Origin of the sequence: Gardnerella massiliensis (assembly GCF_003408845.1) — a bacterium.
Taxonomy (GTDB): Bacteria; Actinomycetota; Actinomycetes; order Actinomycetales; family Bifidobacteriaceae; genus Bifidobacterium; species Bifidobacterium vaginale_H.
In genome coordinates this window covers 1-57,671 of sequence record NZ_LRTV01000011.1, presented here as the reverse complement: position 1 = coordinate 57,671, position 57,671 = coordinate 1, and the positions used below count along the sequence as shown (strand labels likewise).

The following is a 57,671-nucleotide window of genomic DNA, read 5'->3' as shown; positions in this document are numbered from 1 at the left end:
CTCTTTCTCGATAAGAAGGCATACTATGCATCTTTACAATAGTAAAACACCCTGCTCTTATTGTACGCTTCTATGAAAAAATATGCAATACTCTTTCCCTGCAATCTCGTGTATGCAACCCCGTATATGTGCGTATTTGTCAGGTTTTTTGAAGAGCATTTTTAGCATAGTAATAACTTGAACGTTTTATCTGAAGTGTTTTAATCAGAAGCTCTAACGGTAACACTAAAAGTAGTTAGGCCTATAACACTTTTTGCGGAGTGAGGATTTCTGATATTAATACGGTTGGGATTATATTAGATTTGTTGGGATTCTATTAAATACAGTTGGACTTTATTAGCCACGGTTGGGACTCTATTAGAGCGTGGCTAATGCTCGTTTTGTTTTCTAAAACGAGTGTTGTTTAACGAGAAGGGGGGTGAAAACATTGTTAACGCTTAAACCTCAAAGCACGTAGCTTTCAAGGCAAGTGTGGTTTTTACATGTCAAACTGTTATAAAAACGAGATTATTCCACTCTTTTTTACACTCATGATACGGGTCTTAAGAAAGAGCGGGTAAATGTTATAAGAATTTTTGGAACAATTAACAAGATTGTGGTTAATGATTAATCAATAAGACACTACTAATAAACAGTTAAAGCCTGATTAGCTATAGGGCGATGAGATACGTCAATAGGATCCTCATGGTTTTTCATGACTCCTATGAAGTACCTCTATTCTACTATGGCTGTTTTTCAGGTATTAGAGTCGGTACTTCATAAAGTATCGGCTCTTTTTTGTATGTGTCTTCACCCTACCGCTGCAGGCGGGAAGGGTGAGCATGAGGACTCGCAAAACTAATAGCAACGATCGAGCAACATATAAGTATACAAGTTGTGTTCGTAATGAAGATAGTAGTTATAGTGAAGAAACTATCGAAATCAAGCCAGGCGAAAACGGTGTAACCGTTGCGGATATTAAGATGCTTCACTCAATGGATGACAGCGAGGTTTACTACAACAATAAGAACCTGCGTCCAACTAGAACTGCTGAAGAAAAAGCTGAAAGTAAGGCGTGGAAAGAGAAGTACGTCAAACGTTTCGAAGAAAGACACGGCTACAAACCCAACAAAGACGACGTTGACTACGCTGCTAACAAGCATTTCCTACCCAACTATAATTCCTCGATTGACTTTGATGCAGATGGCGAGCTTGAAGTAGATAAAAGTCATCTTGCTGAAGCTCTCAGTACTACTGATGATTATGGTTTTATTACCAACGATTATGGTTTTGAAATGTCAGAAGAAATGGAGCATGCGTTTTCAACGCTTACAGACAAGCAACGTCAGGTTATTCGTTTGATGTTTATTGAAGGATACACTCAGTCAGAGATTGCAAGCATGCTTGGTATCTCGTCTGCTGGCGTGAAAAAGCATCTGGATAAGGCTCTCGAAAAGCTTAGAAAAACGCGTTAAAAAATTCTAGAAATTTTACTTGGAGGAGGTTAAAAACTCCTCCTTTTTCTTTGCCTGTGATGTGTAAGGAAGAAACCCCTTACAGAAAGGAGGCAAAACTCGTGAAACACAAGATCGTTATTAACGTCACCGGTGAAAACGGTGAGAAGAAACAGGTTCTACGTGGAGCTGTGATGCGATTACCTCAACGGTTTATCCGCTGGCTGTTTGGTGATTACTCGCAAGTCTACCTATTAGATCCCGGGAAAAGTGTTCAGTCAGTTGATGTCAAAGAAATTTAAGGAGGAAAAACCGTGAAAAACGAAATCATGAAAGAAGTCATCAAAGACTTGGAAAACTTAACAGCTCACCTTAAAACACTATTTGATGATGCCGGTGCTTCTGGTGTCGGTTGTAAAGAAACAGCTTCTAATAATAAGGAGTCTGTTAAAAAGGTGAGTTTAGAGGATGTGCGAGCGGTTTTAGCAAAACTTAGCCAACATGGTAAAACCGCGGAAGTAAAAGCGCTTATCGTCAAGTTCGGAGCTAACAGGCTTTCAGAACTTGATGAAAGTAAGTACGCTGAGCTTCTTGAAGAGGCGAAAGGTATGACAAGTGACTAAGCATGCTTTACTTTCCCCTTCTTCTGCTCACAGGTGGATTAAGTGTACTCCGAGTGCTGTTTTAGAAGAAAAGTTTGAAAACACTACTTCTGTGGCAGCTGAGGAAGGAACGGCAGCACACGCGTGGTGTGAGTACAAGCTGAATAAGCTTCTTAACCGTCCGTGTGAAAAACCGTCAACAAAGTATGACTCAAGTGAGATGCAGGAATGCTCGGATGCTTACGTGGATTTCGTGTTGGAAAAATACGAGCAGGCAAAACTTAACTGCCAAGATCCTATTATTCTCATCGAGCAGAAAGTTGATTTTTCAGCTTACGTGCCTGATGGGTTTGGTACAGCGGACTGCATTATTGTAGGCGAAAAAACGCTGCAGGTTATCGACTTTAAGTACGGTCAAGGCGTGCTGGTTGATGCTTACGAGAATCCGCAGATGAAATGCTACGCTCTTGGAGCTTTAACGCTTTTCGACAGCTTGTATGAGATACAAACTGTTGAGATGAGTATTTTTCAGCCACGTCGTGACAACGTATCAACTTTCACACTACCTGTCGAAGAGCTTATCTCTTGGGCTGAAAGTGTGCTTAAACCTAAAGCAGGGCTTGCTATTAAAGGCGAAGGCGAATTTGAAGCCGGTGACTGGTGCAGGTTTTGCAGGGCAAAAGCCACGTGCCGTAAACGTGCGGAAGAAAACCTTAAACTTGCAGAACTTGAGTTCAAACCGCCATCTGTTTTAACAGATAGTGAAATTGAAGAAGTACTCACGCTTATCCCACGGTTAACTAAGTGGGCTGATGATGTTTTAGCGTACGCCACAGATTCCGCTATTAACCACGGGAAAGAGTGGAGCGGTTTCAAACTCGTGGAAGGACGTTCAGTTCGCAAGTTTAAGGACGAGACAGCTGTTATTGAGAAAGCAAAAGCCGCAGGCTTTACCGACATTTTCAAAACTAGTCTTATCGGTTTAACGGAAATGCAAAAGCTGATGGGCAAGAAAAAATTTGAGGATATTCTGGGCGACCTCATTATAAAACCGTCCGGAAAACTTACGCTCGTACCAGACTCTGATAAGCGGGCAAAAGTCAATGTTTCAAACGCAAATAACGAATTCAAAAAGGAGAATTAGTACTATGTCTAAATTAAATAACACGAAGGTTATCACTGGTAAGAACACGCGTCTTTCCTATTTCAACGGTTGGGAGCCAAAATCTATTAACGGCGGCCCTGAAAAATATAGTGTTTCATTGCTTATCCCTAAAAGTGATGTTGAAACAGTAAACGCTATTGAGAAAGCTATTGATGCTGCGATTGAGGAAGGTGTCGGCAAGTTCGGTGGTAAAAAACCAAACAAGGCTGCTCTTAAAACACCACTCAGGGACGGGGATATTGAGCGTGATGATGAAGCGTATAAAGGACACTATTTCATTAACGCGAACTCAACCACGGCTCCGCAGATTGTAGACAAGCAGGTAAAACCAATCATGGATCGCAGTGAAGTGTATTCAGGCTGCTATGCGAGGGTTTCCATCAACTTCTACGCGTTTAACTCTAACGGTAATAAGGGAGTTGCTTGCGGTCTTGGCAATATTCAAAAGATTAGAGACGGTGAACCACTCGGCGGACGTAGTCTCGCAACCGATGATTTTACGACTTTAGAAGATGATGATTTTCTAGCATAAGGAGCGTGAGTTAATTATGGAAATTGTTATAGCGGTTTTTATTTCAGTGTTTATAGGAGTATTACTTCTTGATTTCACGGTAAAGAAACTCGTGAGTCTTTACGTTGATATTAAACACATTCTAAATAGGAATTAGAAGATTCCTGAAAATAGGATTTAGAAGATTCTATAAGTGGGGTGGCAGGTTTTCTGTCACCTCTTTTATAAGCTTGGAGGTGATGTAATTTGGAAAATTTGAGTGTGGATTTGGAGACGTTTTCGAGTGTGAATCTTGGTAAATGTGGTGTTTACAAGTACGCAGAATCGGATGATTTTGAGATACTGCTCTTTGGTTACAGTGTGGACGGTAGTGAAGTTCAGGTCGTTGATTTAGCACAAGGTGAAACCATACCGGATGTTGTGCTTTCTGCTTTAACAGATGAAACAGTGACCAAGTGGGCGTTTAACGCTCAGTTTGAAAGAGTCTGCTTATCACGCTACCTGCGAGATAAAGGCATCAATGTTAACCCTGGTCAAACAGTGAAAAGTGAAAGCTTGTTTTTAAACCCAAGCTCCTGGCATTGCACAATGATCTGGTCAGCCACACTGGGGCTACCCATGTCTTTGGAAAGCGTGGGAGCAGTATTGGGTCTTGATAAGCAGAAACTTACTGAGGGTAAGAATCTTATTAAATATTTCTGCCTGCCGTGTAATCCTACGAAAGTAAACGGTGGAAGAACAAGAAACAAGTATTTTCACGATAAGGAAAAGTGGGATCTGTTTAAATCGTATAACAAGCGTGATGTGGAAGTTGAAATGAGTATTCAAGAAAAGCTCTCACGCTTTCCCGTGCCAGACTTTTTATGGCAGGAGTTTTATCTCGACCAACAGATAAACGACCGTGGGATTGAAATAGATCCTCTTTTCGTTGAATCAGCCATAAAACTCGACCAAGAGGTGAAAACTCATCTCGTGGATGAGCTTAAGCATGTTACAGGTTTAGAAAACCCGAACTCCGTGTTACAAATGCGCTCTTGGCTTAAAGAGCATGGGCTTGAAATGGAGTCGCTTGGTAAAAAAGAAGTCGCTAAAGAGCTTAAAACAGTGGGTAAAGAGTTGGCTGAAGTTTTACGGCTTCGCCAGCAGCTTGCTAAATCTTCGGTGAAAAAGTATACGGCGATGAAAAACGCTGCTTGCATGGATTATCGGGAGCGTGGCATGTTTCGCTTCTATGGTGCAAACCGTACAGGAAGATTCGCAGGAAGGCTCGTGCAATTACAAAACCTACCACAAAACCATCTGTCTGATCTAGCTGAGGCTAGAAGTCTTGTTAAACAAGGAAACGTTGAAGCGTTGGAAATGCTTTATGAGGATATTCCGGATACTTTATCCCAGCTTATCCGCACTGCTTTTATTCCACGCACGGGATTTAAGTTTATTGTCGCAGACTTTTCAGCAATCGAAGCGAGAGTCTTGGCTTGGCTTGCGGGTGAAAAATGGCGTATGCGAGTATTCGCGGAGGGTAAAGACATTTACTGCTCGTCAGCATCTCAAATGTTTAGCGTGCCTGTTGAAAAACACGGAGTAAACGGGCACCTGCGGCAGAAAGGTAAGATCGCGGAACTCGCTTGTATTGCTGAAGGTGAACTTGTACTCACAGATGAAGGGCTTGTTCCAATTGAAGAAGTCACTACAAAACAAAAAGTGTGGGACGGAGAAAACTGGGTCAACCATAACGGAGTTGTTTTTAAGGGTGTAAAGGAGGTAATCGAGTATGAAGGACTTAGAGCAACACCAGACCATCTCGTCTGGGTTAAAGGGAAACCGAAGCCAATACGGTTTATTGAATCCGCCATCTGCAAAACACATCTCATACAAACCGGAGATGGTCGGAGAACAATACGGCTGGGTGAAAATCATAAGTGCAGAGAAACACTGGAATCAAAAGCAAAACCACTGTTATGTACTGACACAATGCGTAGGGTGCGGAAGTGTCCAATGGCAGGACTTAAACAGTCTAAAGTCGGGCAAATCAAAAGGGTGTCAAGCTTGCTCACAGCCGAAACAAATACCAATATGGTTAGAAAAGCGGCTAAGTGCTGCAAAACAGCGATGCATCAATCCAAGAGATCCAAATTACAAAAACTATGGTGCAAGAGGGATAAAGTGGTGCTTCCATTCTGTTTTAGAAGCAGGCTTGTGGATTTTACAAGAGGTAGACAATGTGCAAAAAGACTGGGAATTAGATCGGATAAATACAAACGGCAACTACGAAAAAGGAAATATCCGCTTTGTTCCAAGAATAGTCAATCAAAACAACAAGCAGAACGCTATCCTAACACGGTGGGAGCAACAATATTGGCCATACGCAAGATCGGTAGTTACAAGAATGCTATCGAAAGGAATGGGCAGAGAAGAAATCATATCAAGAGCAAATACAGCTGTAGTGCAACACAGAAAAAACTGGCGTTTAATCGAAGCAAGGCTCGAGTTTATGACATACGAAATGCCGGACCAAATCATCGTTTTACCGTATCGGGAAAGCTCGTGCATAACTGTGGCTACGGTGGTGCAGTAGGAGCATTAAAGGCAATGGGTGCTCTTGATATGGGTTTACATGAAGATGATTTGCAACAGTTAGTTAATGATTGGAGATCTGCTAATCCACATATTGTTTCATTGTGGTGGGATGTGGACAGAGCTGTAAAACAGTGTGTACACGAACGCATTTCTGTTCGAACACACAATATAGTGTTCACTTACAAGAGTGGGTTTCTTATCATCAAACTGCCTTCGAAAAGATGCCTTTACTATGTGAAGCCACGCGTGGAAGAAAACAAGTATGGTGGCGAATCAGTCACCTATGAGGGTGTGGGGTCTACTAAAAAATGGGAGCGGCTGGAAAGTTATGGGCCTAAATTTGTGGAAAATATTACGCAAGCTATAGCTCGTGACATTCTACTTTACGCCATGCAAACGTTGAAAGAATATCGCATCGTTGCTCACGTGCATGATGAAGCCATTATCGAAACTGATAAAAGCGTGAGTGTTCAAAGCGTGTGTGAGCTAATGGGAAGAACACCACCTTGGGCAGAAGGGCTTCTTTTACGAGCTGACGGCTACGAGTGCGAGTTTTACAAAAAAGATTAAAAAAAATTTAGGAGCAGGGTTAAAAACCTGCTCTTTTTCTTTGCCTGTGATTTAGAAGGTAATACCGCCTTCAGAAAGAACGTAAAAGGATACGCGAATGACTATTAAAAACAATATTAGTAAGCAAAAACGTGGTGTTAAAGGAGACTAAAAGTGAGTAAGACTTATAAAAAACATTTAGAAACGACACCGAACTTTAAGCCTATCGTCTACATCTGTGCTCCCTACCGTGGAGATAAGGAGAAAAACGTGCAACATGCTATTCGGTGTGCGGCTTACGCGTATTCACGCGGAGCAATCCCAGTAACACCACACCTGCTTTTCCCATTCATGGATGATGAGAATCAAAAGCATAGAGGGGATGCGATGTTTATGGACATTATCCTCTTAGGCAAGTGCAACGAACTATGGGTGTTCGGAGAAAAAATCACAGGCGGCATGCAAGTAGAAATCAATCTGGCAGAAAAACGAAAACAGCCGATTAAGTATTTTACAGATAAGGATTTAGGGGGTGAATATTGATGCTTGAATGCAAAATTTATACAGCTTCCTGTGTAGGAAACAGTAGCAACTGCTTGTATCCTAACGAAATAAAAGTCTGTGATCGAGATAGTTTTAATAAGGCTATCTCTTTTGACCATGTCACAGCACAATTTACTAACAGTTATAGGTCTAAAGATAATTTCATTTCATCTACCTGTATTCCGATGGACTGTGATAACGACCATTCTGATGTTAGTAAAGACTGGGTGACACCTTTTGATGTTGCTTTAGCGTTTCCGAACGTGTGCTTTTACGCGTCTTATAGTAGAAACCACATGAAAGACAAGCATGGGAAATGCGCAAGACCACGTTTTCACGTGTATTTTCCAATTGAAGAAGTAAGCGATGCTAAAGCTTATGTGGAGCTTAAAACAAGGATTCAATCAGTATTCCCGTATTTTGACAGTAACGCTCTTGATGCGGCACGTTTTCTCTACGGTGTTAAAACTCCGCTGGTAGAACTTTATGAGGGTGAAAAAACAATTACTGATTTTCTCTCGGAAGAAGCTTTTGGTGAATTTGATGCAGGAACAGAAGAAATACCATCAGGGCAGAGAAACTCTAGGCTTAGTCATATTGCAGGAAAACTCATCAAACGTTATGGGGCGACAGATGAAACTCATGAGAAGTTTTTGAGTGAAGCAGAACGGTGTAATCCTCCTTTGCCTGACGCAGAATTATCTAAAATCTGGTATTCGGCTAAAAAGTTCGGGCTTAAAGTAGCAAGTCAAGAAGGTTATATTCCGCCTAGCGAGTATGGCAAAAGATATGAGGAGTATAAGCCGGATGATTTAACAGATATTGCGATGGCTGAGGTTTTTGCCAAACATAACAAGAATAAGGCTGTTTATACGATGTCTGCCGGCTGGCTTTACTGGACGGGCAAGAAGTGGGAAGCGTCTGAGCTTAAAGTTATGAAACTTTACATGCTTATTGCTAAAAAGGTTTTGAAGAATGCCGGTGTTGAGTTTAAGACAGCTTACGAACAGTTCATTCAAGCTGAATCATCGGGTGATAAAGAGCAGGCGGATAAAGCAAAGAGTGAAGTGAATCAGGCAAAACAGTATCTTTCGTTTGCTAAGAAGATGAATGATCACAGCAAAGTGTCCGGAATATTGAAACTTGCTAAATCCATGCTAGAAGTTGCAAACGAAGAACTGGACCGTGATGCTTTCATTCTAAACACGCCTTGCGGAATCGTGGATTTAAAGACAGGCATGCTAAAAGCACATGATCCGTGTTCGTACTGCACGAAAATGACCGCTGTTTGCCCTTCACAGGAGAACATGGGATTGTGGCAGACAACGCTTGATATGGTTACCGCAGGCGATAAAGAGTTTCAAACATTTCTTCAAAGCCATGCGGGTAGTACGCTTATAGGTCAAGTGTTTGAAGAATCGCTTTTGCTAGTGTACGGGTCAGGCGGTAACGGTAAGTCGACCGTGTTTAATGCGGAAGCACACGTGCTTGGAGATTATGCGGGGAAAATACCTGCGGAGTCTTTAACCACTCGGGCTAAAAACGTGAAAGTGGATTTAGCGGAGCTTTGCGGTAAAAGGTTTATTCTTGCCTCGGAAACTGAGGAAGGACAAAGGCTTTCTATTTCCATGCTGAAACAGATAGCAAGCGTGGATGATATTTCAGCTGAGAGGAAATATTATGCTCCTTTTACGTTTACACCAAGCCACTCAACTATTCTCTACACGAACCATCTGCCGAAAGTCGGTTCGAACGATAAGGGAACGTGGCGGAGAATCTTTGTTGCACCGTTTACGAAAGAAATCAAGAATCCGAAAACAGACTATGTTGATGAACTTTTGCGAAAAGCAGGTGGTGCAATACTTCAATGGATGATTGAAGGAGCCAAGATTTATATCCAAAACAGTTATAAATTCCCTACTTGTAAGGTGGTAGAGCAGGCTAAGGACGCTTATCGGGCTGAAAACGACTGGATAGGCCATTTCATTACTGATTATTGCATTAAGGGCGTGAATGAAACGGAGATGAGTAGGAGTCTTTACTTGTCTTACCGCCAGTGGGCAAACCTTAACGGTGAATATGTTAGAAACGATAGGGATTTTTCTAAGGCTTTACTGTTAGCGGGTTATAGCAAAAAACGGACGGGTAAAGGCTATCAGTGGTGTGGGCTTTCCATTAATCCCAATTTGCAGGCACAGGAGGATTTTCTTTGATGTAAAGCACGGTAAAACTGAAAGATACTTCCTGAAAAATGTATTGGCGTGTAGGCAAATGTTTCGTATGGTAAAAACCGGGTTCAGAGAAAAATGTTCTATGGGATTTTTTCATACACGAAAATAGTCTTTGCCTACACGCTACCATGCACGTTTTCAAGAAAGAAAAGCCTTATAAATAGGGGTTTTGTATTGTAGTGTACCCTTTTTCTTTACTTTTTATATAAGAGAAAAAAATAAAAGAAATATAAGTATATATATAGAGAAAAGTAAAAGATGGGTCTAAAGCATACATGGCTACACAAATAACATTCGCCTGATGTAAACGGGCAAAACCAACGAATGAAACAACTCTATTCAATAGATAAAAAATAAGATTTGAGAAAGGTGGAATAAACCATGATTAACAAACAAGAGAGAACAGTAGAAACCTACAAGCAAGCAGGAGCAACAATGCGACTGACTAAGAGTCTGATTAACCAATTAGTGGTTGATATTAGCCCGGTGCTTTTAGCGAAAGATCAAGACAGACTGTTAAAAGCCATGAACATGATTGATGAAGTATCCTCACACGCTGAGGACAACATGTTCAAAGATCACCCACAGTTAAACAATCACTATATTGACGTGTTTTACGGCGATGTTTCCGATGAGCCGAGAAACGAAGTTGATAAGAAAATCATTGAAATGGCAAAAGAGGTATCTGATGGGCTTTTTAAGAGAAAAGGAAACTGAGCGAAAACTCGTCCGTGATGTTAAAGCTGTGGGAGGACTTTGTTTAAAGCTTACGAGTCCTTCCGTTGACGGGCTTCCTGACAGGCTGGTTTTACTTAACGGCGGCAAGATTGGTTTTGTCGAGCTTAAAGCACCAGGTAAAAAGCCTAGAGTCTTACAGGTGAAACGTATGAAGAATTTACAGGCTTTAGGTTTTAAGGTTTTCGTGGTTGATGAGAAGAGTCAGATTGGAGGTGTGATTGATGCGATACGAGCCACATGAGTATCAAAAGTATGCGACTGATTTTATTATCACACACCCGGTGTCAGCGGTTTTGCTTGAAATGGGACTTGGTAAGAGTGTTATAAGTCTTACAGCGATTAACGACCTTATGCTTGACTCGTTTGATGTTTCCAGGACTCTTGTTATCGCTCCTCTTAGGGTCGCAAACACTACGTGGCCTTTAGAGTTAGAAAAGTGGGAGCATTTAAAACACTTGACTTATTCTGTGGTAACGGGCACTGAGAAGGAGCGGATTCAATCACTAAAAACGCCTGCTCACGTTTATATTATTAACCGTGAAAACGTGGAGTGGCTGATAATGAAAAGCGGCCTGCCGTTTAATTTTGACATGGTTGTGATAGATGAGCTTTCAAGTTTTAAATCGTATCAGGCGAAACGTTTTAAAGCATTACTGAAGGCTAGGCCGAAAGTTAAAAGGATTGTAGGTCTTACAGGAACTCCTTCTTCTAACGGGCTTATGGATTTGTGGGCTGAGTTTAGACTGCTTGATATGGGTGAAAGACTAGGCCGTTATATTACGTATTATCGGCAGAACTTTTTTAATCCTGATAAGCGTAACCAGCACATGATTTTTTCCTATAAGCCTAAAGATGGTGCTGAGAGTTTAATCTATAAGCAGATAGCTGATATTACGATTTCGATGAAGTCGAAAGACTATTTGAAAATGCCTGCGTGTGTGATAAACGAGGTGAAAGTAGAGTTATCCGGTAAGGAGCGAAAACTCTATGATGAGCTGAAACAGGATATGGTGGTGTCGTTGGAGGGTAAAGAGATTGATGCGATTAACGCAGCGTCTCTTTCAAATAAGCTTCTTCAAATGGCAGGCGGCGCGGTTTATAACGAGAAAAAAGAAAGCGTTCATATTCATGATCGTAAGCTTGATGCTTTAGAGGATTTAATCGAGGCTGCTAACGGTAAACCGGTGCTTGTAGCTTACTGGTTTAAGCATGATCTTGAGCGGATTAAGAATCGTTTTAACGTGCGTGAGATTAAAACGAGTGCTGATATTGCTGACTGGAATGCCGGCATGATTCCTGTAGCGTTGATTCACCCGGCTTCTGCAGGTCATGGTCTTAACCTACAGGCTGGCGGTTCAACTCTTATCTGGTTTTCCCTGACTTGGAATTTGGAACTTTACCAACAAACAAACGCCAGGCTTAACCGTCAAGGGCAAACCGACACGGTTGTAATCCATCACATCATCACTAAGGACACGATTGATGAGGATGTGATGAGGGCTTTAAGCATGAAGGCTAAAGTGCAGGATGCTTTAATCGAGTCGGTTAAAGCAAGACTATCAATTAATGAAGTGAGGGAAAGGGGTTCTAGAGAGAACTTACCTCAAAATGGAGGTAAGAATGAACAAAAAAGAATACTTACGGCAAGCCTATCTTCTTGATAAACGGATTAAGGCTGACATGGATGAGGTAGTAAGACTGCGTGAGCTTGCTACAAGTGTTTCTTCATTAAGATACGACCGAGAGTATGTGCAGACGACTCGAAGTATAGAAGCTCCGTTTGTGAAAGCTCTTATAAGGGTTATGGATTTAGAAGCGAAGATTAACATGGAGATCACGCTGCTTATCAGTTTGAAAGAGCAGATTTTGGATGTGATTTCAAAGCTTGAAAGCGTGGATGAGCAGATGATTTTACGCTACCGTTACATGAGTAACATGACGTGGGAGGATATTGGTAAAGAACTCCATGCTAGCAGAATGACGATTATCAGGTGGCATGGTAAAGCGTTAGAGCACATGGTTTTACCAGATAATCTAATCCAAATCTGAAAAATGGTACGGTTTGGTACGCTCTGATACGAGACGTTACAGCCTTCTATATGGTATTATAAACTTAGCAAAAATTATAAATACTAAGCCTTGAAAGAGTAATCTTTCAGGGCTTTTTTCATGCCTAAAAGGAGGGCACAACATGGATCAGATGGTATTACTAACACAGCAATGGTTAAACAAAACCTATGGTGATAAGCCTGGGTTTGGTTCAGTTATTACTGATGGGAATACTGGTTGGGATACAATTAATGGGCTTATTCGTGCTTTGCAGATTGAGCTTGGTATAACAGAAACGGCAAATAATTTTGGGAAAGGTACTCAGTCACGATTTAAGAAGCGCTGGCCAAATGGTATTGATCAGACAGATGAAAGTAATAATATTCATGGAATTATTCAGGGTGCTCTTTGGTGCAAAGGGTATGAGGCTGAATATGGAGGCATAACAGAAGAATTTACATATAATGTAGCAAACTCTATTTCTGATCTTAAAAGTGATATTGGTCTTTCAGATATTTCATCTACTGTGGATCTAGAACTAATGATGGTTCTTTTATCAATGAAACAATTCAAATTGTTATCGTTGTATGGAGGCAAAGAAGACATTCGTGTAACACAGCAGGCTGTTAACAGTAAATATAAGAATTATACTGGAATTATTCCAACAGACGGTCTGTATGGTCGTGAGATGAATACAGCATTGATTCAAGTGTTACAAGCTGTTGAAGGGTTTACTCCAGCTGAGGCTACTGGCAATTTTGGTAATGGCACACGATCACGTTTAAAGACAATTAGTGAGGGAACGAGTGAGTGGGTTTGGTTGGCAAGCGTAGCGCTCACATGTAATGGGTATTCGCTTACGCCAACTTCAACATGGAATAATGCAATAGTGTCGGCATTGTATAAGTTCCAAGCAGAGCATGTTATTCCTGTTACAGGTAAGGTTGATCCAACAACATGGATGAGCCTTTTAACTTCGAAAGGTGATCCTAATCGTTCTTGTGTAGCGTGTGATACACGTTTTGAGATTACTGACGAGTTTGCTGAGTGTTTGAAGGCTGATGGTTATAGGATTGTTGGTCGTTATTTGAGTGAACCTGATCAAAAAAACACTGCTGAAAAGGACTATTTTAAGGCATTGCGTACTGGAGAATTGGAAAGAATTGTGAGCCACGGTCTTCAATATTTCCCTATTTTTCAAGAGTATTCAACTGAATTACGTCATTTTACAGCAGAAAATGGAGCTCGTCATGCAAAAGAAGCGGTTGCTTCAGCTAAACGTCTTGGAGTTCCGCCAACAGTAATCTATTTTGCGGTTGATTATGATGCAACGAATCCGGAAATTAGTAGCAATATTTTGCCGTACTTCAAAGCTGTTAAAGAAAATATGCATGGTGGTTATCGGATTGGAATTTATGCATCTAGAAATATTTGTACTCGTGTTAGTAAAGCAGGATATGCGGTAGCATCATTTGTGTCTGATATGTCTACAGGTTTTAGTGGAAATCTAGGCTTTTCTATTCCAAGTAATTGGGCGTTTGATCAGTTCCATGAAATCCCTGGCTATAAAGGTAAATGGGATCTTGACAGAGTAGCATATTCTGGACGTTTTGGAGCGGTTGGAAGTGTAAATCATTCAACTGGCAATCCACAATCAAAGATTACTTATGTCGCTCCACCTAATCCAGATACGTCTCGTTTAACAAAAATTGAAAAAGTGATAGACCTCATTCAACAATTAGAAAGCGTGTATGATAAATGGCGAAAAGTATATCAAAAGTATGCGGTGGTTCTAGAGTATCATCCTTTAAGCGTGACTCAAGGTGTGATTAATTATCTAGCTAAGGCATATATGACGAATTGGAAATTTGCTATTGCTGGCGCGTTTGCAGACCCATTTTTCATAATATTCATGGAAAAAGAATATCCTGCATTAAAAGATAAGCTGGATACTTATATTGGTAATAAGCGTGACGAAGTTGCTGATATAAGTGGTGGTAAAAACGATATAGCACACTTTGCTTATACGCTTTATTGTTATGCTTATTCTAATTTAGCTCCAGATCATTGGACTGGTTGGGCAGGAGATCTTGCAACAGGCATGGATGACTTACATAAGTACCTGCAAAAGTATCCATCTCTTGATCGTATGAAAACAGCATATGCTCTTATTGGTTCAGACAGTAGTGCACAGTCGGAGTATTTTAAAGCAAATCATGTCAGTAATAAACTTGGTATTCGCTGCAATTTTACAGATTTTTGTGATGATGCAGACGCTATCTATTTAGGAATGAATCTACGTAATGCTAGTGATGAAAATTTGCATACTTTAAGCGATATGATGACAACTTATTATAGTAGTATTACTGCTCAAAAGAGATATACTGCTTATGCTCAAGATGGGTTAGATTTCAGTTCATTTAAAGCACTGGAAAATTCTATTAAGGCAAAAATGTATGGATGTCTGGAAAAAATTCTAGGATTTGGATTGCTGGCACGGCTTGCTGGCGAATCAACTGATGAAGAACGAGATGCATGCTGTATTGCTATGGCTCATTATTTGCTGGCAAAATCAAAATAATCATAGAGTTAAATTATTGAGATAACAGGTCACGGAGGTGATTGAGGGTGTCTTTATTCTCAATCACCTTTGTGCTTTTGGTTTCTTCTTCGTAAAAACTCTTTAACAATGATTGGAATTATAGTTGGGATACATTCAAGAGTAATAAAAAATGTAATGTACGTGCAAGTCCAGCTACTACCCAATTGCCGAGGAGACTCTTGTAATATCAATAAATCAATAGCAGGGGCGATAAGCGCGATAGCGATGGTTTTACAAACTCCTAAGTTTTCGAGTGTTTTTTGATTGACAACAATCGAGTAAAGAAGAATTTTTGTTAAACCAAGTGCATGAGCTATAACAATGAGTAAAAAGGGTGAGTCATAAACAATTTCCCAATCGAGTGATTTAAGAGAATTGATAATAAGTCCTAAAAGAGGGAGTAATAATGAAAAAAGGAATAATCGTATAGCTTGATACATAGATTTCTTCATAACTAACCTCCTTAAATTTATATAGCCAAGCAGATGACTACTGTCGTAGACGGACTATTTTCACTTATTTTACGTTAATTTATCTTACTTGAAAAGGGAGGATGAGTCTTGCCAAGAAAACCTAAAAGACCGTGTTCTTATCAAGGCTGTCCGAACCTAACTGACGGCAGGTTTTGTGAGGAACACTTAAAACAAGAGAACAGACGATACGAAAAATACGAGCGTCCTTATGATGCTCACAAGCGTTACGGCAGAGCATGGCAGAAAGTGCGGGATTCTTATGTGAAAGAGCATCCTTTCTGTGAGCTTTGTTTGAAGAACCATATGCTTGTGCCTGTTGAGCAGGTTCATCATATTAAACCGATTGCTGAAGGCGGAACGCATGAGAGGAATAATCTTATTTCTCTATGCAAAAGCTGTCATTCTAAAATTCACGCTAAGCGTGGAGATCGCTGGCATAACAAATAAAAACCACCCCAGGGGCGGTCAAAATCTCTAAAAACCTATTCCCTGGGGAACGGGCGCAGGGTATTTTGCGTAAAAACAGCGTATTCAAAAGGGTAATAGGCAAAATCAGACACAAAAATTTTTTAATAGTTAAAACTCACGTGGGAAGGAGGCGGAAAGTTTGCCTACAAAATCAAATAATATCGGCGGTCGTGGCGGCAGACGCGTAGGTGCCGGGCGTAAAAAGAAAGCGGTTGTTGAAAAAGCTAGTGAAGGAAACCCCGGTGGTAGGCCTTTAAGCGTTCTTGATATTCCGGAGCTTGAAGGTGCTGAAATGCCTCAGCCTCACGAGTTTTTATCCGCCACGCAAAAAGACGGTACGCAGCTTCAGGCTAAAGAAATTTTTGAAGAAACATGGAAGTGGCTAAAAGACATTGGTGTTAGCAGTAAAGTGCCATCTCCTCTTATTGAACGGTATGCGATGAGCTGTGCTCGTTGGATTCAATGCGAGGAAGTAACCAGTAAACTCGGGTTTCTTTCCAAGCATCCGACCACAGGTAAACCGATACCATCGCCTTTTATAAATATTGGTATTAACTACATGAATCAAGCGGTCAGGCTTTGGAATGAGATTTTCCAGATTGTGAAAGAAAACTGTTCGACTGAATTTGATGGTGTTTCACCTCAAAACGATTTAATGGAACGCCTGCTTATTACACGTAAAAACATTTAGGAGAAAAAATTATGATAGAAAAAGTAAACCCGTCGCATGTTGACAAGATTGCGGATCGTATTGCTGGAGCAATTGTTGATCTGGCTTACAAGATTGATGAGAATCCGAAGATTGCTGTTGAGGTGATGCTTGGGCATGGTAAGTGTGCCGTGTTTATTGAAAGCACGGTGATGTTTAAGTTTAAGGATATTAAAAATATTATCCACCGTTTAAGCCCTGGGAAAGTAAAGATTGATATTACGGTTGTGCCGCAGGATAAGCATTTAAGCCGAAACCAGGATGGTATGGTTCGTTGCGCTGATAATGGGATTTTTAAAGGCGTACCACTAACAGGCGAGCAGAAGAAGCTTTCTACTATTGCTCGAAAGGTTTATGAAAAGTATCCGTATGACGGCAAGTATGTTCTTGATGGTGAAAAGCTTATCATCTGCCAGTCTCACGCTAAACGAGAAGACTTATTGAAAGACTATCCGACAGCGTTTGTTAATCCTTTAGGCGACTGGACGGGTGGTATCAACGTGGATACGGGAGCGGTTAACCGAAAACTCGGGTCAGACATGGCTGATGCTGTTACAGGCGGCGGCCTTCATGGTAAAGATCTTACGAAAGCTGACGTGTCGGTTAATATTTACGCGTTTTTGAAAGCGCAGGAAACCGGCCGGGTGGTTGAGTTTTCTTGTGCTATCGGGGATGAAATGGTTGATGGTAAACCGTATTCGCAGATTGTGAAAATTGCGAAAGATTATATTGACTCGGTGGGTGGTTTTGAAAAGCTGGCTTGCTGGGGTCTTTTCTAACGGGAGGAAAGATTATGGAAAAAGAAATGCAGTATTATCTGGCTGACGTAAGTGAGCTTATCCCGTATGTGAGAAACGCTCGCACGCACTCTGAGGCGCAAGTATCTCAGATAGCGGCAAGTATTCGCGAGTTTGGTTTTCTTTCCCCGATTCTAGTGGCGGAGGATAATACGATTCTCGCGGGGCATGGCAGGCTTGCCGCGGCGCAAAAATTGGGTCTTAAAAAAGTTCCGTGTGTGAAGGAAAATCATTTAACTGAAACACAAAAGCGTGCTTATATTATTGCGGATAATAAGCTTTCACTTAACGCAGGATGGGACAATGAACTATTAGCAGTCGAGTTGTCGGAGCTTGAAGGAGCTGATTTTAACCTTGATCTTCTCGGGTTTGACGAGGCGGAGCTTTCCAGTATTTTTGATGCTGATAAAGACGTAAACGAAGACGATTTTGATGTTGAAAAAGAGCTGGAAGAACCGTGTTTTTCTAAAACGGGTGACATGTGGACGCTTGGTAAGCATCGTGTTATTTGCGGTGATGCTACTAAGTTAGAAACATTTAAGACGCTTCTTGAGGATACTAAAGTGAATCTGGTGGTTACTGATCCGCCTTATAACGTGAACTATGAGGGTGCTGCTGGGAAAATTAAAAACGATAATATGGAGGATGATAAGTTTTACCAGTTTCTTTTCAACTCGTTCGTGAACATGGAGCAGGCGATGGCAGATGATGCGTCTATCTACGTGTTTCATGCTGACACGGAGGGTTTGAATTTTAGAAAAGCATTCCAGGACGCGGGGTTTTATCTTTCAGGTTGTTGTATTTGGAAGAAACCGTCTCTGGTGTTGGGTAGAAGCCCTTACCAGTGGCAGCATGAGCCGTGTTTGTATGGGTGGAAGAAAAAAGGTAAACACAAGTGGTATGCGGGTAGGAAAGAAACTTCAGTTTGGGAGTTTGAAAAGTCTAAGAAAAACGCTGATCATCCAACCATGAAACCAATAGCTCTTTTAGCGTATCCGATTAAAAACTCGAGTATGACGAATTCGCTTGTGTTAGATCCGTTTGCTGGAAGTGGTAGCACGCTTATAGCCTGCGAGCAGACGGGTAGAATCTGCTACGCTATCGAGCTTGACGAGAAATATTGTGACGTGATTGTGAAACGTTATATTGAGCAGGTTGGAAATGATAAGAGTGTGAAAGTTTTAAGAGGCGGTAAAGAATACTCGTTTACTGAAGTATTTACTAACAAGTAAGACTCGTATTTTATATGAAAAATAGTTTGCGACCGCTTGATAAAAACCTTCTTTAGAGTGATTTATATATGTACCCGAAAAAACCTAAAGGAGGCAAAATGGAATTAAAATACGGGTTAAAAGGAAAAGATAGGCAGCCGCTTATTAAAGCTATAGAGGATTCTACGGGAGTAAAGGCTGTTTACTTAAAAACTCCAAGTATGTCTTACAAGGTAGGTGTTTTCAACATTAGTAAAGATGGTACGGTCACGTGTAGTAGTGAAGAAAATTTAGATGATTTAAAAAACATGTTAGATGCTGACTATGGTATAAGTCTTCCAGTCTGCGCGTGTGATGGTACGCAATGTTTTAGTGTTGAGTTTCCTAAAGATAAGGCTGATGTGGTAAAGCTTAGGAAAATTCTTGATAATAAGGGTGATCTTATTAAAAAAGCGTTAGCAGTGAACAGTCTTAATATTAAGGAAGAAGATGATAAGCTTATTTTTCCTTGGTTTGAGCAGGCTAACCAACCAGGCTTGGCATCCTATGCGAAGTTTATAAACAGTCTTTGTAAAATGAGCGTGGAAATTAAACGCGTTAATAATAGTAAGCATAAGCAGGTTAACGATAAGTATGCTTTCAGATGTTTCCTTCTTAGACTCGGGTTTATAGGAGACGAGTTTAAACAAGACAGGAAAATTATGCTTTCCCGTTTAGAAGGGTCCTGTGCTTTTAGAAACGGGGGTGAGCGTAATGCTGTATGCGAGTGAAGACCAGGCGTACGTGTTGAGTGAAGACTGTACTACAGGCTCTTTGGTTGAAGAAATTTTCGCGAATTTAGAGCAAGAGAACGAGGTTTTTGTAAAAGTATGTTTTACTGTAGTAGATGATTTTTGGGTGATTATTATTTCAGCATGATTTTAGAAACATTTTAACGGTTTTTAAGAGTAAAAAAATTAGCGAAAACTGGTGGGGAAAAACGTGTAAATACCCGGTGTTTCTTGGCTTAAAAGCTTGCTATTGCGCGCTTTTAGAGTGATATATAGTATCAGCAAAAACACGTGCGCAAAGGAGAAACTTATGAAAAAAGAAATTTTACAAAACCTCGCAAACGAAGTTAAAACATGCAGACGCTACACATTAAACGCAATCAAAAAAGCTGAAGAAGGGAAAATTAGTTCAGCTATCAGCATGCTCGACATTGCGCAAACAGCAAAAACCTGCGCCAGTAAAGCTCACGAGGAGCTTTGGAAGGTAAGCGGAGGAAAACTAAACGATACAGAGTTTGAACTGTTTGCGGATGCTGAAACCTTGGACAAGGATATTCAAAAAGCTTATCAAGCGATTCAACAAGAAAGAAGCTAAAAGAAAGGGGGATAGTCAGCCATAGGGTTGGAAGGCTGGAGAAAAATCGTGGAATTATCCGCGATTTTTTCTCATTTATGACTTGCTATTATGCGCTTTTAGAGTGATATATAGTACTAACAAAAAACACAGAAAAAGGAGAAAAAATCATGTGGGAACAAGATACGCTTAAAGTAGAAAATCAGGTTGTAAGCTACAGTATGAAGGTTTTTGAAGAGCCAAGCGAATACGGGATTAACCAGGGAAGAATTTCCAAGCTTACTTTGAAAAACAATAACAAGGTTATCGCAAACTACGATAGAGGCTGGGACATGATGCCAACAAGCAAGCTTGCAAACGAGGCTTTAGAAATGATCCTAGACGCTAGAAACTAAAGAACTAGAAACTAAAAACTGAAAGACTAAAAGACTGAAACTGAATAATAAAATTGAAGATTGAGGTTGAGTTAAGAGTAGCAGGGCTTTTAAGGCCCTGTTTCTCGTAGGAAAGATAAGAAATGATGTGGACGCTGAAGGCGTCTTTTTTTTATGCCTAAAGAAAGGAGGAGCTTAAGTTGGAAAAATACGAGGTTACTAAGTTTAAAAAAGAAGATTCAACGTATAGTAAGGATTTAGCGGATTATGCTGTAAGTTTTATCGAATGTTTAACACACACGAAGGGAACGTGGGCGGGTAAGCCTTTTAAGCTCCTTGACTGGCAGGAGCAGATTATCAGGGACTTGTTTGGCGTGGTGAAACCGAATGGTTACCGTCAGTTTAATACCGCGTATATTGAAATACCTAAGAAGATGGGTAAAAGTGAGCTTGCCGCGGCAGTGGCACTGCTTTTATGCTGTGGGGATAATGAGGAGCGAGCCGAGGTTTATGGTTGTGCGGCGGACCGTCAGCAGGCAACAATCGTGTTTGATGTGGCGGCGGACATGGTTAGAATGTGTCCGGCTCTTAATCGTAGGGTTAAAATTTTAGCTTCGCAAAAACGTATTATTTTCCTACCAACTAACAGTTTCTACCAGGTCTTGTCGGCTGAAGCGTACTCTAAACACGGGTTTAACATTCACGGTGTCGTGTTTGATGAGCTTCACACGCAGCCAAACCGTAAACTTTTTGACGTGATGACTAAAGGCTCCGGGGACGCTCGCATGCAGCCACTATATTTTCTGATTACCACGGCTGGTACGGATACGCATTCGATCTGCTATGAGACGCATCAGAAAGCAGTGGATATTCTCGAGGGTAGGAAAATTGATCCAACTTTTTACCCCGTGATTTATGGTGCAAAAGATTCGGATGATTGGACTGATCCTAAGGTGTGGAAGAAAGCTAATCCTTCTCTTGGGGTGACGGTTCAAATGGAGAAAGTTAAGGCTGCTTTCGAGTCCGCTCGGCAAAATCCTGGTGAAGAGAATGCTTTCCGTCAGCTTCGTCTTAACCAGTGGGTGAAACAGTCTATTCGTTGGATGCCTATGGAAAAATGGGATGCTTGTGCTTTTCAGGTGAACGAAGAAGAACTCGAGGGCAGGGTCTGCTATGGGGGTCTTGACCTTTCAAGCACTACCGATCTTACGGCTTTTTCACTTGTGTTTCCGCCTTTAGATGAGTCGGATAAGTTTCGTGTCCTACCTTATTTTTGGGTGCCTGAAGAAACCTTGAGTTTGCGTGTGAAACGAGATCACGTGCCTTATGACGTGTGGGGAAAACAAGGGTTTATTAAGACTACGGAAGGAAACGTTGTTCACTACGGGTTTATTGAAAAATTCATCGAAACTTTAGGTGAACGTTTCAATATTCGTGAGATTGCTTTCGACCGTTGGGGTGCGGTGCAAATGGTGCAAAACCTTGAAAACATGGGGTTTACCGTGGTTCCGTTCGGACAAGGGTTCAAGGATATGAGTCCGCCTACCAAGGAGCTTATGAAGCTTACACTCGAGCAGAAAATCGCACACGCAGGGCATCCGGTGCTTCGCTGGAACATGGATAACATTTTCATCCGCACTGATCCTGCAGGAAACATTAAATGCGATAAGGAAAAATCAACCGAGAAAATCGATGGTGCTATCGCAACCATTATGGCACTTGACCGTGCTATCAGATGCGGTAACGCGAACACTCAAAGCGTGTATGACAATCGCGGGATTTTGTTTATGTAGGAGGCGACAATGAACATTTTTAGCAGACTATTTAAATCAAGAGATAAGCCTGAAAACAAGATAGCAGGCGGCGGTTATCGTTTCTTAATGGGTACGTCCTCGTCGGGTAAGAGGGTGAATGAGCGTTCGGCGATGCAGATGACGGCAGTTTACTCGTGTGTGCGTATCCTGTCTGAGGCGGTGGCGAGTCTGCCGCTTCACGTGTATGAGCGGACGAGTACGGGTACGGCTAAAGCGATTAAACATCCTTTATATAAGGTGCTTCATGATGAGCCGAATCTTGAAATGACAAGCTTCGTGTTTAGAGAAACTTTGATGACGCATCTACTGTTATGGGGTAATGCTTACGCGCAGATTATTCGAAACGGTAAAGGCGAGGTTTTAGGCTTATACCCTTTAATGCCTGATCGTATGAGAGTTGACCGTGATGAGAGTGGCCAAATTTTTTACGAGTATACGTTAAATGATAGTGATGTTTTAGCGGGTAAAGAAACGAGTGTGAAACTTAAACCCTTTGACGTGCTTCATATTCCCGGTCTTGGTTTTGACGGGCTTGTTGGCTATTCGCCTATTGCGATGGCAAAAAACGCTATCGGTATGGCGATAGCTACGGAAGAGTATGGTGCATCGTTTTTCGCTAACGGTGCTACACCAAGCGGAATCTTGGAATACCCCGGAACAGTAAAAGATCCGTCTGGTATGAGGGATAGTTGGAATAAGGGGTTCTCGGGTTCTAACTCGCATAAGATAGCGATTTTAGAGGAAGGCATGAAGTATACGCCTATTTCTATTTCGCCTAACGAAGCACAGTTTCTTGAAACTCGTAAGTTTCAGATTAACGAGATTGCTCGTATTTTTAGAGTCCCACCACACATGGTTGGTGATTTAGAAAAGTCGAGTTTTTCTAATATTGAGCAGCAGTCGTTGGAGTTTGTGAAATACACGCTTGATCCTTGGGTGGCGCGTTTTGAACAGTCTATTACGAGGCGGCTTTTTACTGATAAGGAGAAAGAAACTTATTATGTGAAGTTTAACGTGGATGGTCTTCTTCGAGGAGACTATCAGAGTCGTATGAATGGTTATGCTACCGCTCGTCAAAACGGTTGGATGAGCGCGAACGATATTAGACAGTTAGAAAACTTGGATAAGATTCCCGCCTGTGAGGGTGGTGACTTGTATTTGATTAACGGTAACATGCTCCCGCTTAACCGTGCGGGAGCGTTCGCAAACAGTAGCGGAAAGGAGGAAAAAGGTGGTGAGGAAGTTTTGGCAGTGGAAAAACCAAAAGGAAAACAATGAGACTAATGAGAATAATGAGATTTTTGAGAGGACACTGTTTCTTAACGGTACGATTGCTGAAGAATCATGGTTTGATGATGATATTACACCACAACTTTTTAAAGACGAGTTAAACGCTGGTAGTGGGAATATTACCGTGTGGATTAACTCACCTGGCGGGGATTGTGTGGCTGCGGCACAAATCTATAACATGCTGATGGATTACAAGGGTTGTGTGACGGTCAAGATTGATGGGATTGCAGCAAGTGCTGCATCGGTTATTGCGATGGCTGGGACAAAGGTTTATATGAGCCCGGTGTCAATGCTTATGATTCATAATCCTATGACTGTTGCTTTTGGAAACAGAAGCGAAATGGAAAAAGCAATATCAATGCTTGATGAGGTCAAAGAGTCCATTATTAACGCTTACGAGATTAAAACAGGGCTTAACCGTGTGAAACTCTCGCATTTAATGGATTCGGAAACGTGGATGGATGCTAACAAGGCGGTAGAACTCGGGTTCGCGGACGGTGTTTTAACTAGAGGTGAAACCACTGATATTGGCATACCACAGGTTTCAACATTGTATTCAAAATTAAGCGTGCAAAACACGTTATTGGAAAAAATATGTAAAGCCTGCCGGATAAGCGGTAAGGAAACAAACAATATTAGTGCAGACGATCTTATGGATCGTCTTTTTTTAATCAAAAATTGGAGGTAAATATGATGAACAGTATTTCAAACATGGTTGAGAAACGTAATAAGGCTTGGCAGGGTGCGAAAGCTTTCCTTGAGTCTAAGCGTGACAAGGACGGGCTTATTTCAGAAGAAGACGCGAAAACTTACGATGAGATGGAAGCGAAAGTGAAAGCTTACAGTAAGGAAATTGAACGCTTGGAGCAGATGGAAGTGATGGATAAGGAGCTTTCAAAACCAACATCTGAAGCGATTGTTGCAAAACCTATGAAAACAGGTGTTAACCTTGAAAAACAAGGTCGTGCGCGTGACGAGTATAAGCAGGCGATGCTTACAGCTCTTAGAAGTAATTTTAAACGAGTCGATAACGTGTTGCAGGAAGGCGTGGACGCTGATGGTGGGTATCTTGTGCCGGAAGAGTATGATAATCGTCTGATTGAAACGTTGAAAGAAGAAAACATTATTCGCTCTCTTGCTACCACGATTACTACTAGTGGCGAGCGTAAGATTAATGTTGCGATGAGTGATCCTGCGGCGGCTTGGATTGAAGAAGGCGCAAGCCTTAACTTTGGTGATTCCAAGTTTGCTCAAATCCTGCTTGACGCTCATAAGCTTCACGTTGCGGTAAAAGTTACTGAAGAACTCTTGTATGATAATGCGTTTAACCTCGAGAATCATCTTCTCACATCCTTCGGTATGGCGTTAGCTAACGCTGAGGAAGACGCTTTTCTTAACGGGGATGGCGTGGGAAAACCGACTGGTATTTTCAACAAGAAAGACGGCGGCACGTTCCTTAAAGAAACTGCCGGTATTAAAACTGATGATCTGATTGATCTTATTCACGCTTTGAGGCGACCATACCGTAAAAACGCGAGTTTTATTATGAACGATAAAACAGTCGCGAGCATACGAAAACTTAAAGACAATAACGGTGCGTACGTTTGGCAGCCTTCATACCAGGATGATGAGCCGAACAGGATTCTCGGATACCCGGTATACACGTCTGCTTACGCGCCTGAAAACATGGTAGCTTTTGGCGACTACTCGTACTACAACATTGGCGACCGTGGTTCACGCTCGTTTAAAGAGCTTACCGAGCTTTTCGCTGGAAACGGCATGATAGGTTTCGTTGCTAAAGAGCGTGTAGACGGCAAACTCGTGCTTAAAGAAGCAGTGCAGATTCTGCCGGTTAAAACAAGCGTAGCAGCCTAAAAAAAAGATGGTTTAAGGAGGGGTGTTGATGATAGTTACAGTTGAGGAAGCAAAAAACTATCTTAGGGTGGATAGTAGAGAAGATGATGAGCTTATCAACACCCTTATTCATTCTGCTGAAAAACTCTGCCAGGGAGTAGCTCGTAAAAACGATACTAGTTTGATTAGTGAAAACTTTGACGAGTATCGGCTCGCAGTCTTATACGCTACAGGCTACTTGTATGAGCATCGGGAAGAAGCAGACCACCACGCGCTTATGCTCACTTTACGTTCGATGCTTTTTACTGTTAGAAAAACGGGGTTTTAAATGAGAATAGGCTTATTAAACGAGCGTATTGTGCTGCTTAAAAACAGTGTTGAAATTGATGATATTGGTAACCATAAGATTAAGTGGAGTAAATATTACGAGTGTTACGCGACGGTAAGTGCTGAAAGCCCATCTGAGCAGACTAATGCAGGAAACGTGTGGGATGAGTCAAAAATAGATTTTACTATCCGCTATTCGAAAGAAACAGCTGTAGTCTCATCGCTTGGTTACAGGATTATTTTCCATGATACGTTTTATGAGATTTTAGGTGTTGACCACATGAATTATAAGAAGAAAAGCCTGAAACTTCATTGTAAGAGGTGTAAAAAGTGAGCAAAGTAAGTATTGGCAGCCTCTCTAAAGAAGTTATTAGAGAGCTTAAAACTTACGCGAAAGTTACGACCGGGAAAGTAAAAGAAGCAGTAAAAAACGCTGGTAGAACAGCAAAAGAAGAAATTAACATGACAGCTCCTAAACGAACTGGAGCGTATGCGAAAAGTTGGGCTGTTAAAACATTAAGCGAAACAGGCAGCAGGCTAGTTCTCGTAGTGCATTCTAGAAACAAGTATCAGCTTACACACTTGTTAGAGTACGGGCATGCTAAACGAGGCGGCGGACGCGTGGAAGCTAGAGCACACATTGCTGAGGCTGAAAGTAAAGCGGTACGAAGTTTTGAAAAAGAAATAGAGGAGGCGGTTAAAAATGGGTAATCTTTTAAACATTATGAGGGAGATAGGTTTTCCTTTCGCCTATCACCATTTTGCTGAGGGAGAATCACCTAATCCGCCTTTTCTTCTGTTTTTAACGCCTGCGAGCAGTAATTTTGCGGCAGACGGGAAAACGTATTTTAAAGCAAACGAAGTTCATATTGAACTATACGCGGACTATAAGAACCCCGTGCTGGAAGAACAAGTTGAGGCCGTGCTTGATAGGCACGGCATTTTTTATAACAAAACAGAAGCGTTCATAGAGTCGGAACAGCTTTATGAAACACTCTACATTTTTGAAATGGAGGTAACAATAAATGGGAAACAAGGTTAAATACAATCTGAAAAACGTGTATGCGGCAAAACTTAAAAAAGATTCGAGTGGTTTCTCCTACGGTGAGCCTAAGCCGATTCCGGGGGCGGTGAGTATAAGCCTTGAGGCTGAGGGTGAATCCTCACCGTTTTACGCTGACGGGATTGTTTACTTCAGGTCGACTGCGAACAACGGTTACAGTGGCGACTTGGAAATTGCTCTTATACCTGAATGGTTTAGGACGGAAATACTGAGAGAAGAACTAGATAAAAATGGTGTGCTGGTTGAGAACGCGAAGATTAGTGAAACAGAAAAATTCGCGCTCCTGTTTGAGTTTGATGGTGACGTGAACGCGATCAGACACGTTTTATATAACTGTTCAGCAACACGACCGTCTATTGAGTCAGAAACTAAGGAAGACACTATAGAACCGGGTACGGAAACTTTGTCGCTTACGGCTGATCCTAGAGAAGATGGTTTGGTGAAATCCCGTAGCGGTGACACTACTTCAAAAGAAACCTATGAGAACTGGTATAAGAGCGTGTATGTTCCGCAGGCTAACGCGGAAATCAAATAAGTTTTAAAGGGGTAAACGTGTTAGAAAAAACAGTAAAAGTAAATGGTAAAGACGTGAAGTTTCGTTCTTCAGCCACTATTCCAAGATTGTATCGTATTAAATTCAAGCGTGATATTTTCAAAGACCTGTCAAAATTAGAGCAGTCGTTTAAAATCAACGAGGGTGTTTTTGAAATAGCAGATCTTGAAATTTTTGAAAACGTGGCTTATATCATGGCTTATCACGCGGATAATAGTATTCCAGCGAGTATTGATGAGTGGCTTGACGAGTTTGAAATGTTTTCTATCTACGAGATTCTTCCTGAAATTCTAGAACTTTGGGGAGCAAACTTGGAAACTGAAGTAAAATCTAAAAAAAATTTAAAACAACAACACGGCAAATGACAACCGCGTTGTTTCTTCTTAGATGCACAGAAATCGGGATTAGTATTTGCGAACTGGATCTTTTAACCATCGGCATGGTTTTAGACATGTGGACGGAGAAAGCAAACGATAGTGTGAAATACGATAAGCTCGCAAGCCAAACAGAATTTGACAGGTTCTAAACGAGAACCAAACATTCTCACAATGCGGTATTAAACAGAAAATCTGAATTTTTTCACGCGTAAATTAAGAAAGAAAAGGGAGGTGAAGTTATGGCAAACAGGATTAAAGGTATTACTGTTGAAATTGGTGGGGATACTACAGGCTTAGATAAGTCTTTACAACAGGTGAATTCGACTATTCGCTCAACCGAACAGTCGCTTCGTGATGTTAATAGGCTTTTGAAACTTGATCCGACAAGCACGCAGCTTCTAAGCCAAAAACAGGCTTTTTTGCAGAAAGAAATCCAAGAAACGTCTAATAAGCTTAACGTTTTGAAACAGGCGGATAAGCAGGCTAAAGTACAGTTGGAAAACGGGGAGCTTGGTAAAGACAAGTATGATGCGTTGCAGCGTGAGATTGTTGAAACAGAAAATAATCTTGATAGTTTAAAAGAAAAATTAAAACAGGTAGGTAGTGTTAGTTTAACCAAGCTTAGTAGCCAGTTTGATAGTACGAGTAAAAAGATAAAGAAACTAGGAGATGGTATGTCATCTCTTGGTCAAAGTTTAAGCACGAAAGTTACGCTGCCGATTGCTGCTATTGGTACTGCTGGTTTTACTGCTGCAGCAGACTTACAGGATGCTATGGGTGCGACAGAGCAGATTTACGGTAAGTCTGCTAACAAGATGCTTAAATGGTCAGGAAGTTTGAAATCCTATTATGGTATTGCTCAAGGTCAAGCTTTAGAGTATGCGAATACTATGGGCGCGATGTTGAAAAATATTGGTGGGAAAAGTGATGCTGAAGCAGCCGAGATGAGTCAGAAGCTGGTTGCTCTTGCAGGCGACTTGTCTGCTATGTTTGGTGGCACAACCGAGTCTGCTGTTCTTGCTTTAACAGGCGCGCTTAAAGGTAATAATGCGATGCTTGACAATTATGGTATGGGTGTTAACGAGGCGACTATTAAAGCTAAAGCTCTTGCCATGGGTTTGCATGATGGTAGAGGCGCGATGAGCTTGCAAGCGAAACAGGCTGCTACTTTGGCTCTTATTATGGAGCAGACTGCTGACGCTCAAGGGCAGGCTGGGCGTGAAGCCGCGGGCGCTTCGGGTTCTATGAAGATTCTAAAAACAGAGTTGCAGAATATTGCTGCGACTATTGGTAATGTTTTACTTCCCGTCATAACACCATTAATGCAGAAAATATCAGCATGGCTTTCTAAATTTAAACAGCTTTCTCCAGAAAGCCAAAAACTTATAGTGACACTTGGGCTGATTGCTGCGGCAGTCGGCCCTTTTTTAGTGGTTCTTGGAACGTGTATTTCTAAAATAGGTGTTGCTATACAAGGGTTTTCTAAACTAGCTTTGTTTATAGGTAAAATGTTCGCAAGTTTTACTTCCGGCTCTAGCATTCTTGAAGGGTTAGGCGCTGTTTTAGGTGGAGTATCCGCGCCAATACTCGCGGTTGTTGCGGTTATTGGTGTTCTGGTAGCAGCTTTTGTAACCTTATGGAACACTAACGAAGAGTTTAGAAACAGTGTTATTGCTGTTTGGGAGAAAATCAAGGAAACTTTCACCGGTTTTGTTAATGGTGTTAAAGAAAAACTGTCAAGCCTTGGTATTGATTTCACGAGTATTGTTGAAGGGCTTAAAACAGTGTGGAATGGTTTGTGTGCTATTCTAGCTCCACTGTTTGAAGGCGCTTTAAATTTAAGTTTTACTAGTTTCAAAACCGTTCTTGATTTAATCACAGGCGTTTTAGACGTTTTTATAGGCTTGTTTACCGGTAACTGGTCTCAGCTTTGGAATGGCGTAAAAGAAATTTTTACTGCTGTTTGGAACGCGGTTAAAAACACGTTCATAACAGTATTGAACACGTTAAAAAACGTTTTTAACGTGTTTTTGTCTTTCTTTGGCACTAGTTGGAACAAACTGTGGTCGAGTGTGAAAAACTTTTTCATGAACGTTTGGAATAGTATCGTATCGTTTTTCACTAACGTTTTAAACGGTATTAAAAACACGGCAACAAGCGTTTGGAATGGTATTAAAACCGCGATCATGAGCGTGGTAAACGGTATTAAAACAAGCATTTCAACAGTGTTTAATTCAGTAGCAAACATGGTTAAGTCTGTGTTTAACGGTATTAAAAACACGGTTGTGTCAGTTTGGAATGGTATTAAAAACGCTATCATCACTCCAATAGAAGCTGCGAAAAACAAGGTTAAAGCAGTAATCGACGCTATAACAGGGTTTTTCTCTAACATAAAACTCAGTCTTCCTCATATTAAACTGCCGCATTTTAGTATTAAAGGACAATTCTCTCTTACGCCACCGTCTGTACCGTATCTTGCTATCGACTGGTATAAGAAAGCAATGAACAAGCCAATGCTGTTAAACGGGGCGACTATTTTCGGTGAGAAAAACGGGCGTATGCTTGGCGGCGGTGAAAAAGGTCCCGAAGTGATCATGGGGCTTGATACTTTGCAGAATATGAGCGCGGGAGCGAACACGCAAATGCTTAGTGTTATGAACCAGATTCTAGCGATTATGGACGCGTATTTCCCACAGTTTTCCAACCAGAGTATTGTGCTCGACACTGGCGAACTAGTGGGTGGTATCGCGCACAGGATGGACAGTGAGCTTTTCAAGCTTCAAACAAGAAAAACAAGGGGGTGGTAAAAGTGTATGGGATGCTAATAAACGGGTTGCATAGTTTTAACGATCTAGGGCTTGTTGCTACAAGCCGTCCACGCGTTCAACTTCCAGAACCCAAATTAGAGTATTTGCAAATACCAGGCAGGCAGGAAAGTATTGATATTAGTGAAAGTCTTGCCGGTGAAGTGTTATACGAGATGCGTGAAGGCTGTTTTGAATTCATTGTTGCAAACAAAAACAAGTGGAGTGAAACATGCCATAGTGTTAAAACGTTAATCCACGGCAAGAGTGTGAAACTGTCTCTTGATGATGAACCATTGTTCTACTATCAGGGTCGAATGTGGGTTAGTGATTTTAAATCGGATAAAAACTATTCAACTCTCACACTCAACTATAAGCTGCAGCCATATAAGTATAGTGTAGATGATTCGGATGGGGTTCACACAATATGGGGTATGCAAGTAGATGATAAGCGTGAAATAACACTCGTTCACGATTTTGACATGACACTGATCCCAGAATTTAACAACCTGTCATCTAACAGTATGCTACTGGATTCTAATGGTAAAAACTATGAGATTAAAACAGGCGTTAACCGTTTCCCACAGCTTCGTTCAAAAACAAACATGAGTTTAACATTCGTTGGAAACGGGATGGTAAATATTTCCTATAAAAGGGGGTGGTTGTGAGTGTACAGGATCATGCTTGATAATAATACGATTTACTATCCAAATGATGACAAAGCGGTACTTGATGATATCACGTTAAACTTGGAGCTTAATACTGCAGGAACGTTAACGTTTACTTGCCCGAGTCAAAACCCTTGCTATGAGCTTATTAAAAACCGGAAATCAATAGTAAGCGTGTGGCGTGACGATGAGGAGATTTTCTTCGGCGAGGTTAGAGAACAAGTAAAAAACTTGTATGGTAGTAAGAAAGTAACTTGCGTAGGGTTGTTAACTTACTTAGCTGATAGTATTCAACCTCAGAAAGAATACCATGATCAGAGTTCCTACCAGCTTTTAGAAAAACTTTTACAAGCTCATAACAGTCAAGTAGATGATTATAAGAAAATAAGAATTGGTTTCGTCACAGTATCTGACTCGAATGATTCACTCTACAGGTTTACTAATTTTGAAACCACGCTTGAAGCGATCATGGGAAAAATGGTTGAAAAACTTGGCGGATATTTACGTCTTAGAAAAGAAGACGGGAAACTTTACTTAGACTACCTGCATTTGGAGGAAATAGGTAAAGCTACAAGCCAGCATATTAGTTTCGGCTTAAACCTGCTTGAATACGCGGAAAACCTTTCAGCAGAGGATGTTACTACAGCGGTTATTCCTCTCGGCAAAGAGTTGGAAAACGAGAATAGTGAAAACGAGGTTCTTAAAAAGCATGTTGATATTACTTCAATAAACAATGGGAAAAACTATATAGTATCTCGCGAAGCGCAAAAAACATTCGGCTGGGTTTGTAAAGTTGTTAATTTCAATAATGTGACAGTCCCAACTAATCTTATGCGCAAAGCTACTAAATGGTTACAGGATAACCAGTTTGAGCATGTAGAAATAAGCCTTAGCGCGGTTGACTTATCCGAGTTAGGTTTACATTATGCGACGATTAAGTGTGGGGATAGGGTTCGTTGCCTCGCTCCACAATTTGGCATGGACCGAGTGTTTCCTGTAGTAAAACAGACTATACCGATTCAAAAACCAGGCGAAGTTAGAATCGTGCTTGCGAGCAGGATTTCTAAAGGGTATGTGCAAAACGTGTCGCATGCTGTTCAAACGTTAAAAGAAGAAGCGGTTGAAGCTAGAAAAATAGACAACGAGCGTGTTAAAGCTGCGATCGATAATATTAAAGCGCAAATGGGTAATTCTCAAAGCGGCTATAAGATAAGCGAATACGATAGTAAAGGCATGTGGGTTCGTGACCTTTACATGGATACGCCTGATAAGAACACTGCTACAAAAGTTTTACAGGTTAACATGAATGGTATTGCTGGAAGCCATAACGGTTTTTCAGGCCCTTACAGTACTGCGATGACTCTTGACGGCATGGTGTATGGTGACAGGATTATCGGACATTCGATTGACGCGGAAAAACTTTCAGTTTCTTACACTTCCCAGGTAGAAAAGCAGATTAGTAAAGCAAAAAACGAGGCTATAAAAGACACTGGTAGGCGGCTTGAAAACTATTACACGATAAGTGAAATCAACACGAAACTAAATGTTACAGACGGTAAGATTGAGGCTGGTGTTGAAAGCGTTAACCATAGTCTTAAACAGAAAAACGGTAACTATTACGGTTCGTATACTCCAAGCCATTTTAACGCTCCTATGAGCTTGTGGCTGACTGATAGTGAAAAAATGCAGCATGTTGGTGATTTTTTCTACGACACGTCAACCGGCTACGCTTACAGGCTTATTGTTAAGCAGGAAAGTTTAGCCGTAAAATTTAATGAGAAGTCGCATACGGAATCAGCTTTTGACGATTTTGTAGACATTTTTTACAAGTATCAGGATAAAATTTACGCTATACCGGGTTTAACTGGTGAAAAAATTTCTGGCGCAACAGTGTTTGTTCCATCAAACGAGTTTTGGCTACATTTTAGAACTAACTGGTCTCCGTTTGACAATTATGGTTTTAAGATTGATAGCATTAAAAAAGAGTATTCAGGAGAAATTTCAGGATACGTGTCTAAACTGCCTGAAGATATTAACATTATTGAGGTTAAAGGTGAAAATTATCCTGAGTCTGAACACCCGTATAAAGCTGGAACAAGCAAACTATGGCATTACGTTTCAGCTGACAGTATAAGTAGTTTTAGAACGTTCGCTTGGGCAAGAGTTAAAGATAAAGACATTGAGGCTGCTAAATCCACGGCTGATAAGGCTATTTCTAAACTAACCATAGTAGAAGATTCCATATCTTCAATGGTTAAAAAAGGTGATTTTGGTAGTTTCATGCAGCAAAACTATAACAGTTTCCTTCTCGGGTTTAACCATTCGAGTAAATACGTGCAAATAACACCCGGGCAGATAGAACTTTACGATGGTGAAGTTGATGAGGATCATAAAAGAGCTGTTTTTGATAAAAACGGAAACAACTTCTACCGTAACGGCGTGTATATTGGCTATGTTGGAACCGGCGAGTGGGAAGAAGATAATTCTCACAAGGGTCTAGTTTTTCATCTTACTAACGACGGAAAGTATATGGCTTTCGCGCAACGTAAATCAGCTGATGAAGAAACATACGCGACTATGCTGTGTTTTTCACGTTCACAAAGCATTTATAAAGAGTATGGTATTCACGCTGGATGCAACTTTTACATGCATGGTAACAAGATTATAGATCCTGTTTGGCAAGACGGTGCAGGAGTAGACGCGGATATTAACTATGTGCAGATTATTGAAATGAACCAGGATGGGAAAGCTTCAAAATGGGGTTCTAACGCTCACATGGTGTTTAAAAACGGGATACTCATGAAAGTTAAATACTATTAAAAACGCGGAAGTGAACGCGGGTGGAAGCGTTAAGTGAAGCGTTGAGGAGAATTTGTTATAGGGAGAATAAAGGGAGAATTTGTTATGGAGAAACTAATTATTCACACAAACAAAATAGTGGCTAATAAAGGCACGCGCTTAAAAGACGTGACAGAAAGTATTACAACACCTGTAGTTGATAATACGAAAATTTTATGCGAAATCAGCCACAAGCTGGATATTATTCTAAAAAGATTGGAGGAGAGTAGTGGTAAAACCGACAATTAGCTACGCGGTAGCTGTGCAAAAATATAAGGCTGAGTTAAACGAAAAAATAGTCGAGTTGAATAAGCAAATACCAATACCTACTTACATGATAGAAGGCATTGTTGCAAGCGTATTATCTGATATGCGTTCTGCGGTGATCGCGGAAAACTCGATGGAATATGAAGCGTATGTGAAACAGTTAGAAGACTATTTTAACTCTAGAGAACGCGAACTTAACGACGAGATTTTGAAAATAAAAGCCGAAAAAGATGAAACGGCTGGGAAAGGTGAAGATGCTGAAGAATGTGTTAAGTAGTAGTCATGTGTTGAAAAATAATATCAGTTGAAATACTGAAATGCTGAAATGTTAGGGCAGGTGTGGGTTAAACCATGCCTGCCCTTTTTTATTACTTTTTACTTTTTACTTTTTGTTTTTATAAGAGTACTAGCAAATGTTAGGAAAACTTGTAAGGAGAATTATGAGAGGATTTTGGAATACACTACAGCTGGCTTTCACACTAGTAGGCGGCTGGCTGGGATACTTTTTAGGCGGGTGCGACGGGCTTATCCTCGCACTCGTTTTATTTGTGGCTGCGGATTATATTACAGGCGTGATGTGTGCGGTCACGGATAAGAAACTGTCTAGCAGCATTGGTTTTAAGGGCATTTTTAGAAAGGTGCTCATTTTTATGCTTGTTGGCATAGCAAACATTATAGATTTTCATGTTTTGAAACAAGGAAGCGTGATTAGAACCGCAGTAATTTTCTTCTACCTATCTAACGAAGGATTATCTTTAACCGAAAACGCGGCTCACCTGGGGCTTCCCGTGCCTGAGAAATTAAAAAACGTTTTAGAACAATTACACGACAAGAACAGAAAGGACAATACTCATGAGTAAAAAAGGAATAGACGTGTCAGAGTGGCAGGGTGACATTGATTTCAACGCGGTAAAAGCATCCGGTGTTGAGTTTGTGATCATTCGAGCAGGATACGGTACTGGATGCAAAGACAAGTGGTTTGAACAGAACTATCGTAAAGCAAAAACAGTCGGTCTTGACGTGGGAGCCTACTGGTATTCGTACGCAAGCTCTGCAGGCGAAGCGTCTGAGGAAGCTCAAAGCTGCGTGAACATGCTTTCAGGTAAGAGTTTTGAGTATCCTATTTACTTTGATTTAGAAGAAAAAAGCCAGCTTAACCGTGGGCGAGCTTTCTGCGATTCGCTGATTACAAGTTTTTGCAGCAAACTGGAAACTTACGGGTATTATGCAGGCTTTTACACTTCGCTTTCAACTGCTAATAATCTTGTGTCCTCTCATGTTAGAAACCGTTACGCTTTGTGGATAGCACAGTGGAACACGCACTGCAATTATCAAGGCTCATATGGTCTTTGGCAATACTCGTCAAACGGCAGCGTTCCTGGAGTAGCCGGCAGAGTTGACATGGACTATGCTTACAAGGATTATCCGAGCATTATTAAAAACGCTGGCCTAAACGGATATAAAAACGGCGGCTCTGACCAAGCTGCGCGCACGTCAAGTATTGATGAGGTGGCGCGAGAAGTTATTAACGGCGCTTGGGGTAACGGAAATGAGCGTAAACAGCGTTTAACTTCAGCCGGATACGATTATGCGAGCGTGCAAAATAAGGTTAATGAGCTTCTCGGTGTTAAAGCTTATAGAAAGTCAGTTGATGAGCTTGCACGTGAAGTAATCCGAGGCACGTGGGGTAACGGAAATGAGCGTAAACAGCGTCTAACTCAAGCCGGATACGATTATGCTACGGTACAAAAACGAGTAAACGAACTCTTGTAAAACAGTTTGAAACATGTAAAGCCCGAGGCTTGTTCCTACATTGGAGCAATCCTCGGGCTTTTTTTTATTTTTTAAGGTTAAATTATCAAGTCAAGAGGTTAAAAAACACTGTTTTTTCTTTGCCTGTGATGTAAGGAGGCACAGGCAAATGAATATGGAAGAAAAACAGCAAGTCATACAACTTCGTAGTGAAGGGTTTGGCTATACGAAAATAGCTAAACAGTTAAATCTTTCAGTTGATACGGTTAAAAGCTACTGTAAGCGCAACAATCTTGGCGGCGTAAATGTTGGCAATAGCGTTCAATTATGTGATTTATGCGCTAAGCCTGTTAAACAGAATGCTGGTCGTAAAGTTAAACGTTTCTGTTCTGACGCGTGTAGAAACACGTGGTGGAACAAGCATACACAGTTGGTAAAAAGACAGGCAAACTATGAGTGTGCTTGTCTTAACTGCAAAAATTCTTTTATCTCTTACGGTAATAAAACCAGAAAATACTGCTGCCACGCCTGCTATATAGAACATCGTTTTGAAGGTGGACGTCATGCAAATAAGTAATGATGCTCACGGGCTAACGGATGTTAAAGCGAGGGCTTGGACAAAAGAGAGTATGCAGGCGGATTTTCGTTTTGAAATAGCCGAAAAACTTACCGTTTCACTCTTTAAAAAAGGGCTTATCAGCGAGCAAGAAAAAGAAAAAATAAGCCGTCTTAACAGGGAAAAATTTCACCCGTTTTACAAGGAATTATTGGGTTAAAAGCTTGATAAACACTGCTTTTAGAGTGATGAATAGTATTAGCTGAAAGTGAGGTGAGATGATGAAAATGATAACAAAACTGGAAGCCAAACAGCCGGATAATTCTCTTAGAAAAATACGGGTTGCAGCGTATGCGAGAGTTTCTAGTGATAGTGATGAGCAGCTTCTCAGTCTAGAAGTGCAAAAGGAGCATTACGAAAACTATATTAAGTCTAATCCCTGCTGGGAGTATGCGGGACTTTACTTTGACGAGGGTATTAGCGGCACGAAAATCGATAAACGTGAAAGTCTTAAACAACTGCTTAAAGACTGTCAGAGCGGTCAAATAGACAGGATTATTACAAAGTCTATTAGTAGGCTTGCAAGAAACACGGTTGACTGTCTTGAAATAGTTAGAAAACTTACCGGTCTCGGTATTTATTTGTATTTTGAGAAAGAAAACATTGATACCGAGCATATGAGTTCAGAGCTCATGCTATCTATCCTGAGTTCTATTGCACAAAGCGAATCAAAATCCATCTCGGAAAACAACACGTGGTCAATCCAAAAAAGGTTCGAAAACGGAAGCTTCGTCATTCCCTGCCCTGCGTATGGGTATAAAAACGAGAATAAGAAAATGATTATAGTTCCAGAGCAAGCCAAGGTAGTAAAAGAAATTTTCAACATGGCTCTTTCCGGCATGGGCGGAAAAGCAATAGCACGAGTATTGACCGATAAAAAGATTCCTGCGAAAAGAGGAGCTAAATGGTCTTCGACTACCGTGAACGCTGTTCTGACTAATAAAACATACACAGGGGATGTGATTTTTCAAAAGACATTTACGGATGATAGTTTTAACCGCCATAAAAACTGTGGCGAGAAAAAACAGTATGTTATTGAAAACCATCACGAGGCTATCATCAGTCATGAAACTTTTAATCTTGTGCATGAGCTTAGACAGAAGAGAAAATTAAAACTAAATATCACCAGCGGTAGTAATAAATACCTTGCTAGATATGTGTTTTCAGGGAAACTTTACTGCGGTAATTGCCATAGTCGGTTAAAGAAACACGACCGGCATAAAAAAGATGGAGCCTATGTTGTTTGGTGTTGTACCAAGCATATACATGATGCTAAATGCTGCCCTATGAAAGCTGTAAAAGAGGAGTATGTTAAATTAGCTTTTCTTCAAATGCTTAACAAGCTCAAAGCAACATACGCTCAAATATTAACGCCTTTCATAAAAAGCTTAAGAAACGTGAATAGTAAAGACGGATTGAACAAGGTTATTGAACTTGAAGAAAAAATAGCTAAATTGCAAGAACAGGAGCAAGTACTCAGTAAGCTTTTAGCCGGTGGCTACATTGAGATGGATTCCTACTATCTGGAAAGCAATCAGCTTAAAACGGAAATAGATACTTGTCTTAAGGAAAAACTTCAGCTTTCCAACAGTTTAAACGGTAACTTAACGCACTTAAACGAGGCGCAAAAACTTCAACGGTTCGTAAGCGTCACAGAAGTATTTAGCGAGTTTAAGGACGAGGATTTTCTAGATTTTGTAGACAATGTCGTAGTTAAAAGCAGAAAAGAATTCATTTTTCATTTGAAATGCGGATTGGAATTAGAAGAAGAGGTGAAAGAAACATGGCACACATCCCATATGGTTACCGAATAGTAGACGGTAAAGCGGTTATAGACGAAAAAGAAGCTCTGAAAGTGATAGAGCTTTTCAGTAAATTCTTAGAAATTGGAACGATTTCTGAAACGGCTCGAGCGGTGAACATTGATAAAACACATTCTGTAATTAGTAATATTTTGAAAAATAAAACGTACTTAGGAACATCGCTTTACCCGAGTCTTTTAGATGAAGAAACTTTTTATAAAGTTCAGCAGTTAAGAGCGAACAATTTTAGAAAAAGACCTCGTACAACAGAGCTAAAACCTTTAATTACAACAAATGTTACGTACGAAATAGGTGTTATAGAAAAGAAATATGATGATCCTTATCGGCAAGCAGTATACGCGTACAGTCAAATCAAGGGAGGTGTGAAATGAGTGCCAACGTTACAATTATTCCACCAAGAAAAATAGCGGGGAATACGGTAGATAAGCATAAAGATAAGCCGAAGTTAAGAGTAGTAGCGTATTGTCGTGTTAGTACTGACAGTGAAGAACAGGCAACAAGTTATGACACGCAAGTTCAGCATTATACGGATTATATTTCAAGAAATCCTCTCTGGGAGTTTGCTGGCATTTACGCTGATGACGGTATTTCAGGAACTAGCACGAAAAAACGTGTCGGTTTCAACGACATGATCCACGATTGCATGAGTGGCAAAGTAGACATGGTTATCACTAAGTCGATTAGCCGTTTTGCGAGAAACACTATCGACTGTTTAAAGTTTGTTAGGCAGTTGAAAGACAAAAACATTCCGATCATTTTTGAAAAAGAAAACATCAACACCATGGAAGCAAGTGGAGAACTATTGCTTACTATCATGGCTTCTTTAGCTCAACAGGAATCCGCATCGCTTTCTCAGAATGTGAAGCTTGGACTTAAGTTTCGCTACCAGGAAGGCAAAGTGCAAATCAACCATAACTGGTTTTTAGGATACACAAAAGATGATGAAGGGAATCTTGTAATTCTTGAAAAGGAAGCAAAAGTCGTAAGAAGGATTTATAGAGAATATTTAGAAGGAGCAAGTCTTAGAGATATAGCGGAGGGTCTTGAAAAAGACGGTGTTAAAAACGGTGCGGGACATTTAAAATGGCACTTGTCTAATATTAAAACCATTTTGCAAAACGAAAAATATATTGGTGATGCTCTTTTACAAAAAACCATCACGACAGATTTTATTAATCATGTTCGTATAAAAAATGATGGAACAGAACCACAGTATTATGTAAAAGATAGCCACGCGTCTATTATTTCAAGAGATATTTTCTTTAAAGTTCAAGAAGAAATGGTAAGACGAGCCAACATGTTTAGTGGTGAGGAGAATAAAAAAAGGAGAGTTTATTCCAGTAAGTACGCTTTATCCAGCTTATGTGTTTGTGCTAAATGCGGGGATGTTTATAGAAGAATTGCTTGGAACAATCGAGGAGTACGTTCTGTTGTTTGGCGTTGTTGTACCAGATGGGAAAATGGTCCTAGTGCTTGTGATGCTCCGACAGTAAAAGAGGAAGAACTGCAGTCTGCTACAGTGAAAGCCATAAACAAGGTGTTTAGTATATCGGATGAAGTATTGGATACGTTGAAGAATAATATTAGAGAAATTATCGCGGGCAATAACTTAAGTGAGCTTGAAACGGTTGATAAAAAAATCGCGGACAAACAAGCGATACTACTAACCTTGCTTAAAGCTAAAAAAGACTACACGAAAATAGCTGATGAGATTGATGAGCTTAAAGGTAAGAAACAGCAGCTTCTTATAGAAGAAGCAGGTCAAGAAGATGCTAAAAGACGAATCAGAGAAATGGAAGATTTTCTGAAAAGTGAGCGTCACGATATTAGTGAGTATGATGAGAAGCTGGTAAGAAAGTACATCAAGAAAATAAAAGTTTACGAGGATAGGTTCAGCGTAACTTTTAAATCAGAGATTAGTGTTGATGTTGAAAGGGCATCGTAAAAGTCAAAAGACTGTGAGTGTTTGAAATGTTACAAAAGTCAGCCTAGGGGGAATCCTTTCTAGGCTGTTTTTTATGCTCAAAAATCAAGCTATTAAGCCAATCTTAAACCTTTTAACGATAGCTTTCCCTATCGTTAAAAAGTGCACCCACTATCAAGAGTGTGCACTCAAAAAAGTGTAGCTATACTTGGAGTTCTCTCAATCCACGTCGAGAGTGTTGTATTGATGTCAAAGGCTGATTAGGTGGGTGCAAGTTTGCCCTTGTGTAGCAGGGGTTAGCGAGGGCTATCGTTAAAAGGTTTAATGCGAAGCGGCTTTAAGCTGGGTTCTCGCGGTTTTTGAGCGCAGTTTGGCTGTTTGAGTAAACATGTCTACACTATAGGGTCGAGTGCACAGGATGTTAACGTACTTCGCTTGCGTTGAAAGCACACTGTGCTTTCAACTCTGAGCAAGCTCAGCGAATCGAAGTGCATTCGCGAATTATATTTAATCGCTCATGCAAGTCGATTCGCCACTTTGCACCCAGGCTGTGAAGTGGGAAAATATAGCTCAAAAGGTAAAATGAAACCTGATTATTAGTATGTGCACGAGGAGGTGCTTAAGGAATGGATAATAAGAAGTTTATCGCAGAGACGAAAGATGTTCGTTTAACGGTGAAACGTGCTGATACCTTTGGCGTGAGCTTTGTTAACTGTGAACAAGATATATTGAGGGTTGAGGATGCGCAAAATGTTATAAGGCTTATTCAAACTAAAAAAGTTTCAGCTTCGAATTGGCTGAGGTGGTTTACTCAGGGTATGCCTGAAATTCTTGTGAGTTTGCCACATGATGTGGAAGTTTGTGAGGTTGAATCTGATTCTAATCAAGTGCTCATCACGGATATTGAGATTGGTAAGCTTTATGTAGAAGTGAACAATGGCAAGGTAGAAGTTGTTAATTTGAAGGCGGATGATGTCTTTCTTAAATGTTATAATGGGTTGGCTTCAGCAACAAACGTAGAAGTAACTCATGTTTGTACGCTTGATACGTTAAATGGCATGAGTATTTTAGAAGGAACAATCACCAAGGATGCAAGCCTTGAAGTAGATTGTGAGAATGGTGTCACCGAGGTTTCAGATAAGAAGAAGGTAAATTGTAAAAACGATGGATTTGCGCATTACATGGTGCACTGTCTTAATGGGAAAGCTATTGCGAAGTAGCAGACATATAGATCAAAAAAGAAGCAATAAAACTTGATATAAGTTGGAATTAGAGCGTATATAGACATACCGATAAAGGAGGAAGCCGTATATGCTCTATGTAAAATTTGATGATTTCGAAGATGTTAGCGTCATGGGAAATGAGAAAGATCATGGAATGTTTATTCCGATTAAGGATGGGAATGTGTATGCTGAGTGCGAACGGTGCGGTGTAGTTGAAAGGATCACCTCACCATGCGAATTCATTGCTAGCACATTTAGGTCAAGAGTGAACTTCAATGAAGGTTATGAACTTTGCGAGAAGTGCTTGCAAGAGGTTGAGTTTGTTACTGTCGCTTTGAGAACTGGAAAATTACCTAATCGAGAATTGAAATGACTGAAAAGCAAAGCAGTGATAACCGTAGTAATACATGAAAAACTAAACGTTAAAAGGTGCACACACTTTGCACCCGGGCGGTAAATGATAATTTAGGGAGGCGTTTTATGTCAGTAATTAAAATTGAAAACCTCACTTTCTCATATTATGGATATGTAAAACCCATATTTAAAAATGTATCGTTTTCCTTTGATACAAACTGGAAAACGGGATTGATAGGAAGAAATGGAATCGGTAAATCAACTCTATTTAAGTTACTTTTAAATCAAGAAACTTATCAAGGTAAAATAAGCAAGGATGTTGAATTTATTAAATTTCCACCAAATATAAGCGATACTTCAAAATTAGGAATTGAGTTATATAAAGAACTAATATCAGATGATGAAGAATGGAAGTTATTTAGAGAACTCAGTTTGCTAAATGTAGATGAGAACCTTGTTTACAGAGAGTTTGAAACGCTTTCTAAAGGGGAACAAACAAAAATCCTTTTAGCTATTTTGTTTACAAGAGAAGATGGCTTTTTACTTATTGATGAACCAACAAACCATTTAGATATGGACGGAAGAAAAATTGTAAGTGAATATCTGAAAAGTAAAAAAGGATTTTTGCTTATATCTCATGATAGAGATTTTTTAGATGGTTGTATCAATCATGTTATTTCTATTAACAGGAATTCTATTGATGTCCAATCGGGAAATTTTACATCATGGTATGCAAACAAAGTGATGAAAGACCAATTTGAAATTAGTCAAAATGAGAGATTAAGAAAAGATATTAAACGATTAAAAGAGGCTGCAAGACAAAGTCAAATTTGGTCTGATAAAATTGAGAATACTAAAAATGGTGTGAAAGTATCAGGTGTAAAACCAGACAAAGGACGTATAGGTCATCAATCAGCCAAGATGATGAAAAAATCTAAGAATTTGGAGAATAGACAAAACAAGGCAATAGAAGAAAAACAGAGTTTACTAAAAGATATCGAAATAAAGGAAAGCCTATTACTGCATCCGCTACATCATCATAAAAATCCTCTAATATCGGTTAGCAATTTATCATCATGCTATGGAGAGAGACAGATATTAAGTAATGTAAGTTTTGAGATAAAGCAAGGCGATATAGTGGCTATATATGGGGGTAATGGTAGCGGAAAATCAACCTTGATTAAAATTTTATTAGGTATAAATCACGAGTATACAGGTGAGATAAAATTAGCAGGTAATTTAAAAATCTCGTATATTCCTCAAGACACATCTAATTTAACAGGTAGCCTAAATGAATATATTCACAAGCAAGATGTTGATGAAACATTGTGTAAAACAATTCTAAGAAAATTAGATTTTTCAAGAGAATTATTTGAAATGGATATGAAGAATTATAGTGATGGACAAAAAAAGAAAGTTTTAATTGCTGTAAGTTTCTCAAAGCCAGCTCATATGTTTGTTTGGGACGAACCACTGAATTATATAGATGTAATATCAAGAATACAGATTGAGGAAATTATAAAAGAAGCAAAGCCTACACTCATATTTGTGGAACACGATAAGCGATTTGTAGAAGATATCGCTAATAAAATAATACAATTTTAAGTAAAATCCAAATCCCAGTTTGTAGTGTCTTAGACTTTTATCATCATACGACATTCCCCTTGTCAGCTTCTTTCCTGCAACGAACGTTAAGGCTCTTTTTTTGATGCATGGTTATCATCAGGGTAGTCTTGATACACGTGAGACTGTCGTATTGATGTCAAGGGCTTAATAGGTGGGTGCATTTTGCCCTTGTATAGCAGGGTTTAGCGAGGGCTATCGTTAAAAGGTTTAGTGAGTGGCGGCTTTAGGCTGGCTTGGCGTGATTTTTGAGTGCTATTTTTCTGTATGAGGTAAGATATCGACGCTCTAGGGTCGAGTGCACAGGATGTTAACGTTAAAAAGTGCACACACTTTGCACCCACCCTGCACCCACTTTGTTGAGTGGTAAAATATAGCTCAAAAGTTAAAATGAAACCTGATTATTAGTATGTGAACGAGGAGGTATTTAAGGAATGGACAAGCTCGTTCGTTTTTGCCGTGAAGTAGCGACATTCGGCTTGACGGTTGCCTTAATCGCGATGCTGGTTGCCTTAATATGGGATGGCACACTTGCTATTAGAATTGGTTTTACCTCTTTTGCTATTGGTGTCACAGTGATCTCGCTTAAGACTGTCCTTCGAAAGACTGATTGAATTTTGTTTGGTTCAAGTCAATAGTTGAATATCTCACGTTGGGTGACTATTACTGATCTCTGTCAGTAATAGTCACTTCTTTTTATGAATCTTAAAGTCAGGCTCAATGTCCGTCCTGTTTAGCCGGTGATTAGTTAGGGTAATCGTTAAAAGATTAACAACTGTATCAATGAAAATGCACGGAAATTGCAGAACCAGGATGAGTATGAGAAAAAATATACGAGTCTAGTGAACAGGTTTAATACTGTAGAATCAAGGCTTAAGGAAGTAAAAGCTCGCATTGTTGACAAGCAAATGAGGCATGATGAAGTTGAATATTTTATCGAGGACTTGAAAAAACAGGACTTGTTAACAGTGTTCGATGAAAACGTCTGGCTTAGCATGGTTTACTATCTAATCGTGCATCAAGATGGAAAGGTTGATATTATCTTCCTTGATGGGAGTGTAATGAAAGTAGACGAGTAAATAACAAATATACAATATATGAAGGCAAGTCAATATAGATTTTTTCTTGTATGATTAACTCAAGAAAAGTTAGCATAAAAGGTTGGCAAGCCATGAAAAAACTGACAAAATCCTTGACAGACAGACAGCGTAGTTCTGTCTCTTTTCACGTAGAATTTTTAATTGGCAGAAATATATACCTGATGTATAGGTATGCGTTCCTTCCTATCTTTATGAAATTTTTCAAAACAATAAAAGAACATTATTAGATTAAAAAGGAGGATTTATGAAAAATACGAAAAAATGCCCAAAGTGTGGGGGAAGTGAAATTATATTTGTGCCTGGATCTGCTGGGGTTTATGGGACTGGAAATAATATTATGACTGGCCATACAATTATGTCGGCAGTACCTATTGATAGGTATATTTGCACTGCCTGTGGTTTTAGCGAGGAGTGGATTGACCTTGATAATATGGATAAATTAAAAAAGAAATATGATGAGATTTAAATGAGAGTTACTTTTATATGAGGGTGGGATAATAGTTAAAACAGCAGGTCGAGGATTAAAATCGACCTGTTTTTATGTTTAAGGCACTTAGCTTTCAAGATATAATGAGTATTAGAAGATAAATTTGTAAAAGCTCATTTCAATAGATGAAGGAGGTGCTTTCATGTCCAATTCAAACTCAAATTACACTAAGCAACTCATTGATGATTACTGTGTGCTAGATACCGAAACGACCGGCTTTTCTGCGTATTATAATGAGATTATTGAGATTGGTATCTTAAAAGTTAGAAATAATGAGATAGTAGACCGTTATGATCAGCTGATTAAACCGAGTATAGAAGTAGACGGTTTTATTACAGCATTAACAGGAATAACTAATGACATGCTGGAAGGCATGCCATCTATAGGCAGTGTGAAAACGTCTGTGCTTTCGTTCATAGGTGATGACATTATCCTTGGTCATAGGACTTCTTTTGATATGCGCTTTTTGAATGAAGGATTTAAGGAACAACTGACTAACCGGTATATGGATACGATGCAATTTGCTCGTAAACTGTATCCTGAGCTGCAACATCACAGACTCTCCGATTTAACTGACTACTTAGGTTTACACAATAATGAACACCGTGCTTTATCAGACTGCACATCAACGAAAGAATTATATGATGCTGTTAAAACACGCATGGCTGAGAAGAATCTAGTAATTGAAGATTTATGGCCTGTTAGCGGAAGTCACGGTGGTAAAGGGATAGATATCAAAGCAATTAAGCCTGATGAAGTGGTTGTTGATAAAGATGGATTTTTCTATAATCGGCACGTGGTTTTCACCGGTAAGCTTGAGAAAATGCTTCGCAAAGATGCTCAGCAGATTGTAGTGAATCTCGGCGGTGTTTTAGATAATAGTGTGACTAAGCAGACGAACTATCTGATACTTGGTGACAATGATTACAATGCAATTCTTAAAGGTGAGAAGTCTTCAAAGCATAAGAAAGCAGAAAAGCTTAAACTTGAGGGGCAAGATATAGAAATTATTGATGAGCGTACTTTCTATGATTTGCTAAATGTGTGAAATTGGATGATTGAGAGGTGATTACGTGTCTAAAATAAATGTTGAAGGTTCAGAAATCAGTATTATTGCCATTGACAATAGAGATTATATTTCTTTAACGGATATGGTTAGAAATATTGATAACGGTTCTGCTTTGATTGAAAAGTGGCTTAGGAATAAGAATACGATAGAGTTTTTAGGTATGTGGGAAGAAATGTATAACACGAATTTTAATTCCACCGAATTCGAGGGAATTAAAAATGAAGCAGGACTTAACCGTTTTATATTATCTGTTAAGCAATGGGTGGGGAAATCAATTTTATTTATGCAAATGAAGCGGATATTCTTAATGTTTCTTTATTTGGAATAACAGCTAAAGAGTGGCGTGATGAAAATCCGGATTTAAAAGGCAATATTAGAGATTATGCAGATATATCTCAGCTTGTTTGCCTTTCTAATCTTGAGAATCTTAATGCGGTATTTATAAATGAAGGTATGAGTCAATCTGAAAGATTGGAGAAATTAAATGCAATAGCTATTGAACAAATGAGGATACTATCTGAAAGTGAATCAATTAAAAAATTGCAATAAGCTTGCGTCGTATCATTGGGAAACAGTAGCGGCATCTCAAGAAGAGTTTCGTATACCAGAAAACTATATGAATAAAGATAAGTTGTATCTCTTTGTGTCACGAGACATTCTTGATTCTAATTATGATTTGTCTAAAGTCACTCTTGGAGATAAGCCAATCAAATTAGTTGACTCATCGTTCAATTTACCTGGTCCAGGACTTAAAGCTTTATTTTTAGTTGGAAAATTTGATTTAAAAGATAAGTCAAGTTCTGATGTTCTTAAAGTACCAGGGATTAATAAAACAGGTAATGTTGCTGTAGGTTATAAGAAGAAATAGTAGTATTTTGCACTCAAGAATCAAGCTATTAAGCCAATCTTAAACCTTTTAACGATAGCTTTTTTAATAATCGTTAACATAAAATAATGATAGTTATTAGGAATAGTTATTCCAGTAGTGCGTCAATATTTCGTTTTGAATATAGAAGTCTGCGCACTTCCATAGTGTCGCCCAAGACAACGTAAAAAACAGAAAAGTTGCGTACGCTAATCCTGTAGTAGGGGTGTTCTCGTGTTAATTAATCCTTCTCCTTACGCTATCAAAGACGTCAGCTTTAGAAAGACGCGTAGAAGTGTTTGCGGCAAAAGTATCTGCTTCGTCGAGTTTTCTTTCGGTGTCGTCAGTGAGAGTGGAGTATTGTTTGATGCTCATGAGAACCATAGTCCCATAACCATTTTTTGTAAGGAATACTGGTGTATTTGAATTTATAACTGTTTCTTCTACTTCTGGGAATTTATTTCTTAAATCGGAAACTGGGCGAATATTAATCATTTTATTAACCTCCTTTTATCAAAAAAGTATCATAATCTTATCAAGATTACAATTATATCAGTGGCTTGGCACTCAAAAAAGTGTAAATATACTACCCGTTCACTCAATCCATACAGAATCAGTGGCGCTCCTTTACAAATCGCACTGAATCAAGATATCGTTTTGATGATACCTATTTGCGTACAGTCTAGTTGCTGCGTTTTAGGCTTTGTGTAGCAAAGCTTAGCGAGGGCTATCGTTAAAAGGTTTAATGCGAAGCGGCTTTAAGCTGGGTTCTTGTGGTTTTTGAGCGTGATCTTGCTGTCGAGTAGTTGTGCGATTTAGTTGCTTATGTTTTGGGGAACAAATCGGTGGAATAATCGTAAAAAAGTTCCCTACATTATTTGATTTCTCACTGTAAAGGCTTGTTGGTTATTCCAGAAAATAAGGTTCCTGAGTTTAAGAAGTTGCTTGTTGAGTATTATGAGGGTGAAGATTTGCAGGTGATTGCTTCGTTTATGAGGGAATATTGTTGGAGGCGTTAAACGCGCGTGATTATGTTGGTTCTTCTGTTTCTTCGAATTTTGCTGTTTATGAAAGAGTATAGTTTGCTAGTAAATGAAGAAATTAGTGTCGATAGTCTAGACAAATTAATAAAAAAATAGGATATTTATTAAGATTATTAAAGTAATCAGAGCGAATGGTAGATTTTGTTTACTTAATAGTCTGTTTTATAATCATTTGATACAGAGTCGTGTTAACGAAAAGGAGGCTAGTGGTGTTATGAGGAGTAAAACTATTTTTTGTAAAAACATTTTTCAAAGTTGTCTTGTTATGCTTCTGCTGCTAGGTTCTCTCTTTTCTCTTTCTGCATGTGCTGATGATGAGGAGAAGGCGGAGCTTGCGTCGTATCATTGGGAAACGGTAGAGGTATCTCAGAAAGAATATCGCCTACCAGACGATTACATGAATAAAGGTGAATTGTATCTCTTTGTGTCACGAGATATTCTTGATTCTCATTATGATTTGTCTAAAGTCACTCTTGGAGATAAGCCCATCAAATTAGTTGACTCACAGTTTAATTTGCCTAGTTCAGGGCTTAAAGCTTTATTTTTAGTTGGTAAATTTGATTTAAAAGACAAGCCAAGCTCTAATGTTCTTAAAGTACCAGGACTTAATAAAACAGGTAATGTTGCTGTAGGGTATAAGAAGAAATAGTGGTATTTTGCACTAAATTATTAGTGAGAATGTTGAAAGCGTATATATCAGTCGAGACATCCTATTCATGTAAATTGTATTGCAATATGCGATACAGTATTTTACGATGTGTGCATGGAGATTGGTTGATATGGCAGTTACTAAAACAGCGAATGTTAATGTGAGAATACAAGAAAATATTAAGCAGCAGGCGGAGCAGATTCTGGAAACTATTGGAATTACTAGGGCTACTGCTATTGACATGTTTTATCGTCAAATCATTCTTAATAACGGTATTCCGTTTTCGCTTACTATTCCAAAGTCGCTTCCAGCACAAGATGATATGGATGAGAAAACGTTTAACGCGTTGATGGATAAAGGCTATGATCAGGCGGTTCAAGGTGATAGTTATCCGATAGATGATGTTTTTGAAGAGCTTGAACGATGATAGGAACAGAAAAATGTCAGATTCATCGATTAAAGAGAAGGAAAAGCAGGAACATACTCCCAGAGAGGAGAAAAATCCACTATATTGTGAATCACATGAGCAAATATGTGAGAACCTTAACAGTGCAAATAAGGAATTGCCAAAGTATAAGGTTTTGCGGCTGAGCGCGGAAATCTTTTCCATCTTAATTATTGTTGGAACTGCTTTTATGGCGTCCAATAAGCTACAGCTTTTTGGATGGATCACCTATTGTTTTGCAATTCTGTTTCTTGTTGGAGTTTCTCTTATTTGGGTTATTTGTGTTATTTGGCAGCGCAATATACATAGTCGTTTTAGGAGTGCAAATGTAGAGCGTAATAAATCTTTTCTTAGCTATGGCAAGCAACGGTGGAAGGGTAGAATCTCGCTGATTCTTTGTTGCTTTTTTGTGTTAAGTGGTATTCTAACTGCATTCTTTGGAATAACTGCGGTACGTCTTCCAAATCAGTGGCTTTTGCAGACTTGGGCGTATGTTATATGCGCGGCAATGCCAGTTGTTTGGATGATTACGATTGCTCTTGTATGTGTCTTCTATAATCTCTATCTTATCTCACTCGTACGGAAGATAGGTATAAGAATTGTACTTCGTTGTCTACATGTTCTGCTTTGTGTGCTGATTATCTTAGGTCTTGGATTTTTTGACGTTTTGTTTATTGTTGGCAGATATTCTGTGAAACAAAATGATAATGGTACATACACAGAGCACGTGGATGATATGTATGCTCCTTTTGAGTATTATCTTTATAAGTCTGAAGGCCCATTTTTCCTTAAGTATCTTCGGCCAATGAAAGATTCAAGTGATACTGATCCAAAAATAAGTGAATCTGAGTGGTATAGCAGAATAGATTGCAATAACAGGAAAGATACAAGATTAAAAGATACAAGATTAAAGGCTGAAGAGCCAGATAAAAATTACGATTTGCATGATGCCGCTGAGCGTGATTTAGAATCAAAGAGGGAAAGAAATGCAGCGATTAAGATATTTGATAAGTATTTTGCGGCGAAAGGCTTTGCGTTCAAGGAGAACTATACCGCCAAGGGGGATATGTATTTTGTTCTGAGTGAAAGCCGTTCGGACATTACTTATCTGCAGTATAACAGGGACTCTCAGGATGGAAAATGTGGTCTTTATATTCTGTTTAAGGCTTCAAAATCTTCAAACGGAAGCTGGTCACCGAGTGATGCTCATATGCAGAACACCTATACTTATGAATATAGCACTGGACTAATTGCAAAGAGCAGTATGGCATATTGGTAGTAGGGTTGATTGGTAGTAGGGCAGATTGGTTGTATGTCAGAATCGTTGGATGCCAAAATCGAAGAGTATCTGAAGATTGCCAGATAGTGATTGCCAGATAGTAGAATCCATATTTGCGTGCTCTAGTTGCTTGGGTTGATATGTACCCAGAAAACTGGACACATGTTTTGACACGGGGTTAACAAATGGATGCCATCCTGTACCTTACGGGATGCATCCATTTTGTTTTCTTCTGGATCCTGCAATTGTTGTAGTAATCTATATATTCACTTTCCAATTTGAATTTAAAACTATAGCGCATAAAAATACCCTCCTTACTGGTCTTGTTCAGTAAAGAGGGTGCATATCAATTTAGACAAGGGTGTGTGTTTGTTTTACTGATTGCTTATCTTATTAAACAAAGCATGCAAACAAACAGTGTTGTGTTAGACGGGTTTTTAGGTTCACGTCTGCATTTGTTATTTCTCTGCATTGTTATTTAGTATCTTTTGTTATCTCATTTCTTTTTTACCAAATTGTGTTATTGTAATCAAAAATACAAACACAGATATTGCAATTGCACATGGCAAAAATGGTATAAGATTAAAGCCGTTTCCTAATCCTGTTGATGTAACTGCATGTAGAGAGCGGGAAACCATATATCCGCTGTAACAATAAGGATAAACTATCCAAAGTGGAGTATTTGCTATTAATACGCCAGGAATTACAAGAAGTATATTTAATCCAATGGATAACATTGACTTTTCAAAAAGCACAGTAATCGCCCACATGACTATTACGCTTGGAATCATAGTCAAAAACAGATCTAAACACCATTTTAGCAGATACATAATTGGGAGCGTTTCTGTAACTCCTGTGCTACTGGTTGCAAACAATCCTGCTATAACGAAAACAGCAAAAAATACGACCATTTCCATAAGCAAATAAAATAGCAGTACGCAAAATTTTGCAGCAGAAATCGCGTATCTGCTAACAGGCAGTGCCAGCATTTTTAGTATTCCGTTATTGCTTGTTTCTCGTCCTGCAATCATCACGCAAATAACAATCATACTAAGCGGAAGCAGATAATATGAGTAGACTAATGCGCTTTGAATAAACATAGCAGCCCATGCGTGTGTATATTCTGGAGTGAAGTAGCTATGAAGGCTTGCTACACCAGATCCAACCACAAGTAATGGCGCAATAAAAATCAAAGGAATAATTTTACTACGCTTTACTTTCTTAAATTCGATTCTAAAAAGTTCAAAAAATCTCATTTTCATAATTTCCTTATTCATAGTGCAGGTTCTTAGCCGCCCACAATCCAGAACATAAAAACAGAAGTGTTTCAACTATGGATACGATTACGACCGTAGTATTAGGTTGCGCGCTCATGGCAACTGCTGGTTTTAGCATAACTATAAAAGGTGATGCCATAAAAAGCACAATGTCTGAAGAAGCCAATGCCATGCCGCTTAAAAATCCTGCTACACCAATTCCAAGCGTTACCCACATGTTTTCAAATCGTGATGATACAAAAATCATAAAGGACAATACAGGCATTGACGTAATAAATGAATATGCAGCAAAAGATATAAGAGTACTTACATTAAACGTGCCTTGTGGCAAATCTGTTACACCGATTTTTGCAAGTGCTAAATTTTGTATGCAAATAACGATTAGTAATAGAACAGTCAGCAGCATAAATTTGCATAGGTACATAGCAGGAACGCTCATAGGCAGCATATGCATCCTTTTTACTGCATTTCCCTTAAATTCCATGTTGTAGATAATGCATGCTGCGACTATTATGCCGAACATGTTTAACACCATAATCATGCCGTAAAGCTGTGTGAGAAGAATATCCATAGGAGCTAAAGGCAGGTTTAATAATGTATTTTTTCGTACAATAAAATTCACAAAAGCGTATGCTGCTCCCATAACTCCAATAGCAATCATAAGAGCTATAAAGCCAGTTCTCTTGCATTTTTTTAGTTCGATTACAAGCGTTTTCATAGTCTTGCACTCTGCTTCCTGATCTTATTGTCTTCATCAATCATGGATAGGAACATATCTTCCAAATTGTCGGAAGCAAAACCAGATCGTAATGCATGCTGTCGTAGTTCATCTAAACTACCTTCAAATAACAAGTGTCCGTGATTAAGTATTCCAATATCATCTGCAATAAGCTCAATTTCGGATAGCATATGAGAAGAAATAAGAATCGTGCAATCGTAAAGATCTGGCAGTGACTTAATCAGATTTCGGATTTCATGTATGCCAGATGGATCGAGTCCATTTGTTGGCTCATCTAAAATCAAAATAGGTGGTCTACCAAGCAATGCTCCAGCAAGACCAAGCCTTTGCTTCATGCCAAGCGAATATTTTTTTGCAAGACGGTCTGCAAACTCAGAAAGACCCACTAATTCTAATGCGTCATCAACTGCACTCTTAGGTAGTTCTAAAATGCGACGTATAATGTCAAGATTTTCTCTACCTGTTAGATTTGCATAGAAAGATGGTGATTCAATAAATGAGCCTATTTCTTTCAAAATAGGTATGCGATCGGCAGGAAACTGCTTTCCGTCTATTGTAAATACACCTTTTGTTGGAGCCGTAAGCCCTAGGAGCATTTTCATTGTTGTAGATTTTCCAGCTCCATTTGGCCCAAGAAAGCCGTAAATGCTACCTTTGCGAATATGAAGTGAAACATCATTAACAGCAATAAATGACTTATATTTTTTTGTTAAATGTTCTGTTGTAACAATATTGTTCATGGCAATATCTCCTTTCAGGATTTACGATATTGCGTCAACCTTTCTACAACATTCTCTTCACCTTACATCTACCTTACATTTTTATGCGAGGTCAAAAAATGAACATTCACATGGCATAATATATGTTAGGGGGTTCTCCATGAATCGGAATGATTATTTATTGAACAAGCATCTGCTACTTGTTGATGATGAGCAGGAACTTCTAGATATGGTTGTATCCATATTAAACGAATACGGTTTTTATAATATAACGACTGCAAAAAGTATAAAAGATGCAGTAGAGGCAACACAAAAATTGCGTCCAGAATTAGCAATCCTTGATGTTATGCTCCCCGACGGTAATGGGTTTGAGCTAATGAAGCAGATAAAACAATATAGTGATTGTCCTATTTTATTCCTTACTGCTTGCGGTGAAGATGAAGATAAGTTTAAGGGATTTGACTTAGGAGCAGACGATTATATTGTAAAGCCGTTTCTTCCAAAAGAGCTAACGTTTCGCATTATGGCAATTTTAAGACGAAGCTACAAGAGCGAAAATCCCATTGTTAAACTGAAAAATAGTCAGATTGATTTTTCTTCTGCCCAAGTAATAAAAAATAACGAACATATTCCACTCACAGCCAAAGAATATGATTTACTTTCTGCACTTTATAGAAATGCTGGATGCATTGTAACAATTGACGCGTTATGTGAAGCTACATGGGGAGCTAATCCTTTTGGATATGAAAATGCTTTAATGGCACATATACGTCGTATCAGAGAAAAAATAGAACTCAATCCATCGCAGCCTGTTTCTTTAATAACAGTTAAAGGCTTAGGATATAAGCTGATTGTGGAGTAAAGCAGAATGAAAAGCATACCAAAACTAATACGACGCTTCATAAGTATTTTTCTACTAAGCTCTGTGCTTATAGTATTAATGAATATTATTGCGTTTATTGTACTTATAGGAACTTACGCTCCCGATGAAGAGATGTCTCCTTATAGCATAGCAAAAGAGACGGGAGAAGCATTACAATTATCCGCAAGTGGGGATTATGCATTATCCAAAAATATGTCTTCCAAATTGACAAATTCTGGCGCATGGGCAATTCTGATTGATAATAATACGTTGAAAGTCGTATGGAAAACAGAAAATGTCCCTGCGGGTATTCCAAATAACTATACTTTGTCTGATATAGCTAATTTGAGCGTTGGTTACATTGATGGTTATCCAACTTACACTGGCAAAAATAAGGATGGAGTTGTTGTAGTCGGATTTCCGCACAACAGCTTTTGGAAACATACGCGACCAAGTTGGAACTACAGTTTAATCTCAAATTTTCCGCAGATTGTTTTAAGCGTATTATTTATCAACATTTTGCTGATTCTTGGAATTTATTTAATAGCTAATATAAAACTACTAAAATCAATTAATCCGATTACAAAAGGGATACAACGTTTATCTAGTGGAGAAAGCGTGCATATTCCAGAAACAGGAGCGCTTTCAGAAATTTCATCTAACATAAATTCTGCCTCCGATATTTTGCAAATACAAAAAGAACAATTGAGAAAAAGGGAGACTGCAAGAGCAAATTGGATAGCTGGGGTTTCGCATGATATTCGTACGCCGTTATCTATGGTTATGGGATATGCGGGACAGTTAGAAAATTCTCTACATATTTCGCAAGAAGATCGTAAAAAAGCGACGATGATTATTAAGCAAAGTGCAAGAATGAAGAATTTGATTAATGACCTTAATTTGGCTTCAAAACTTGAATACAATATGCAACCAATTATGAAAAAAGAAGAAAATGTTGTTGCTGTTGTTAGGCAAGTTGTTGTGGATTTTATGAATATGGGTATGCAAGATGAGTTTTCGATTAAATGGGAAACGGACGCAGAATTGACTGTTTGCAATATTAATGTAGACAAAGATTTATTAAAACGAGCAATATCTAATCTTATTCAGAACAGCATATCTCATAATGAAAATGGGTGTACGATTTATGTATCCGTTGCTGCAAATAATAATAATTGTATTATTTGTGTTGAAGATAACGGTATAGGTGTTTCAGATGAAAAAATCGAAAAGCTTAATCATGAACCGCACTATATGATTTGTGATACAAGTACTGCAGAGCAACGGCATGGTTTGGGTTTGCTGATTGTTCAGCAGATTATTGGCGCTCATAATGGAACAGTTGATATAAGTAGAAGCAAATACGGTGGGTTTAAGGTATCTCTAACGATACCGCTTAATTGAATATGGGCAGTAGATGGATGACATCTTTCCACTTAATTGTGGAGAGTGTCGTGTTGATGTCAAAGGCTTAATAGGTGGGTGCAAATTTGCCCTTGTGTAGCAGGGGTTAGCGAGGGCTATCGTTAAAAGGTTTAATGCGAAGCGGCTTTAAGCTGTGTTCTCGTGATTTTTGAGTGCGATTTTTCTGTATGAGGGAAGATATCAACGCTTTAGGGTAGAGTGCACAGGATGTTAACGTTAAAAAGTGCACCCACTTTGCACACCCTTGTCTAAAAAATTTAACATTTTGAAAGGAGAAATAATGGAAACAATAGTATCCGCTTTATTAGTTTTTGTTTCTACATCCATTGACTACTTAGTTGTTTTGACTATTTTATTCGCTAGTCAAGGAAAGAAAGGTTTGAAATCAATTTATGTAGGGCAGTATTTAGGTACAGGACTGCTTGTACTGGCTAGTCTTATTGCCGCTTACTTTTTAAATTTTATTCCACAAGATTGGATTATCGGACTCCTTGGTCTAATTCCGCTAGGTCTTGGTATAAGAGCAATTTTTGTGGATGAAGATATTGATGAAGAAGATATCGAGGGGAAAATTACCGGAGATGGATCAAAAATCTTAGCATTTACAAGTTTAACAGTGGCAATGGGTGGAGATAATTTAGGAATTTATATCCCCTATTTTACAGGAAAGAGTTTGATTGAGATTAGTATAAGTTTAGTAATATTTGCCTTAGGGATCTTGGTTCTATGCAAATTATCTCAAAATCTCGCCTCAATTTCTGCTATCGGAGAGACTGTGGAAAAGTACGAAAAAGTAATTGTACCTGTCGTGTTTATTGGACTCGGTCTCTATATATTGATTGAAAATGGAACTATTAATTATTTCATAGGTCAAGTCCTAAAAGTGGTGTAAATTCATTTCCTTCCCTTTTGCACCCGCCTTGTGAAGTGAGGATATACAGTATAGTTTGCGTAATTATTTATCACGCAAAAAACATGATAATAAAATTTATACAAGCAAAAAGAGATGTTACTCAAATGGCATAATTGTAAAAAGTTACTTTATAACATTCTCCTATATCGTGGGGCTTAAATCTAAGCCCCACTTTTTATATTCAAAACTATTTTTTCAAATAAATAAAAGTCAAAGACTTTACATATTTAACGCTTATTCTTAGCTAAAATACCTGTTTTTAATATCATTTGTAAGCATACACTGAACAAAAAAATACAAAACAATATATTGCATATAAAAGGTGAAATACTGCGCACAATTATTGCTCCTAAGTTTACAGTAAATGTCGCAAAAATACCGATAATAATTCCTTCAGTAAAATGAGTATAATGGTAACGAGCATTAGCAATACTACCACTTATAACTGTAGGAAGCGTGACAAGCAAAGCAGTTCCTCTTGCCATAAGGTCTCCCATGCCGAGCAAAAGTTGCACGCATGGCACTATAATTCCTCCGCCACCAACGCCTAAAATACCTGAAAAAATACCAGAAACAACGCCTATAAATATAAGACATATAGCTTTTAAAAAACTAACATTAAAATCTACATTTCTTAACGGAATCCAAACTTGACTAGAACATATAACTAGTAATACAAAAAGTGTAAAACACCAAGGAAATATTTTTTTAGGCAAAATATGTGAAAAATATACCCCAATTTGTGATCCGAAAACTGAACCTATTATTAGAAAAATGCTGATAAAAATGACACTTTGCCGTTTAAACCGTAAACAATGCTTCCACAAAGCGATGTTATGATTATGGCAACAAGAGAAGTAGCAACAGCATGACGCTGATCAAATTTCATAAAAACAGTTAATGCAGGAACTATCACCATTCCTCCACCTACACCGAACAATCCTGATAAGAAACCTGCTAATAGTCCAATGAAAACGATTAAAACAATATTATGGAAATTATATTTGGTTTTAAAAATATTTCTCAACATATATCTTTTCTTCACAAAATACCTCCTCGTACTTTATTCACTACTTTTACTATATTATATGGAAAATAGAATATTTCTATACTAGTTCAATTGTAATTTATGTATTTATTTATCTAATTAACGTAAAATATTCTTTGTTAATAAACACAGCAATTCGATGGTCTCATATATGGTAAAAAAATTGCATCAACTATACTAATACTTTGTCTTAGGGGGGGGG

The 57,671-nt window shown here is 39.2% G+C and carries 65 protein-coding genes and 2 pseudogenes (1 of these 67 running past the window's edge); 60 read left to right on the top strand and 7 right to left on the bottom strand.

Features of this window, described 5'->3' with window-relative positions:
• A protein-coding gene (locus tag AXE77_RS06110) for a hypothetical protein (protein ID WP_240612674.1) crosses the window boundary here: on the bottom strand, positions 1-22 show its 5' end (the start). It extends 737 nt beyond the left edge of the window; 22 of the gene's 759 nt are visible here — the first part of the coding sequence; its start codon is at positions 20-22; its stop codon lies beyond the left edge, outside the window.
• A gap of 799 nt (positions 23-821) precedes the next feature.
• Here AXE77_RS06110 and AXE77_RS06105 point away from each other — a divergent pair.
• The 13 genes from AXE77_RS06105 (at position 822) to AXE77_RS06045 (ending at position 14,982) form a co-directional block, all read left to right on the top strand.
• Positions 822-1,454 (top strand): sigma-70 family RNA polymerase sigma factor, encoded by a 633-nt coding sequence (locus AXE77_RS06105; protein WP_116712594.1) that lies wholly within the window; start codon positions 822-824, stop codon positions 1,452-1,454.
• Between the two features lie 101 nt (positions 1,455-1,555).
• Positions 1,556-1,735 carry a hypothetical protein gene (locus AXE77_RS06100; RefSeq protein ID WP_240611349.1) on the top strand — a complete coding sequence of 60 codons (180 nt, stop codon included), beginning with the start codon at positions 1,556-1,558 and terminating at the stop codon, positions 1,733-1,735.
• Between the two features lie 27 nt (positions 1,736-1,762).
• Positions 1,763-2,056, top strand: a complete 294-nt coding sequence (locus AXE77_RS06095) for a hypothetical protein (protein WP_430886657.1) — start codon at positions 1,763-1,765, stop codon at positions 2,054-2,056.
• Positions 2,049-3,179: a DUF2800 domain-containing protein gene (locus AXE77_RS06090; protein WP_116712591.1), complete on the top strand. Its 1,131-nt coding sequence runs from the start codon at positions 2,049-2,051 to the stop codon at positions 3,177-3,179. The genes AXE77_RS06095 and AXE77_RS06090 overlap by 8 nt, the downstream gene beginning before the upstream one ends.
• A 4-nt stretch (positions 3,180-3,183) precedes the next feature.
• On the top strand, positions 3,184-3,732 hold the full coding sequence (locus AXE77_RS06085) for a DUF2815 family protein (RefSeq protein ID WP_004105030.1): 549 nt from the start codon (positions 3,184-3,186) through the stop codon (positions 3,730-3,732).
• A 225-nt stretch (positions 3,733-3,957) separates the two neighbouring features.
• Positions 3,958-6,861, top strand: coding sequence for a DNA polymerase (locus tag AXE77_RS06080; RefSeq protein WP_116712590.1), 2,904 nt, complete (start codon positions 3,958-3,960; stop codon positions 6,859-6,861).
• Between the two features lie 153 nt (positions 6,862-7,014).
• On the top strand, positions 7,015-7,383 hold the full coding sequence (locus AXE77_RS06075; protein ID WP_116712589.1) for a DUF7768 domain-containing protein: 369 nt from the start codon (positions 7,015-7,017) through the stop codon (positions 7,381-7,383).
• A 296-nt stretch (positions 7,384-7,679) separates the two neighbouring features.
• Positions 7,680-9,596 (top strand): phage/plasmid primase, P4 family, encoded by a 1,917-nt coding sequence (locus AXE77_RS06070; protein ID WP_240612673.1) that lies wholly within the window; start codon positions 7,680-7,682, stop codon positions 9,594-9,596.
• Positions 9,597-9,995: 399 nt separating this feature from the next.
• Positions 9,996-10,331 carry a hypothetical protein gene (locus tag AXE77_RS06065; RefSeq protein ID WP_116712587.1) on the top strand — a complete coding sequence of 112 codons (336 nt, stop codon included), beginning with the start codon at positions 9,996-9,998 and terminating at the stop codon, positions 10,329-10,331.
• 28 nt (positions 10,332-10,359) lie between these two features.
• Positions 10,360-10,593: a VRR-NUC domain-containing protein gene (locus AXE77_RS06060; RefSeq protein WP_240612672.1), complete on the top strand. Its 234-nt coding sequence runs from the start codon at positions 10,360-10,362 to the stop codon at positions 10,591-10,593.
• Positions 10,574-12,013 carry an SNF2-related protein gene (locus AXE77_RS06055; protein WP_116712585.1) on the top strand — a complete coding sequence of 480 codons (1,440 nt, stop codon included), beginning with the start codon at positions 10,574-10,576 and terminating at the stop codon, positions 12,011-12,013. Before AXE77_RS06060 ends, AXE77_RS06055 begins: the two co-directional genes overlap by 20 nt.
• Positions 11,973-12,401: a sigma factor-like helix-turn-helix DNA-binding protein gene (locus tag AXE77_RS06050; RefSeq protein WP_116712584.1), complete on the top strand. Its 429-nt coding sequence runs from the start codon at positions 11,973-11,975 to the stop codon at positions 12,399-12,401. The genes AXE77_RS06055 and AXE77_RS06050 overlap by 41 nt, the downstream gene beginning before the upstream one ends.
• A 142-nt stretch (positions 12,402-12,543) precedes the next feature.
• On the top strand, positions 12,544-14,982 hold the full coding sequence (locus AXE77_RS06045) for a glycoside hydrolase domain-containing protein (protein WP_103014034.1): 2,439 nt from the start codon (positions 12,544-12,546) through the stop codon (positions 14,980-14,982).
• A 59-nt stretch (positions 14,983-15,041) separates the two neighbouring features.
• Here AXE77_RS06045 and AXE77_RS06040 read toward each other — a convergent pair whose 3' ends face one another.
• The gene (locus AXE77_RS06040) at positions 15,042-15,455 is read right to left on the bottom strand and encodes a hypothetical protein (RefSeq protein ID WP_103014035.1); all 414 of its coding nucleotides are present in this window, start codon (positions 15,453-15,455) and stop codon (positions 15,042-15,044) included.
• 282 nt (positions 15,456-15,737) lie between these two features.
• Here AXE77_RS06040 and AXE77_RS06995 point away from each other — a divergent pair, with 282 nt between their 5' ends.
• From AXE77_RS06995 to AXE77_RS05845, 40 genes and pseudogenes are all read left to right on the top strand, one after another.
• Positions 15,738-15,923 (top strand): HNH endonuclease, encoded by a 186-nt coding sequence (locus AXE77_RS06995; protein ID WP_240612671.1) that lies wholly within the window; start codon positions 15,738-15,740, stop codon positions 15,921-15,923.
• A 160-nt stretch (positions 15,924-16,083) separates the two neighbouring features.
• Positions 16,084-16,635, top strand: a complete 552-nt coding sequence (locus AXE77_RS06030; RefSeq protein WP_116712582.1) for a P27 family phage terminase small subunit — start codon at positions 16,084-16,086, stop codon at positions 16,633-16,635.
• A gap of 11 nt (positions 16,636-16,646) precedes the next feature.
• On the top strand, positions 16,647-17,432 hold the full coding sequence (locus AXE77_RS06025) for an S-adenosylmethionine synthetase N-terminal domain-containing protein (RefSeq protein WP_116712581.1): 786 nt from the start codon (positions 16,647-16,649) through the stop codon (positions 17,430-17,432).
• Between the two features lie 14 nt (positions 17,433-17,446).
• Positions 17,447-18,682, top strand: coding sequence for a site-specific DNA-methyltransferase (locus AXE77_RS06020; protein ID WP_116712580.1), 1,236 nt, complete (start codon positions 17,447-17,449; stop codon positions 18,680-18,682).
• Positions 18,683-18,780: 98 nt separating this feature from the next.
• Positions 18,781-19,431 (top strand): virulence protein, encoded by a 651-nt coding sequence (locus AXE77_RS06015; protein WP_165846100.1) that lies wholly within the window; start codon positions 18,781-18,783, stop codon positions 19,429-19,431.
• Positions 19,415-19,579: a hypothetical protein gene (locus tag AXE77_RS06680; RefSeq protein WP_165846099.1), complete on the top strand. Its 165-nt coding sequence runs from the start codon at positions 19,415-19,417 to the stop codon at positions 19,577-19,579. Before AXE77_RS06015 ends, AXE77_RS06680 begins: the two co-directional genes overlap by 17 nt.
• A 162-nt stretch (positions 19,580-19,741) precedes the next feature.
• Positions 19,742-20,026 (top strand): transcriptional regulator, encoded by a 285-nt coding sequence (locus AXE77_RS06010; protein WP_116712578.1) that lies wholly within the window; start codon positions 19,742-19,744, stop codon positions 20,024-20,026.
• A 149-nt stretch (positions 20,027-20,175) separates the two neighbouring features.
• Entirely contained in the window at positions 20,176-20,400 is a 225-nt protein-coding gene (locus tag AXE77_RS06005) for a DUF7678 domain-containing protein (RefSeq protein WP_116712577.1), read from the top strand.
• A gap of 179 nt (positions 20,401-20,579) precedes the next feature.
• Positions 20,580-22,172, top strand: coding sequence for a terminase large subunit (locus AXE77_RS06000; protein ID WP_116712576.1), 1,593 nt, complete (start codon positions 20,580-20,582; stop codon positions 22,170-22,172).
• A 9-nt stretch (positions 22,173-22,181) separates the two neighbouring features.
• Positions 22,182-23,471, top strand: coding sequence for a phage portal protein (locus AXE77_RS05995; RefSeq protein WP_116712575.1), 1,290 nt, complete (start codon positions 22,182-22,184; stop codon positions 23,469-23,471).
• A complete protein-coding gene (locus AXE77_RS05990; protein ID WP_240612670.1) occupies positions 23,425-24,171 on the top strand; it encodes a head maturation protease, ClpP-related in 747 nt (248 codons plus the stop codon). The genes AXE77_RS05995 and AXE77_RS05990 overlap by 47 nt, the downstream gene beginning before the upstream one ends.
• A gap of 2 nt (positions 24,172-24,173) precedes the next feature.
• A complete protein-coding gene (locus tag AXE77_RS05985) occupies positions 24,174-25,358 on the top strand; it encodes a phage major capsid protein (RefSeq protein WP_116712574.1) in 1,185 nt (394 codons plus the stop codon).
• A 28-nt stretch (positions 25,359-25,386) separates the two neighbouring features.
• Positions 25,387-25,665: a head-tail connector protein gene (locus AXE77_RS05980; protein WP_112928570.1), complete on the top strand. Its 279-nt coding sequence runs from the start codon at positions 25,387-25,389 to the stop codon at positions 25,663-25,665.
• On the top strand, positions 25,666-25,998 hold the full coding sequence (locus AXE77_RS05975) for a phage head closure protein (RefSeq protein ID WP_116712573.1): 333 nt from the start codon (positions 25,666-25,668) through the stop codon (positions 25,996-25,998). It abuts the gene before it with no gap.
• Positions 25,995-26,375, top strand: coding sequence for an HK97 gp10 family phage protein (locus tag AXE77_RS05970; protein ID WP_116691948.1), 381 nt, complete (start codon positions 25,995-25,997; stop codon positions 26,373-26,375). Before AXE77_RS05975 ends, AXE77_RS05970 begins: the two co-directional genes overlap by 4 nt.
• Positions 26,368-26,706, top strand: coding sequence for a hypothetical protein (locus tag AXE77_RS05965; protein ID WP_116691949.1), 339 nt, complete (start codon positions 26,368-26,370; stop codon positions 26,704-26,706). Before AXE77_RS05970 ends, AXE77_RS05965 begins: the two co-directional genes overlap by 8 nt.
• Complete coding sequence (locus AXE77_RS05960; RefSeq protein WP_116712572.1) at positions 26,690-27,262, top strand: major tail protein; 573 nt, start codon at positions 26,690-26,692, stop codon at positions 27,260-27,262. The genes AXE77_RS05965 and AXE77_RS05960 overlap by 17 nt, the downstream gene beginning before the upstream one ends.
• A 17-nt stretch (positions 27,263-27,279) precedes the next feature.
• The gene (locus AXE77_RS05955; protein WP_014554474.1) at positions 27,280-27,645 is read left to right on the top strand and encodes a hypothetical protein; all 366 of its coding nucleotides are present in this window, start codon (positions 27,280-27,282) and stop codon (positions 27,643-27,645) included.
• 251 nt (positions 27,646-27,896) lie between these two features.
• Positions 27,897-30,464: a hypothetical protein gene (locus AXE77_RS05950; RefSeq protein ID WP_116712571.1), complete on the top strand. Its 2,568-nt coding sequence runs from the start codon at positions 27,897-27,899 to the stop codon at positions 30,462-30,464.
• Between the two features lie 2 nt (positions 30,465-30,466).
• On the top strand, positions 30,467-31,129 hold the full coding sequence (locus tag AXE77_RS05945) for a hypothetical protein (protein WP_116712570.1): 663 nt from the start codon (positions 30,467-30,469) through the stop codon (positions 31,127-31,129).
• Positions 31,130-31,141: 12 nt separating this feature from the next.
• Complete coding sequence (locus tag AXE77_RS05940) at positions 31,142-33,949, top strand: phage tail spike protein (protein ID WP_116712569.1); 2,808 nt, start codon at positions 31,142-31,144, stop codon at positions 33,947-33,949.
• An 84-nt stretch (positions 33,950-34,033) separates the two neighbouring features.
• On the top strand, positions 34,034-34,216 hold the full coding sequence (locus AXE77_RS05935) for a hypothetical protein (protein ID WP_076002854.1): 183 nt from the start codon (positions 34,034-34,036) through the stop codon (positions 34,214-34,216).
• A complete protein-coding gene (locus AXE77_RS05930) occupies positions 34,197-34,511 on the top strand; it encodes a toxin (protein ID WP_116712568.1) in 315 nt (104 codons plus the stop codon). Before AXE77_RS05935 ends, AXE77_RS05930 begins: the two co-directional genes overlap by 20 nt.
• Positions 34,512-34,674: 163 nt before the next feature.
• Complete coding sequence (locus tag AXE77_RS05925) at positions 34,675-35,094, top strand: phage holin family protein (RefSeq protein ID WP_116691954.1); 420 nt, start codon at positions 34,675-34,677, stop codon at positions 35,092-35,094.
• Positions 35,087-36,007 carry a GH25 family lysozyme gene (locus AXE77_RS05920; RefSeq protein WP_116712567.1) on the top strand — a complete coding sequence of 307 codons (921 nt, stop codon included), beginning with the start codon at positions 35,087-35,089 and terminating at the stop codon, positions 36,005-36,007. The genes AXE77_RS05925 and AXE77_RS05920 overlap by 8 nt, the downstream gene beginning before the upstream one ends.
• 148 nt (positions 36,008-36,155) lie before the next feature.
• On the top strand, positions 36,156-36,563 hold the full coding sequence (locus tag AXE77_RS05915; protein ID WP_116712566.1) for a helix-turn-helix domain-containing protein: 408 nt from the start codon (positions 36,156-36,158) through the stop codon (positions 36,561-36,563).
• Positions 36,550-36,762: an SHOCT domain-containing protein gene (locus AXE77_RS05910; RefSeq protein ID WP_101889401.1), complete on the top strand. Its 213-nt coding sequence runs from the start codon at positions 36,550-36,552 to the stop codon at positions 36,760-36,762. The genes AXE77_RS05915 and AXE77_RS05910 overlap by 14 nt, the downstream gene beginning before the upstream one ends.
• A 61-nt stretch (positions 36,763-36,823) precedes the next feature.
• A complete protein-coding gene (locus tag AXE77_RS05905) occupies positions 36,824-38,416 on the top strand; it encodes a recombinase family protein (RefSeq protein ID WP_116712565.1) in 1,593 nt (530 codons plus the stop codon).
• Positions 38,386-38,796, top strand: a complete 411-nt coding sequence (locus AXE77_RS05900; RefSeq protein ID WP_116712564.1) for a serine integrase family protein — start codon at positions 38,386-38,388, stop codon at positions 38,794-38,796. Before AXE77_RS05905 ends, AXE77_RS05900 begins: the two co-directional genes overlap by 31 nt.
• Entirely contained in the window at positions 38,793-40,370 is a 1,578-nt protein-coding gene (locus AXE77_RS05895) for a recombinase family protein (protein ID WP_116712563.1), read from the top strand. Before AXE77_RS05900 ends, AXE77_RS05895 begins: the two co-directional genes overlap by 4 nt.
• Positions 40,371-40,975: 605 nt before the next feature.
• Positions 40,976-41,569: a hypothetical protein gene (locus tag AXE77_RS05890; RefSeq protein ID WP_116712562.1), complete on the top strand. Its 594-nt coding sequence runs from the start codon at positions 40,976-40,978 to the stop codon at positions 41,567-41,569.
• Between the two features lie 91 nt (positions 41,570-41,660).
• On the top strand, positions 41,661-41,945 hold the full coding sequence (locus AXE77_RS05885; protein WP_004114737.1) for a hypothetical protein: 285 nt from the start codon (positions 41,661-41,663) through the stop codon (positions 41,943-41,945).
• A 107-nt stretch (positions 41,946-42,052) separates the two neighbouring features.
• Entirely contained in the window at positions 42,053-43,531 is a 1,479-nt protein-coding gene (locus AXE77_RS05880; protein ID WP_116712561.1) for an Lsa family ABC-F type ribosomal protection protein, read from the top strand.
• A gap of 452 nt (positions 43,532-43,983) precedes the next feature.
• Complete coding sequence (locus AXE77_RS05875; protein ID WP_004128547.1) at positions 43,984-44,163, top strand: hypothetical protein; 180 nt, start codon at positions 43,984-43,986, stop codon at positions 44,161-44,163.
• Positions 44,164-44,349: 186 nt separating this feature from the next.
• The gene (locus AXE77_RS05870) at positions 44,350-44,628 is read left to right on the top strand and encodes a hypothetical protein (RefSeq protein ID WP_004128533.1); all 279 of its coding nucleotides are present in this window, start codon (positions 44,350-44,352) and stop codon (positions 44,626-44,628) included.
• Between the two features lie 265 nt (positions 44,629-44,893).
• The gene (locus AXE77_RS05860; RefSeq protein ID WP_004128528.1) at positions 44,894-45,115 is read left to right on the top strand and encodes a hypothetical protein; all 222 of its coding nucleotides are present in this window, start codon (positions 44,894-44,896) and stop codon (positions 45,113-45,115) included.
• Between the two features lie 163 nt (positions 45,116-45,278).
• Complete coding sequence (locus AXE77_RS05855; RefSeq protein WP_116712560.1) at positions 45,279-46,184, top strand: BRCT domain-containing protein; 906 nt, start codon at positions 45,279-45,281, stop codon at positions 46,182-46,184.
• A 103-nt stretch (positions 46,185-46,287) separates the two neighbouring features.
• Positions 46,288-46,533, top strand: a complete 246-nt coding sequence (locus AXE77_RS06990; protein ID WP_430886656.1) for a hypothetical protein — start codon at positions 46,288-46,290, stop codon at positions 46,531-46,533.
• Entirely contained in the window at positions 46,464-46,754 is a 291-nt protein-coding gene (locus AXE77_RS06985; RefSeq protein ID WP_430886655.1) for a hypothetical protein, read from the top strand. The genes AXE77_RS06990 and AXE77_RS06985 overlap by 70 nt, the downstream gene beginning before the upstream one ends.
• Position 46,755: 1 nt before the next feature.
• Positions 46,756-47,073, top strand: a pseudogene (locus tag AXE77_RS05845) (hypothetical protein); the annotation flags it as partial.
• Between the two features lie 234 nt (positions 47,074-47,307).
• On the opposite strand, the gene AXE77_RS05835 reads toward AXE77_RS05845, so the two are convergent.
• Positions 47,308-47,565 carry a type II toxin-antitoxin system Phd/YefM family antitoxin gene (locus AXE77_RS05835; RefSeq protein ID WP_116712558.1) on the bottom strand — a complete coding sequence of 86 codons (258 nt, stop codon included), beginning with the start codon at positions 47,563-47,565 and terminating at the stop codon, positions 47,308-47,310.
• Positions 47,566-47,948: 383 nt separating this feature from the next.
• Here AXE77_RS05835 and AXE77_RS06675 point away from each other — a divergent pair, with 383 nt between their 5' ends.
• The 4 genes from AXE77_RS06675 (at position 47,949) to AXE77_RS05820 (ending at position 50,486) form a co-directional block, all read left to right on the top strand.
• Positions 47,949-48,089, top strand: a complete 141-nt coding sequence (locus AXE77_RS06675; protein WP_165846098.1) for a hypothetical protein — start codon at positions 47,949-47,951, stop codon at positions 48,087-48,089.
• 238 nt (positions 48,090-48,327) lie between these two features.
• Positions 48,328-48,762, top strand: coding sequence for a hypothetical protein (locus AXE77_RS05830; protein WP_116712557.1), 435 nt, complete (start codon positions 48,328-48,330; stop codon positions 48,760-48,762).
• A 130-nt stretch (positions 48,763-48,892) separates the two neighbouring features.
• Entirely contained in the window at positions 48,893-49,189 is a 297-nt protein-coding gene (locus AXE77_RS05825) for a type II toxin-antitoxin system RelB/DinJ family antitoxin (protein ID WP_116712556.1), read from the top strand.
• A gap of 13 nt (positions 49,190-49,202) precedes the next feature.
• Positions 49,203-50,486: an MFS transporter gene (locus tag AXE77_RS05820; RefSeq protein ID WP_165846097.1), complete on the top strand. Its 1,284-nt coding sequence runs from the start codon at positions 49,203-49,205 to the stop codon at positions 50,484-50,486.
• Between the two features lie 491 nt (positions 50,487-50,977).
• On the opposite strand, the gene AXE77_RS05815 is transcribed toward AXE77_RS05820, so the two are convergent.
• From AXE77_RS05815 to AXE77_RS05805, 3 genes are read right to left on the bottom strand one after another with little or no spacing between them, the layout of a single operon-like run.
• Positions 50,978-51,742, bottom strand: a complete 765-nt coding sequence (locus AXE77_RS05815) for an ABC transporter permease (RefSeq protein ID WP_165846101.1) — start codon at positions 51,740-51,742, stop codon at positions 50,978-50,980.
• 13 nt (positions 51,743-51,755) lie between these two features.
• Complete coding sequence (locus AXE77_RS05810; RefSeq protein WP_116712554.1) at positions 51,756-52,481, bottom strand: ABC transporter permease; 726 nt, start codon at positions 52,479-52,481, stop codon at positions 51,756-51,758.
• Positions 52,478-53,242 carry an ABC transporter ATP-binding protein gene (locus tag AXE77_RS05805; RefSeq protein ID WP_116712553.1) on the bottom strand — a complete coding sequence of 255 codons (765 nt, stop codon included), beginning with the start codon at positions 53,240-53,242 and terminating at the stop codon, positions 52,478-52,480. The genes AXE77_RS05810 and AXE77_RS05805 overlap by 4 nt, the downstream gene beginning before the upstream one ends.
• Before the next feature lie 139 nt (positions 53,243-53,381).
• Here AXE77_RS05805 and AXE77_RS05800 point away from each other — a divergent pair, with 139 nt between their 5' ends.
• The 3 genes from AXE77_RS05800 to AXE77_RS05790 all read left to right on the top strand — a co-directional run bounded on the left by AXE77_RS05800 (position 53,382) and on the right by AXE77_RS05790 (position 56,400).
• The gene (locus AXE77_RS05800) at positions 53,382-54,083 is read left to right on the top strand and encodes a response regulator transcription factor (RefSeq protein WP_165846096.1); all 702 of its coding nucleotides are present in this window, start codon (positions 53,382-53,384) and stop codon (positions 54,081-54,083) included.
• A gap of 6 nt (positions 54,084-54,089) precedes the next feature.
• Positions 54,090-55,487: a sensor histidine kinase gene (locus AXE77_RS05795; protein WP_116712551.1), complete on the top strand. Its 1,398-nt coding sequence runs from the start codon at positions 54,090-54,092 to the stop codon at positions 55,485-55,487.
• A gap of 301 nt (positions 55,488-55,788) precedes the next feature.
• The gene (locus AXE77_RS05790; protein WP_112928583.1) at positions 55,789-56,400 is read left to right on the top strand and encodes a CadD family cadmium resistance transporter; all 612 of its coding nucleotides are present in this window, start codon (positions 55,789-55,791) and stop codon (positions 56,398-56,400) included.
• Positions 56,401-56,648: 248 nt separating this feature from the next.
• Here AXE77_RS05790 and AXE77_RS05785 read toward each other — a convergent pair.
• Positions 56,649-57,451, bottom strand: a pseudogene (locus tag AXE77_RS05785) (sulfite exporter TauE/SafE family protein).
• Positions 57,452-57,671 lie beyond the last annotated feature (220 nt).

Bases quoted from the DNA above. Each gene is read 5' to 3' on its own strand.
- AXE77_RS06105 (WP_116712594.1), top strand. From the start codon at position 822: ATGAGGACTCGCAAAACTAATAGCAACGATCGAGCAACATATAAGTAT.
- AXE77_RS06095 (WP_430886657.1), top strand. From the start codon at position 1,763: ATGAAAGAAGTCATCAAAGACTTGGAAAACTTAACAGCTCACCTTAAA.
- AXE77_RS06085 (WP_004105030.1), top strand. From the start codon at position 3,184: ATGTCTAAATTAAATAACACGAAGGTTATCACTGGTAAGAACACGCGT.
- AXE77_RS06070 (WP_240612673.1), top strand. From the start codon at position 7,680: ATGAAAGACAAGCATGGGAAATGCGCAAGACCACGTTTTCACGTGTAT.
- AXE77_RS06065 (WP_116712587.1), top strand. From the start codon at position 9,996: ATGATTAACAAACAAGAGAGAACAGTAGAAACCTACAAGCAAGCAGGA.
- AXE77_RS06055 (WP_116712585.1), top strand. From the start codon at position 10,574: ATGCGATACGAGCCACATGAGTATCAAAAGTATGCGACTGATTTTATT.
- AXE77_RS06050 (WP_116712584.1), top strand. From the start codon at position 11,973: ATGAACAAAAAAGAATACTTACGGCAAGCCTATCTTCTTGATAAACGG.
- AXE77_RS06045 (WP_103014034.1), top strand. From the start codon at position 12,544: ATGGATCAGATGGTATTACTAACACAGCAATGGTTAAACAAAACCTAT.
- AXE77_RS06040 (WP_103014035.1), bottom strand. From the start codon at position 15,455: ATGAAGAAATCTATGTATCAAGCTATACGATTATTCCTTTTTTCATTA.
- AXE77_RS06025 (WP_116712581.1), top strand. From the start codon at position 16,647: ATGATAGAAAAAGTAAACCCGTCGCATGTTGACAAGATTGCGGATCGT.
- AXE77_RS06020 (WP_116712580.1), top strand. From the start codon at position 17,447: ATGGAAAAAGAAATGCAGTATTATCTGGCTGACGTAAGTGAGCTTATC.
- AXE77_RS06015 (WP_165846100.1), top strand. From the start codon at position 18,781: ATGGAATTAAAATACGGGTTAAAAGGAAAAGATAGGCAGCCGCTTATT.
- AXE77_RS06680 (WP_165846099.1), top strand. From the start codon at position 19,415: ATGCTGTATGCGAGTGAAGACCAGGCGTACGTGTTGAGTGAAGACTGT.
- AXE77_RS06010 (WP_116712578.1), top strand. From the start codon at position 19,742: ATGAAAAAAGAAATTTTACAAAACCTCGCAAACGAAGTTAAAACATGC.
- AXE77_RS06005 (WP_116712577.1), top strand. From the start codon at position 20,176: ATGTGGGAACAAGATACGCTTAAAGTAGAAAATCAGGTTGTAAGCTAC.
- AXE77_RS05995 (WP_116712575.1), top strand. From the start codon at position 22,182: ATGAACATTTTTAGCAGACTATTTAAATCAAGAGATAAGCCTGAAAAC.
- AXE77_RS05985 (WP_116712574.1), top strand. From the start codon at position 24,174: ATGATGAACAGTATTTCAAACATGGTTGAGAAACGTAATAAGGCTTGG.
- AXE77_RS05980 (WP_112928570.1), top strand. From the start codon at position 25,387: ATGATAGTTACAGTTGAGGAAGCAAAAAACTATCTTAGGGTGGATAGT.
- AXE77_RS05975 (WP_116712573.1), top strand. From the start codon at position 25,666: ATGAGAATAGGCTTATTAAACGAGCGTATTGTGCTGCTTAAAAACAGT.
- AXE77_RS05965 (WP_116691949.1), top strand. From the start codon at position 26,368: ATGGGTAATCTTTTAAACATTATGAGGGAGATAGGTTTTCCTTTCGCC.
- AXE77_RS05960 (WP_116712572.1), top strand. From the start codon at position 26,690: ATGGGAAACAAGGTTAAATACAATCTGAAAAACGTGTATGCGGCAAAA.
- AXE77_RS05950 (WP_116712571.1), top strand. From the start codon at position 27,897: ATGGCAAACAGGATTAAAGGTATTACTGTTGAAATTGGTGGGGATACT.
- AXE77_RS05940 (WP_116712569.1), top strand. From the start codon at position 31,142: ATGCTTGATAATAATACGATTTACTATCCAAATGATGACAAAGCGGTA.
- AXE77_RS05935 (WP_076002854.1), top strand. From the start codon at position 34,034: ATGGAGAAACTAATTATTCACACAAACAAAATAGTGGCTAATAAAGGC.
- AXE77_RS05925 (WP_116691954.1), top strand. From the start codon at position 34,675: ATGAGAGGATTTTGGAATACACTACAGCTGGCTTTCACACTAGTAGGC.
- AXE77_RS05920 (WP_116712567.1), top strand. From the start codon at position 35,087: ATGAGTAAAAAAGGAATAGACGTGTCAGAGTGGCAGGGTGACATTGAT.
- AXE77_RS05915 (WP_116712566.1), top strand. From the start codon at position 36,156: ATGAATATGGAAGAAAAACAGCAAGTCATACAACTTCGTAGTGAAGGG.
- AXE77_RS05910 (WP_101889401.1), top strand. From the start codon at position 36,550: ATGCAAATAAGTAATGATGCTCACGGGCTAACGGATGTTAAAGCGAGG.
- AXE77_RS05905 (WP_116712565.1), top strand. From the start codon at position 36,824: ATGAAAATGATAACAAAACTGGAAGCCAAACAGCCGGATAATTCTCTT.
- AXE77_RS05900 (WP_116712564.1), top strand. From the start codon at position 38,386: ATGGCACACATCCCATATGGTTACCGAATAGTAGACGGTAAAGCGGTT.
- AXE77_RS05895 (WP_116712563.1), top strand. From the start codon at position 38,793: ATGAGTGCCAACGTTACAATTATTCCACCAAGAAAAATAGCGGGGAAT.
- AXE77_RS05890 (WP_116712562.1), top strand. From the start codon at position 40,976: ATGGATAATAAGAAGTTTATCGCAGAGACGAAAGATGTTCGTTTAACG.
- AXE77_RS05885 (WP_004114737.1), top strand. From the start codon at position 41,661: ATGCTCTATGTAAAATTTGATGATTTCGAAGATGTTAGCGTCATGGGA.
- AXE77_RS05880 (WP_116712561.1), top strand. From the start codon at position 42,053: ATGTCAGTAATTAAAATTGAAAACCTCACTTTCTCATATTATGGATAT.
- AXE77_RS05875 (WP_004128547.1), top strand. From the start codon at position 43,984: ATGGACAAGCTCGTTCGTTTTTGCCGTGAAGTAGCGACATTCGGCTTG.
- AXE77_RS05860 (WP_004128528.1), top strand. From the start codon at position 44,894: ATGAAAAATACGAAAAAATGCCCAAAGTGTGGGGGAAGTGAAATTATA.
- AXE77_RS05855 (WP_116712560.1), top strand. From the start codon at position 45,279: ATGTCCAATTCAAACTCAAATTACACTAAGCAACTCATTGATGATTAC.
- AXE77_RS06990 (WP_430886656.1), top strand. From the start codon at position 46,288: ATGGTTAGAAATATTGATAACGGTTCTGCTTTGATTGAAAAGTGGCTT.
- AXE77_RS06985 (WP_430886655.1), top strand. From the start codon at position 46,464: ATGGGTGGGGAAATCAATTTTATTTATGCAAATGAAGCGGATATTCTT.
- AXE77_RS05835 (WP_116712558.1), bottom strand. From the start codon at position 47,565: ATGATTAATATTCGCCCAGTTTCCGATTTAAGAAATAAATTCCCAGAA.
- AXE77_RS05830 (WP_116712557.1), top strand. From the start codon at position 48,328: ATGAGGAGTAAAACTATTTTTTGTAAAAACATTTTTCAAAGTTGTCTT.
- AXE77_RS05825 (WP_116712556.1), top strand. From the start codon at position 48,893: ATGGCAGTTACTAAAACAGCGAATGTTAATGTGAGAATACAAGAAAAT.
- AXE77_RS05820 (WP_165846097.1), top strand. From the start codon at position 49,203: ATGTCAGATTCATCGATTAAAGAGAAGGAAAAGCAGGAACATACTCCC.
- AXE77_RS05815 (WP_165846101.1), bottom strand. From the start codon at position 51,742: ATGAGATTTTTTGAACTTTTTAGAATCGAATTTAAGAAAGTAAAGCGT.
- AXE77_RS05810 (WP_116712554.1), bottom strand. From the start codon at position 52,481: ATGAAAACGCTTGTAATCGAACTAAAAAAATGCAAGAGAACTGGCTTT.
- AXE77_RS05805 (WP_116712553.1), bottom strand. From the start codon at position 53,242: ATGAACAATATTGTTACAACAGAACATTTAACAAAAAAATATAAGTCA.
- AXE77_RS05800 (WP_165846096.1), top strand. From the start codon at position 53,382: ATGAATCGGAATGATTATTTATTGAACAAGCATCTGCTACTTGTTGAT.
- AXE77_RS05795 (WP_116712551.1), top strand. From the start codon at position 54,090: ATGAAAAGCATACCAAAACTAATACGACGCTTCATAAGTATTTTTCTA.
- AXE77_RS05790 (WP_112928583.1), top strand. From the start codon at position 55,789: ATGGAAACAATAGTATCCGCTTTATTAGTTTTTGTTTCTACATCCATT.